Origin of the sequence: Enterobacter cloacae complex sp. SHL001, from assembly GCF_049236825.1 — a bacterium.
GTDB lineage: Bacteria > Pseudomonadota > Gammaproteobacteria > Enterobacterales > Enterobacteriaceae > Enterobacter > Enterobacter hormaechei_C.
The window spans coordinates 229,013-286,207 of the sequence record NZ_JBMKIP010000002.1 but is presented as its reverse complement, the minus strand read 5'-3'; the positions used below and the strand labels follow the sequence as shown (position 1 = coordinate 286,207).

53 protein-coding genes (2 of these 53 only partly in view) are annotated in these 57,195 nt (G+C 55.4%); 20 read left to right on the top strand and 33 right to left on the bottom strand.

The genetic code is table 11. The features are described 5' to 3' along the window. The 3 genes from prc to ACOTYH_RS06855 all read right to left on the bottom strand — a co-directional run. Positions 1–1,855, bottom strand: partial view of a carboxy terminal-processing peptidase gene (prc, locus tag ACOTYH_RS06865; protein ID WP_015570296.1) — the 5' portion only. 194 nt of this gene lie to the left of the window's left edge; only the first 1,855 of its 2,049 coding nucleotides appear in the window; it begins with the start codon at positions 1,853–1,855; its stop codon lies beyond the left edge, outside the window. 19 nt (positions 1,856–1,874) lie between these two features. Then, complete coding sequence (gene proQ, locus ACOTYH_RS06860; RefSeq protein ID WP_003859895.1) at positions 1,875–2,561, bottom strand: RNA chaperone ProQ; 687 nt, start codon at positions 2,559–2,561, stop codon at positions 1,875–1,877. A gap of 96 nt (positions 2,562–2,657) precedes the next feature. After that, on the bottom strand, positions 2,658–3,155 hold the full coding sequence (locus ACOTYH_RS06855) for a GAF domain-containing protein (RefSeq protein WP_006811006.1): 498 nt from the start codon (positions 3,153–3,155) through the stop codon (positions 2,658–2,660). 132 nt (positions 3,156–3,287) lie between these two features. On the opposite strand from ACOTYH_RS06855, the gene yebS reads away from it, so the two are divergent. From yebS to ACOTYH_RS06835, 4 genes are all read left to right on the top strand, one after another. After that, positions 3,288–4,571: a membrane integrity lipid transport subunit YebS gene (yebS, locus tag ACOTYH_RS06850; RefSeq protein WP_020480541.1), complete on the top strand. Its 1,284-nt coding sequence runs from the start codon at positions 3,288–3,290 to the stop codon at positions 4,569–4,571. Then, positions 4,540–7,173 carry a PqiB family protein gene (locus tag ACOTYH_RS06845; RefSeq protein WP_017693254.1) on the top strand — a complete coding sequence of 878 codons (2,634 nt, stop codon included), beginning with the start codon at positions 4,540–4,542 and terminating at the stop codon, positions 7,171–7,173. The genes yebS and ACOTYH_RS06845 overlap by 32 nt, the downstream gene beginning before the upstream one ends. Positions 7,174–7,229: 56 nt before the next feature. Continuing rightward, on the top strand, positions 7,230–8,693 hold the full coding sequence (gene rsmF / locus ACOTYH_RS06840) for a 16S rRNA (cytosine(1407)-C(5))-methyltransferase RsmF (protein WP_045615386.1): 1,464 nt from the start codon (positions 7,230–7,232) through the stop codon (positions 8,691–8,693). 106 nt (positions 8,694–8,799) lie between these two features. Continuing rightward, a complete protein-coding gene (locus ACOTYH_RS06835; RefSeq protein WP_003859885.1) occupies positions 8,800–9,039 on the top strand; it encodes a YebV family protein in 240 nt (79 codons plus the stop codon). Positions 9,040–9,073: 34 nt separating this feature from the next. Here the strand turns inward: ACOTYH_RS06835 and pphA are convergent, their stop codons facing one another. Continuing rightward, positions 9,074–9,718 carry a protein-serine/threonine phosphatase gene (gene pphA, locus ACOTYH_RS06830; protein ID WP_421637637.1) on the bottom strand — a complete coding sequence of 215 codons (645 nt, stop codon included), beginning with the start codon at positions 9,716–9,718 and terminating at the stop codon, positions 9,074–9,076. A gap of 167 nt (positions 9,719–9,885) precedes the next feature. Between pphA and ACOTYH_RS06825 the strand changes: the two genes are divergently transcribed. Beyond that, positions 9,886–10,866, top strand: coding sequence for a VirK/YbjX family protein (locus ACOTYH_RS06825; RefSeq protein WP_033486806.1), 981 nt, complete (start codon positions 9,886–9,888; stop codon positions 10,864–10,866). Between the two features lie 45 nt (positions 10,867–10,911). Next, on the top strand, positions 10,912–11,109 hold the full coding sequence (locus ACOTYH_RS06820; protein WP_017693250.1) for a hypothetical protein: 198 nt from the start codon (positions 10,912–10,914) through the stop codon (positions 11,107–11,109). Positions 11,110–11,234: 125 nt separating this feature from the next. Here ACOTYH_RS06820 and ACOTYH_RS06815 read toward each other — a convergent pair whose 3' ends face one another. From ACOTYH_RS06815 to yobA, 3 genes are read right to left on the bottom strand one after another with little or no spacing between them, the layout of a single operon-like run. After that, positions 11,235–11,573, bottom strand: coding sequence for a YebY family protein (locus ACOTYH_RS06815; RefSeq protein ID WP_003859787.1), 339 nt, complete (start codon positions 11,571–11,573; stop codon positions 11,235–11,237). A 16-nt stretch (positions 11,574–11,589) separates the two neighbouring features. After that, positions 11,590–12,459 (bottom strand): copper homeostasis membrane protein CopD, encoded by an 870-nt coding sequence (gene copD / locus ACOTYH_RS06810; RefSeq protein ID WP_017384341.1) that lies wholly within the window; start codon positions 12,457–12,459, stop codon positions 11,590–11,592. Position 12,460: 1 nt separating this feature from the next. Further along, positions 12,461–12,832, bottom strand: a complete 372-nt coding sequence (gene yobA / locus ACOTYH_RS06805) for a CopC domain-containing protein YobA (protein ID WP_023296802.1) — start codon at positions 12,830–12,832, stop codon at positions 12,461–12,463. A gap of 137 nt (positions 12,833–12,969) precedes the next feature. Between yobA and ACOTYH_RS06800 the strand changes: the two genes are divergently transcribed. From ACOTYH_RS06800 to exoX, 3 genes are all read left to right on the top strand, one after another. After that, the gene (locus ACOTYH_RS06800; protein ID WP_196344777.1) at positions 12,970–13,200 is read left to right on the top strand and encodes a DNA polymerase III subunit theta; all 231 of its coding nucleotides are present in this window, start codon (positions 12,970–12,972) and stop codon (positions 13,198–13,200) included. A 111-nt stretch (positions 13,201–13,311) separates the two neighbouring features. After that, positions 13,312–13,962: a carbon-nitrogen hydrolase family protein gene (locus ACOTYH_RS06795; RefSeq protein WP_047740861.1), complete on the top strand. Its 651-nt coding sequence runs from the start codon at positions 13,312–13,314 to the stop codon at positions 13,960–13,962. A gap of 23 nt (positions 13,963–13,985) precedes the next feature. Then, positions 13,986–14,648: an exodeoxyribonuclease X gene (gene exoX, locus ACOTYH_RS06790; protein WP_015570288.1), complete on the top strand. Its 663-nt coding sequence runs from the start codon at positions 13,986–13,988 to the stop codon at positions 14,646–14,648. Here exoX and ptrB read toward each other — a convergent pair. Together ptrB and ACOTYH_RS06780 are read right to left on the bottom strand one after the other, a co-directional pair. Beyond that, positions 14,630–16,705, bottom strand: a complete 2,076-nt coding sequence (ptrB, locus tag ACOTYH_RS06785; RefSeq protein ID WP_017693247.1) for an oligopeptidase B — start codon at positions 16,703–16,705, stop codon at positions 14,630–14,632. The two genes, exoX and ptrB, sit on opposite strands and share 19 nt — an antisense overlap. 75 nt (positions 16,706–16,780) lie before the next feature. After that, positions 16,781–17,431, bottom strand: coding sequence for a tellurite resistance TerB family protein (locus ACOTYH_RS06780; RefSeq protein ID WP_015570286.1), 651 nt, complete (start codon positions 17,429–17,431; stop codon positions 16,781–16,783). A gap of 171 nt (positions 17,432–17,602) precedes the next feature. On the opposite strand from ACOTYH_RS06780, the gene purT reads away from it, so the two are divergent. Then, on the top strand, positions 17,603–18,781 hold the full coding sequence (purT, locus tag ACOTYH_RS06775) for a formate-dependent phosphoribosylglycinamide formyltransferase (RefSeq protein WP_058688595.1): 1,179 nt from the start codon (positions 17,603–17,605) through the stop codon (positions 18,779–18,781). Between the two features lie 61 nt (positions 18,782–18,842). On the opposite strand, the gene ACOTYH_RS06770 is transcribed toward purT, so the two are convergent. The 8 genes from ACOTYH_RS06770 to zwf form a co-directional block, all read right to left on the bottom strand. Then, positions 18,843–20,237 (bottom strand): hypothetical protein, encoded by a 1,395-nt coding sequence (locus tag ACOTYH_RS06770; RefSeq protein WP_227754063.1) that lies wholly within the window; start codon positions 20,235–20,237, stop codon positions 18,843–18,845. Further along, positions 20,237–20,494 (bottom strand): PAAR domain-containing protein, encoded by a 258-nt coding sequence (locus ACOTYH_RS06765; protein ID WP_022648473.1) that lies wholly within the window; start codon positions 20,492–20,494, stop codon positions 20,237–20,239. The genes ACOTYH_RS06770 and ACOTYH_RS06765 overlap by 1 nt, the downstream gene beginning before the upstream one ends. A 12-nt stretch (positions 20,495–20,506) precedes the next feature. Then, a complete protein-coding gene (locus ACOTYH_RS06760; RefSeq protein WP_058688593.1) occupies positions 20,507–21,214 on the bottom strand; it encodes a T6SS immunity protein Tli3 family protein in 708 nt (235 codons plus the stop codon). Positions 21,215–21,223: 9 nt separating this feature from the next. Then, positions 21,224–23,338, bottom strand: a complete 2,115-nt coding sequence (locus ACOTYH_RS06755) for a T6SS effector phospholipase Tle3 domain-containing protein (RefSeq protein ID WP_421637636.1) — start codon at positions 23,336–23,338, stop codon at positions 21,224–21,226. After that, the gene (locus ACOTYH_RS06750) at positions 23,335–25,869 is read right to left on the bottom strand and encodes a DUF2345 domain-containing protein (RefSeq protein ID WP_421637635.1); all 2,535 of its coding nucleotides are present in this window, start codon (positions 25,867–25,869) and stop codon (positions 23,335–23,337) included. The genes ACOTYH_RS06755 and ACOTYH_RS06750 overlap by 4 nt, the downstream gene beginning before the upstream one ends. Before the next feature lie 357 nt (positions 25,870–26,226). After that, positions 26,227–26,868: a bifunctional 4-hydroxy-2-oxoglutarate aldolase/2-dehydro-3-deoxy-phosphogluconate aldolase gene (gene kdgA, locus ACOTYH_RS06745; protein WP_003859774.1), complete on the bottom strand. Its 642-nt coding sequence runs from the start codon at positions 26,866–26,868 to the stop codon at positions 26,227–26,229. A 39-nt stretch (positions 26,869–26,907) separates the two neighbouring features. After that, entirely contained in the window at positions 26,908–28,719 is a 1,812-nt protein-coding gene (gene edd / locus ACOTYH_RS06740; RefSeq protein ID WP_017693246.1) for a phosphogluconate dehydratase, read from the bottom strand. A gap of 233 nt (positions 28,720–28,952) precedes the next feature. Beyond that, positions 28,953–30,428: a glucose-6-phosphate dehydrogenase gene (gene zwf, locus ACOTYH_RS06735; RefSeq protein WP_045328651.1), complete on the bottom strand. Its 1,476-nt coding sequence runs from the start codon at positions 30,426–30,428 to the stop codon at positions 28,953–28,955. 356 nt (positions 30,429–30,784) lie between these two features. On the opposite strand from zwf, the gene ACOTYH_RS06730 reads away from it, so the two are divergent. Together ACOTYH_RS06730 and pyk are read left to right on the top strand one after the other, a co-directional pair. Further along, entirely contained in the window at positions 30,785–31,654 is an 870-nt protein-coding gene (locus tag ACOTYH_RS06730; protein ID WP_003859769.1) for a MurR/RpiR family transcriptional regulator, read from the top strand. 114 nt (positions 31,655–31,768) lie between these two features. Continuing rightward, positions 31,769–33,211, top strand: a complete 1,443-nt coding sequence (gene pyk / locus ACOTYH_RS06725) for a pyruvate kinase (RefSeq protein ID WP_003859767.1) — start codon at positions 31,769–31,771, stop codon at positions 33,209–33,211. 43 nt (positions 33,212–33,254) lie between these two features. Here the strand turns inward: pyk and lpxM are convergent, their stop codons facing one another. The 3 genes from lpxM to znuA all read right to left on the bottom strand — a co-directional run bounded on the left by lpxM (position 33,255) and on the right by znuA (position 36,623). Next, positions 33,255–34,226, bottom strand: a complete 972-nt coding sequence (lpxM, locus tag ACOTYH_RS06720) for a lauroyl-Kdo(2)-lipid IV(A) myristoyltransferase (protein ID WP_015570283.1) — start codon at positions 34,224–34,226, stop codon at positions 33,255–33,257. Positions 34,227–34,343: 117 nt separating this feature from the next. Then, a complete protein-coding gene (mepM, locus tag ACOTYH_RS06715; RefSeq protein WP_003859762.1) occupies positions 34,344–35,663 on the bottom strand; it encodes a murein DD-endopeptidase MepM in 1,320 nt (439 codons plus the stop codon). Positions 35,664–35,678: 15 nt separating this feature from the next. After that, entirely contained in the window at positions 35,679–36,623 is a 945-nt protein-coding gene (gene znuA / locus ACOTYH_RS06710; RefSeq protein WP_058707350.1) for a zinc ABC transporter substrate-binding protein ZnuA, read from the bottom strand. Between the two features lie 77 nt (positions 36,624–36,700). On the opposite strand from znuA, the gene znuC reads away from it, so the two are divergent. Further along, positions 36,701–37,456: a zinc ABC transporter ATP-binding protein ZnuC gene (gene znuC, locus ACOTYH_RS06705; protein ID WP_017384350.1), complete on the top strand. Its 756-nt coding sequence runs from the start codon at positions 36,701–36,703 to the stop codon at positions 37,454–37,456. Beyond that, a complete protein-coding gene (gene znuB / locus ACOTYH_RS06700; protein ID WP_015570280.1) occupies positions 37,453–38,238 on the top strand; it encodes a zinc ABC transporter permease subunit ZnuB in 786 nt (261 codons plus the stop codon). Before znuC ends, znuB begins: the two co-directional genes overlap by 4 nt. Before the next feature lie 52 nt (positions 38,239–38,290). Here znuB and ruvB read toward each other — a convergent pair whose 3' ends face one another. The 6 genes from ruvB to aspS form a co-directional block, all read right to left on the bottom strand. After that, complete coding sequence (gene ruvB, locus ACOTYH_RS06695) at positions 38,291–39,301, bottom strand: Holliday junction branch migration DNA helicase RuvB (protein ID WP_003859753.1); 1,011 nt, start codon at positions 39,299–39,301, stop codon at positions 38,291–38,293. 8 nt (positions 39,302–39,309) lie between these two features. Then, positions 39,310–39,924 carry a Holliday junction branch migration protein RuvA gene (gene ruvA / locus ACOTYH_RS06690; RefSeq protein ID WP_003859751.1) on the bottom strand — a complete coding sequence of 205 codons (615 nt, stop codon included), beginning with the start codon at positions 39,922–39,924 and terminating at the stop codon, positions 39,310–39,312. An 80-nt stretch (positions 39,925–40,004) separates the two neighbouring features. After that, the gene (gene ruvC, locus ACOTYH_RS06685) at positions 40,005–40,526 is read right to left on the bottom strand and encodes a crossover junction endodeoxyribonuclease RuvC (protein WP_003859749.1); all 522 of its coding nucleotides are present in this window, start codon (positions 40,524–40,526) and stop codon (positions 40,005–40,007) included. A 34-nt stretch (positions 40,527–40,560) separates the two neighbouring features. Next, entirely contained in the window at positions 40,561–41,301 is a 741-nt protein-coding gene (locus ACOTYH_RS06680) for a YebC/PmpR family DNA-binding transcriptional regulator (protein ID WP_003859747.1), read from the bottom strand. A gap of 27 nt (positions 41,302–41,328) precedes the next feature. Further along, positions 41,329–41,772, bottom strand: coding sequence for a dihydroneopterin triphosphate diphosphatase (gene nudB, locus ACOTYH_RS06675; RefSeq protein ID WP_006811037.1), 444 nt, complete (start codon positions 41,770–41,772; stop codon positions 41,329–41,331). 1 nt (position 41,773) lies between these two features. Further along, positions 41,774–43,546: an aspartate--tRNA ligase gene (aspS, locus tag ACOTYH_RS06670; protein ID WP_017384352.1), complete on the bottom strand. Its 1,773-nt coding sequence runs from the start codon at positions 43,544–43,546 to the stop codon at positions 41,774–41,776. A 262-nt stretch (positions 43,547–43,808) separates the two neighbouring features. Between aspS and ACOTYH_RS06665 the strand changes: the two genes are divergently transcribed. From ACOTYH_RS06665 to cmoB, 5 genes are read left to right on the top strand one after another with little or no spacing between them, the layout of a single operon-like run. Continuing rightward, entirely contained in the window at positions 43,809–44,375 is a 567-nt protein-coding gene (locus tag ACOTYH_RS06665; protein ID WP_421637634.1) for a hydrolase, read from the top strand. Then, entirely contained in the window at positions 44,372–45,190 is an 819-nt protein-coding gene (locus ACOTYH_RS06660) for a DUF72 domain-containing protein (RefSeq protein ID WP_032669630.1), read from the top strand. Before ACOTYH_RS06665 ends, ACOTYH_RS06660 begins: the two co-directional genes overlap by 4 nt. Before the next feature lie 51 nt (positions 45,191–45,241). Continuing rightward, entirely contained in the window at positions 45,242–45,637 is a 396-nt protein-coding gene (locus tag ACOTYH_RS06655) for an MAPEG family protein (RefSeq protein ID WP_003859737.1), read from the top strand. A gap of 40 nt (positions 45,638–45,677) precedes the next feature. Continuing rightward, complete coding sequence (gene cmoA, locus ACOTYH_RS06650; RefSeq protein WP_421637633.1) at positions 45,678–46,421, top strand: carboxy-S-adenosyl-L-methionine synthase CmoA; 744 nt, start codon at positions 45,678–45,680, stop codon at positions 46,419–46,421. Then, positions 46,418–47,389, top strand: a complete 972-nt coding sequence (gene cmoB, locus ACOTYH_RS06645; RefSeq protein ID WP_015570275.1) for a tRNA 5-methoxyuridine(34)/uridine 5-oxyacetic acid(34) synthase CmoB — start codon at positions 46,418–46,420, stop codon at positions 47,387–47,389. Before cmoA ends, cmoB begins: the two co-directional genes overlap by 4 nt. A gap of 174 nt (positions 47,390–47,563) precedes the next feature. Here cmoB and cutC read toward each other — a convergent pair whose 3' ends face one another. Continuing rightward, positions 47,564–48,307, bottom strand: a complete 744-nt coding sequence (cutC, locus tag ACOTYH_RS06640) for a copper homeostasis protein CutC (protein ID WP_032669628.1) — start codon at positions 48,305–48,307, stop codon at positions 47,564–47,566. Positions 48,308–48,385: 78 nt separating this feature from the next. Further along, on the bottom strand, positions 48,386–48,946 hold the full coding sequence (locus ACOTYH_RS06635) for a VOC family protein (protein WP_015570274.1): 561 nt from the start codon (positions 48,944–48,946) through the stop codon (positions 48,386–48,388). Between the two features lie 238 nt (positions 48,947–49,184). On the opposite strand from ACOTYH_RS06635, the gene argS reads away from it, so the two are divergent. After that, positions 49,185–50,918: an arginine--tRNA ligase gene (argS, locus tag ACOTYH_RS06630; RefSeq protein ID WP_023294934.1), complete on the top strand. Its 1,734-nt coding sequence runs from the start codon at positions 49,185–49,187 to the stop codon at positions 50,916–50,918. Between the two features lie 34 nt (positions 50,919–50,952). Here argS and ACOTYH_RS06625 read toward each other — a convergent pair whose 3' ends face one another. The 5 genes from ACOTYH_RS06625 to flhB all read right to left on the bottom strand — a co-directional run. Further along, positions 50,953–52,092 (bottom strand): glycoside hydrolase family 88/105 protein, encoded by a 1,140-nt coding sequence (locus ACOTYH_RS06625; protein WP_026080697.1) that lies wholly within the window; start codon positions 52,090–52,092, stop codon positions 50,953–50,955. 4 nt (positions 52,093–52,096) lie between these two features. Beyond that, positions 52,097–53,680 (bottom strand): MFS transporter, encoded by a 1,584-nt coding sequence (locus ACOTYH_RS06620; protein WP_017693238.1) that lies wholly within the window; start codon positions 53,678–53,680, stop codon positions 52,097–52,099. Positions 53,681–53,940: 260 nt separating this feature from the next. Further along, positions 53,941–54,333, bottom strand: coding sequence for a flagellar protein FlhE (flhE, locus tag ACOTYH_RS06615; protein WP_017693237.1), 393 nt, complete (start codon positions 54,331–54,333; stop codon positions 53,941–53,943). Further along, entirely contained in the window at positions 54,333–56,411 is a 2,079-nt protein-coding gene (gene flhA, locus ACOTYH_RS06610) for a flagellar biosynthesis protein FlhA (RefSeq protein ID WP_421637632.1), read from the bottom strand. The genes flhE and flhA overlap by 1 nt, the downstream gene beginning before the upstream one ends. Next, positions 56,404–57,195: the 3' portion of a flagellar biosynthesis protein FlhB gene (gene flhB, locus ACOTYH_RS06605; RefSeq protein ID WP_017693236.1), read on the bottom strand. 357 nt of this gene lie beyond the right edge of the window; the window shows 792 of its 1,149 coding nt (coding positions 358–1,149); the start codon falls outside the window, past its right edge; it ends in the stop codon at positions 56,404–56,406. Before flhB ends, flhA begins: the two co-directional genes overlap by 8 nt.

Sequence of the window (57,195 nt, the reverse complement as noted above, 5' to 3'; positions counted from 1 at the left end):
CTTCATTGTTCTCTTTCTCACGCTGGGCGTAGTTCAGAGACACAATGTTCCGTTTCGCTTTCAAAGCGTTGAAACGCGCGATGTCCTTCATGATGTACTGGAATTCCGGATCCTTCCCGATGCGATCGTTGTGATTTTTCAGCAGTTCCGGTCCGAACTGTTTCATATCACCCGATTTCACGAATGTCGCGGCATCAATGCTATCCCACGGCAGCGCGTTATCTTCAAACTTCTCGCCCGTTTCCGTCTCTTCGGTACCTGTCGGCATCATGATATCCGGCGTCACGCCTTTGCGCTGCGTACTGCCGCCGTTGACGCGGTAAAACTTCTGAATAGTGTACTGTACTGAGCCCAGCGCAGGCCACTCAGGGCGCAGCATCTGGTCGTAAATACGGTTCAGAGAGCGGTACTGCTGAACGGTGCCCTTGCCAAACGTCGGTTCGCCGACGATTAATGCCCGGCCGTAATCCTGCATGGCAGCAGCGAAGATTTCCGATGCAGAGGCGCTGAAGCGATCGACAAGCACCACCAGCGGACCCTTATAGTAGACCACACCATCGGTATCGGCATCTTCACGCACTTTACCGTTGTTATCGCGCACCTGTACCACCGGGCCAGACGGGATAAACAGCCCGGAAAGCGAGACGGCCTCGGTCAATGCCCCGCCGCCGTTGCTGCGCAGGTCAATGATCACGCTGCTGACATTCTGCTTTTCAAGCTTCTGGAGCTGCACTTTCACATCATCGGTCAGGCCGACGTAGAAACCTGGGATATCCAGAACGCCAACCTTCTCTTTACCCACGGTTTTCACCGACATTTTCACCGCGCGATCTTCCAGACGGATACGCTCACGGGTGAGAGTAACGATACGGGTTTTAGTCCCCTTACCGGCTGGCAGGATCTCCAGGCGGACTTTGCTGCCCTTCGGCCCTTTGATCAGCGCAACAACATCATCAAGACGCCAGCCAATCACGTCCACCATGCTCTTTCCGGTTTGACCCACACCGACAATACGGTCTCCTACGCTGATCGCTTTGCTTTTCGACGCAGGGCCACCGGCCACCATGGAGTTGATTACGGTGTAGTCATCGTCCATCTGAAGCACAGCACCGATACCTTCCAGAGACAGGCTCATTTCGGTATTGAACTGTTCGGTGTTACGTGGAGAGAGATAATTAGTGTGCGGATCAATTTCATGCGCAAACGCGGTCATCGCCAGCGAGAAAACATCTTCACTGTTGGTCTGCGCCAGACGACGAATAGCGAATTTGTATCGACGATTTAACGTCTCACGGATCTCTTTCTCGTCTTTGCCTGTAAGCTTGAGGCTCAGTTCGTCATATTTGACTTTTCCGTCCCACAGCGCATTCAGTTCAGCCTCGTCTTTCGGCCATGGCGCTTTGCTTCGGTCCAGATTAAAGGTGTCGTTGCCGGTGAAGTCCATCGGACGTTCCAGCACTTTCAGCGCGTATTGATAACGCTCAAAACGGCGCTTTTGCGATAAGTTGTACAGATCGTAGAACAGATCGAGCTTTCCGGAGCGCAGCTCATCACCCACTTCGGATTTGCGTTTAGCGAACTGTTCGACATCGCTGGCCAGCAGTACGTTATGGCTGTAATCCAGCAAGTTCAGATAACGGTCAAAGATTTTGGCCGAAAAGGCCTGATCGAGATCGAACTGACGATAGTGCGAACGAGTAAAGCGCGACGTCACGCGCTCACTCACCGTCGCGTGCTGAGTCTCTTCCTTGAGAACCGGAATTTGATCAACACGCGTAATATCGTCCACAGCGAAAGCATGGCCTGTTATAGCAAACAGGCCAGCCAGCGCGGTGAGCTTAAAAAAAGTGTTCATGCCAGGCTCGGCCTCCGTTTCAGAACAACAAGTGTTCTGCGCGTACAATCATTGACATACCAGAAGTCAGCTGTACACGAACGCCATCTTTGGTGATTTCCAGTACGGTGGCGTCCATCGCGTTGTTACCCGCTTTCACCTTCAGAGACTGACCTACGCTCAGCGCATTGATGTCAGAAACTGGGGTGTGGCGCGGCTCTTCGCGCGGCGCACGTGGGGCTTTAGCTGCTGGTTTGTCAGCACGCGGTTTGCGATCGTTATTTTCAGTACGACGCGGTGCCGGACGCGGTTTACGCTCGCGACGAGGGGCGTCTTCCTGACCGTTTGCCGCTGCGGCTTCGCGTTTTTTCGCCTGCTGTTCCGCACGCTGTGCCTGCACGCGAGCTTTGGCTTCTTCAAGCTGCTTACGCGCATGTTCTACGTGCTGCTCGTCCAGCTCACCGCACGGGTTGCCGTCAAGGTCGACACGGGTCGCACCCGGCTTGATACCGTACAGGTAACGCCAGCTCGAGGTATAAAGGCGCAAGGCAGAACGAAGCTGCGTTTTGCTGAGGTTCATCTCCCCCTCAACGCGCGCGACCAGATCCTGAAAGATACCGACTTTCAGAGGACGCGCTTCACCTTCAGCGCTGAAGCACTGCGGGAAACGCTCGGCCAGAAATGCGATAACTTCTTTACTGCTATTCAACTTAGGTTGATTTTCCATGAAATTTCCTGATTACAACGGACGTTGCCAACAAGCGCAGGCATGAACAGGCGACATTATAATGACGCTATCAGTAAATGCTACGTTATCCGTTGATTATCCTGCGACGCTCGCAAAGAATTTATGATAATCGGTCTCTGCCAGAACATTTTCCAGGTTTGCGGCCAGCGCGCGCAGCCCCTGCTCATCCTCGGCAGTAAAGCGGCTGAAGACCGTGCTGTCGATATCCAGAACGCCAATAATCTGATTTTTAACCACCAGCGGTAGTACGATTTCAGAATTGCTGCTGGCATCGCAGGCAATGTGGCCGTCAAACGCATGAACATCTTCGACACGCTGAACCTGACGGGTCGCCACTGCGGTACCGCACACGCCACGACCTACCGGGATGCGTACGCAGGCGAGTTTACCCTGGAAAGGCCCGAGCACCAGCGTGTCACCTTCCAGCAGATAAAAGCCCGCCCAGTTCACGTCAGAAAGGCGTTCGAACAGTAACGCACTGGTATTTGCCAGAGTGGCTAAGAAACTGGTTTCCCCTGCCATTAATGCCTTAAAATCGCGATTCAGATCCGCGTAGAATTCTGTTTTGTTCATTATTCAATCACTTAGTTATCTTACATAGTTACCGCATAGCCTATTAAAATAAGCATTAAATGCGCTCATGCTCAAGATGAATCCGTTCATGAGTTATTATAACTTTCAACAATACTAATCTGTGTGCGACTGATGGCCCTAAAAACACCCCAAATTACGCCGACACGAAAGATCGTTGTCCGTACGGTAAGCCAGGCTCTGCCCCGTGCACATTATCAGCGTTGTCCCCAGTGCGATACGCTTTTTATGTTGCCGAAGATGAAATCGCACCAAAGTGCTTTTTGTCCATGCTGCGATGCCAAAATCCGCGATGGCCGGGACTGGTCATTGACGCGCCTGGCAGCAATGGCGGTCACCATGCTACTGCTGATGCCCTTCGCCTGGACCGAGCCGCTGTTAAAGCTCTACCTGCTTGGCGTGCGTATTGACGCTAACGTGTTGCAGGGGATCTGGCAGATGACGCGCCAGGGAGATCCGCTTACGGCCGCCATGGTGCTGTTCTGCGTCGTCGGCGCGCCGTTGGTGCTGGTCGCGGCAATTGCCTACCTGTGGTTTGGCAACATTCTGGGGATGAACCTACGCCCTGTCCTGCTCATGCTGGAAAAGCTCAAGGAGTGGGTGATGCTGGACATCTATCTGGTAGGCATTGGCGTGGCCTCCATCAAGGTGCAGGATTATGCGTTTTTACAACCCGGCATCGGCCTTTTCGCGTTTATTTCACTGGTCCTGCTGAGTATTTTGACCCTGATTCATCTCAATGTTGAACAGCTTTGGGAGCGATTTTACCCGCAGCGCCCCGCGACCCGGCCTGATGAAAACCTGCGCGTCTGCCTGGGCTGCCATTACACCGGTTTTCCGGATAAACGCGGGAGGTGCCCACGCTGCCACATTCCGTTAAGATTGCGACGCAACAACAGCCTGCAAAAGTGCTGGGCGGCGCTAATCGCCTCCCTGGTATTTTTGTTCCCGGCCAACATGCTGCCGATCTCCGTAATTTATGTGAACGGCGCCCGTCAGGAAGATACTATCCTTTCGGGGATTATCTCTCTGGCGCACAGTAACGTGGGGGTCGCCGCCATTGTTTTCATCGCCAGTATTCTGGTGCCCTTTACCAAAGTGGTGGTGATGTTTACGCTGCTTATCAGCATTCACTTTAAATGCGAACAAGGACTACGCACCCGCATCCTGCTTCTGCGATTTGTGACCTGGATTGGTCGCTGGTCGATGTTGGATCTGTTCGTGATTTCGCTGATGATGTCGCTCATCAATCGCGATCAGTTACTTGCTTTTACCATGGGACCCGCAGCTTTTTATTTCGGCTCTGCGGTGATATTGACTATTCTTGCAGTGGAATGGCTGGACAGCCGCTTACTTTGGGACGCACATGAGTCAGGAAACGCCCGCTTCGCCGACTGAAGCGAGAATTAAAACAAAACGCCGCATTTCGCCATTCTGGTTGCTGCCTGTCATCGCGCTGATGATCGCAGGCTGGCTTATCTGGACGAGCTATGAAGATCGCGGAAGTACCATCACGATTGATTTCCAGTCTGCGGACGGCATTGTCGCCGGACGTACCCCCGTTCGCTTCCAGGGGGTGGAAGTGGGTACCGTGCAGGATATTTCCCTTGGCAAAGGGCTGAACAAAATCCAGGTCCGGGCGAGCATTAAGTCTGATATGCAGGATGCCCTGCGCGCCGAAACGCAGTTCTGGCTGGTCACGCCTAAAGCCTCCCTGGCCGGCGTTTCCGGGCTGGATGCGCTTGTGGGCGGTAACTATATCGGCATGATGCCCGGCAAAGGTGAGCCACAGGATCACTTTGTTGCGCTGGATACCCAGCCGAAATATCGGCTGAATAACGGCGATTTGATGATCCATCTCCGCGCGCCGGATTTGGGCTCGCTGAACAGTGGTTCTCTGGTCTATTTCCGCAAAATTCCGGTAGGCCGCGTTTACGACTACGCCATTAACCCGAACAAAGATGGCGTGACCATTGATGTACTCATCGAGCGCCGTTTTACCAACCTGGTGAAAAAAGGCAGCCGCTTCTGGAACGTCTCAGGCGTCGATGCTGACCTGAGCTTAAGCGGTGCGAAAGTGAAGCTTGAGAGCCTGGCGGCGCTGGTGAATGGCGCTATCGCCTTCGACTCACCTGCTAACTCCAGCCCTGCCGCCGCAGAAGATACCTTTGGCCTGTACGCCGACCTGGCGCACAGCCAGCGCGGTGTCATCGTCAAGCTGACCCTGCCGGATGCCAAAGGCCTGAAAGCCGGTTCGACCCCGCTGATGTACCAGGGTTTAGAGGTCGGGCAACTGACAAAATTAACCCTCAATGCGGGCGGTTCCGTTACCGGCGAAATGACGGTGGATCCGAGTGTGGTGGATCTCCTGCGGGAAAAAACGCGCATTGAACTGCGTAATCCGAAGCTCTCCCTCAGCGACGCCAGCATCAGTTCTCTGCTGACGGGAAGCACCTTTGAGCTGATCCCCGGCGAAGGTGCGCCGAACAAAAACTTTGTTATCGCGCCGGCGGATAAAGCCCTGCTGCAAAAACCGGGCGTGTTGACGGTTACGCTGAATGCACCGGAAAGCTACGGTATTGAAGCCGGGCAACCGCTGATCCTGCACGGTGTGCAGGTGGGCCAGGTCCTCGAACGTAAGCTGTCGGAAAAAGGGGTCTCCTTCTCCGCCGCCATCGATCCGCAGTACGGCAACCTGGTCCACGGCGACAGTAAATTTGTGGTTAACAGTCGGGTCGACGTGAAGGTGGGTCTGGACGGGGTTGAGTTCCTCGGCGCCAGCGCCAGTGAGTGGGTTAACGGCGGGATCCGCATTCTGCCGGGCAGCAAAGGTGCGCTGCGCGAAAGCTATCCGCTGTTCGCCAATCTGGACAAAGCCATTGAAAACAGCCTCGGCGACCTGCCAACCACCACGCTGACCTTAAGCGCTGAAACGCTGCCGGATGTCCAGGCAGGCTCCGTCGTGCTTTACCGTAAGTTTGAGGTGGGGGAAGTGATCACCGTTCGTCCTCGTGCGGACGCGTTTGATATCGAACTGCATATCAAGCCGGAGTACCGCAAGCTGCTCACGCCAAACAGCGTGTTCTGGGCTGAGGGTGGCGCGAAAGTGCAGCTCAACGGCAGCGGGCTGACCGTACAGGCATCGCCTCTCTCCCGTGCCCTGCGCGGTGCGATCAGCTTCGATAACCTGAGCGGCGCCGGCGGCAACATGCGTAAAGGTGACAAGCGGATCCTCTTCCCGTCCGAAACCGCGGCGCGCGCGGTCGGGGGCCAGATTACTCTGCACACCTTTGATGCCGGTAAACTGGCAGAAGGCATGCCCATCCGCTATCTCGGCATTGATATCGGGCAGGTCCAGAAGCTGACGCTGATCACCGCACGCAATGAAGTGCAGGCGACCGCCGTGCTTTATCCGGAATATGTGCAGACGTTCGCCCGGGCAGGCTCGCGTTTCTCAGTAGTTACGCCGCAAATTTCTGCCGCAGGGGTTGAGCATCTCGATACCATACTTCAGCCGTACATTAACGTTGAACCGGGTCGCGGCAACGCACGTCGTGAATTTGAGTTGCAGGAGGCCACCATCACCGACTCCCGTTATCTGGACGGTCTGAGCATTGTGGTTGAAGTGCCGGAAGCCGGTTCGCTGGGCATCGGTACGCCGGTCCTGTTCCGCGGCATTGAAGTAGGGACAGTAACAAGCCTGACGCTGGGTAATCTGTCCGATCGCGTGATGGTCGGCCTGCGCATCAGCCAGCGTTATCAGCATCTGGTGCGCAACAACTCGGTGTTCTGGCTCGCTTCAGGCTACTCGCTGGACTTCGGCCTGACCGGTGGCGTGGTCAAAACGGGGACCTTTAATCAGTTCATTCGCGGCGGCATTGCCTTCGCGACGCCGCCTGGCACGCCTCTGGCGCCTAAGGCGCAGGCAGGTAAACACTTCCTGCTGCTGGAAAGTGAACCGAAAGAGTGGCGCGAATGGGGAACGGCGCTGCCGCGTTAATCTCGCAGGCTCCGGTGTCAACGCGCCGGAGCCTTTATGTTACACTGCGCACCTGAATGTTTCCCTGTGGTGTGCCCGTGGCTCAAAACTCCGTATTTCTTCCCGAACAATTCCTCGCACAGATGCGCGAGGCGCTTCCAGCTCATCTCTCTTTCGACGATTTTGTTGCCGCCTGCCAGCGCCCTTTGCGCCGGAGTATTCGCGTCAATACGCTGAAAATCAGCGTCGGGGCGTTTCTGGATCTCGTCTCCCCCTACGGCTGGCAATTAACGCCAGTGCCGTGGTGTGAAGAGGGTTTCTGGATCGAACGGGATGACGAGGAGAGCCTGCCGCTCGGCAGCACCGCCGAGCATCTGAGCGGGCTGTTTTATATTCAGGAAGCCAGCTCCATGCTGCCGGTTGCTGCGCTGTTTGCCGACGAGAACCAGCCTGAGCGGGTTATGGATGTCGCGGCGGCGCCGGGCTCTAAAACCACGCAGATTGCCGCCCGGATGAACAACCGCGGCGCGATCCTCGCCAACGAATTTTCCGCCAGCCGCGTTAAAGTCCTGCATGCCAATATCAGCCGCTGCGGGATCCACAACGTCGCGTTAACGCACTTCGATGGTCGCGTGTTTGGCGCTGCCCTGCCGGAAGCCTTTGATGCCATCCTGCTCGACGCGCCCTGCTCCGGCGAAGGCGTGGTGCGTAAAGATCCTGATGCGTTAAAAAACTGGTCCGTTGAAAGCAACCTGGAGATCGCCGCCACGCAGCGCGAACTAATCGACAGCGCGTTTCATGCCCTGCGCCCAGGCGGGACGCTGGTTTACTCTACCTGCACGCTGAATCGCGATGAAAACGAGGACGTCTGCCTGTGGCTCAAGCAACGCTATGTGGATGCCGTCGAGTTTCTGCCGCTGGACACCCTCTTCGACTCGGCCAGTCATGCGGCCACGCCTGAAGGCTTCCTGCATGTCTTTCCGCAGATTTACGATTGCGAAGGCTTCTTTGTTGCCCGTCTGCGTAAAACCCGCGCCGTCGATCCCTTGCCTGCCCCTAAGTTTAAGGTCGGCAACTTCCCGTTCGCGCCGGTCAAAGGCCGTGAGGCGGCACAGGCGCAAGCGGCTGCGAGCAAAGTCGGCCTGCACTGGGATGAGAGCCTGCGCCTCTGGATGCGTGACAAAGAGCTGTGGCTGTTCCCGGTCAACATCGAACCGCTGATTGGTAAGGTGCGTTTCTCCCGCCTCGGTATTCGCCTGGCGGAGATCCACAACAAAGGCTATCGCTGGCAGCACGAAGCGGTCATTGCGCTGGCCGGCAGTGAGAACACCTTTGCCCTGACGCATCAGGAAGCGGAAGAGTGGTATCGCGGTCGTGACGTTTACCCGGAAGACGGCCCGTCACAGGATGAAGTCATCGTGACGTATCAGGGCTATCCGCTGGGGCTGGCGAAAAAAGTCGGCTCGCGGCTGAAAAACAGCTATCCGCGCGAACTGGTACGCGATGGCCGCCTGTTTACCGGTAACAACCGCAGCGCCTGAAAAAAAGCGCATTTTTTTACTGGCGATTTCGCTCTCCTTGTCTAGGATCAAAAATGGGTGACTGCACTGGTCATACCAGATTTTGGGCAACAAACCGGAGAGCATTATGACGAAAACCAGCGTACGCATTGGCGCTTTTGAAATCGACGACGCTGAATTGCGCGGCGAATCACAAGGCGAACGAACGTTAAGTATTCCCTGCAAATCCGATCCGGATTTGTGCATGCAGCTGGACGCCTGGGATGCAGATACCAGCGTCCCGGCAATCCTAGATGGGGAACATTCCGTTCTGTACCGTGAGCATTACGACAGTAAAACCGATGCCTGGGTCTTGCGTCTTGCCTGACCCAAAGAGAACCCGCCCGAAGGCGGGTTATTTATTACTGAAGCTGCGCCAGCGTCAGAAAGCCCCCGAATACTGCCCCCGTATCAATGTAGTGCAGATTGTTAAAATCGTAGCGTTTGTCCACAGGCGTATGTCCAAACCAGAAGTGATCCGCGCCGCTAATGCCCTGCCCTTTGCCCACCATAAAGCCCATTAACCGGTCGCAATCCCACAGCACGCGCTGGACATCCACCGGCTTATGCCAGCCATATTCAGCGGAGGGATAATCCGCATGAGCAATCACGTTCAGACCGTTTTTGCAGGTTATTTCAATAATGTGCGGTAAGTCCCGACACGCATCGAGTAAACCCTTCGCCTGTTTTTGTTGAGCGTCCTTAAGCCCGGTAAACCAGTTACCGCCATTTATCGACCAGAGACTAAAATCATTATTTTCAAGCGCATCTAACGCCATTTGCTCGTGATTACCGCGTACCGCATAAAACCAGTTTTCCTGCATCAGCTGTAAACATTTTACGCTGTCAGGCCCGCGATCGATAATATCCCCCACCGAGATCAGCAGATCCGTATCAGGATTAAAATGCCGTCGTTTCAGCTCATCCATAAGCCACTGATAGCAACCATGAATATCGCTGACAACCCAGACATGACGCCAGTGTTCTCCCTCTATTTTCTGATACATAACGCCTCCTGTAAGAAGTATAGCTGCCACAGAAAATGTCATGAGCTGGCGTTGGATTTTGCCAATCCAAACAAACCATAAACCAGCCGGAAATAAAGATCGCTGCGCTATTAATCCCTTATTCCCTGGCCTTTAAAATAGAGCGGAATAAAAAGAGGGATTTTCACGTGTCAAACATACACCTGCAAAACGATGTTTTTTATCCGCATCGCACAAATATTATTTCTGAACTGGTGAGAGGAAAACGCGTTCCCGGCCCAATCTGGCACAAACGTGATTACCGGTTAAAGTTTCTTCTACGCTCGCTTTTATTCTGGTCCTCCACCCATCGCATGCTGGAGGCCCTGTCCGGGCGCGATGATTTCGACAGGCTGCTCACCTCTCAAATTACCTTGCCGAGCAAAACTCACCGCCAGTATCTGATGCGCGGCCTGAACTCAAACGATCGGGCCGATGCTATCATCAGCCACTATCAGTGGATTGATAGTCTGAAAAACATCGCCCTCGCCCACGCGCTGACCAGCCCGCAAGAGGCGCCAGTTGTCCGGTTCGAGGCAAAAAACGGCGAAATCTATACCGTCCACGCCTCGTCCGCAGGTAAGGCCGAACGCGAAGGCGAAAGCACGCTTTGGCTGCACGACAATGACAATACGCTGCTTGCCAGCCTGACGTTCTGTGTCGCACGCAGTAACGGCCGTACGGTGCTGGTGATCGGCGGCCTTCAGGGTCCACGTCGTCATGTTTCACGGGAGGTGATTAAGCAGGCTACCCGTGCCTGCCATGGGCTTTTCCCGAAACGCGTGCTGATGGAGGTGATCTTCCAGCTTGCCTCACGCTCGAACATTAGCGCGATTTTTGCCGTCAGCGATGAAGGCCATGTTTTCCGCGCGCTGCGCTACCGTCTGAGCAAAGGCCGTCATTTTCACGCCAGCTACGACGAGTTCTGGGAAGGCCTGAACGGAAAGAAACTCTCCCCATTCTGCTGGCAGTTGCCGCTCCAGATGGAGCGTAAAGCACTGGAGGAGATTGCCAGCAAAAAACGCGCCGAATACCGTCGCCGCTTTGCGTTACTTGATGATATTGCGGCTTCCGTACATGCGCGCATTGATCCCGCAGTCGTCTCAGGCAAAATACAAACAAAAATTTAACAAAACAGCCAAAAAGGACTGGACTTACGCCTGCCGGGTTGTGGTATGTTTGAAGCAGGCGCACAGGAAGTGAACCTTCTGCTGAGACGAAAACCGGATTTTATCGTTTATTTTCAAGCAGATAAAAAGAGACCGAATACGATTCCTGTATTCGGTCCAGGGAAATGGCTCTTGGGAGAGAGCCGTGCGCTAAAAGTTGGCATTAATGCAGGCTCAATCGCCTTGCCCTTTAAGAATAGATGACGACGTCAGGTTTTCCAGTCCACAGCAAAAGTGGTCTGAAAAAAAGCGTCAGAACATCACTAAATGTGAAAAACCGCAGAGCTTTTACAAGCACCTGCGGTTTTTTTTTACTGGAAACCTGACGGCTAGCAGAGCTTTTCAGCGCGCTCAATAAACGGTGCCAGACTCTTCTTCTGCCCGGGGTTTGCCGGGTCATCTACCTGGATCACGCTGACAGGCTGTCCGTTACTTTTCCCGCTGGCAACCTGCTGCTCCGCCACGTCATTTAACGGATACTGCACGAGCGTACTGGGATTGATGACATACAGCGCGTTACCGGGACGGCAGGTAAGCATGACTTCTTCACGATTAAATGCCCAGTTGTCCTTACCCACTTCAAACCGGCTGACAGTGATGACCTGCGGCGCGGCTAACGCACTGCTGGCACAGGTGAGAAGTAAAAGAGAAAGCAGTGTCTTTTTCATATGTTATTTAACCTTGTCAGAAGGGTTCCCAGGTCGCGAACAGGCTGACGGCCGCCAGTACCAGCGCGCCCAGCACCACCTCTGCCTGTGTCATCCTGATAAAAATCTGTTGTTCCCGCCCGGCCTCCGGGCGAAAGCGTGGCACAAGAAAATACCGATTCGCCAGCGCAATTGCCACCATCATCATGACCAGCGCACATTTGAACAACAACAGCTGGACATAAGGCGCCTGCCACGGCACGTTTATGCCAACAATAAAGAGCGTATTGATTATCCCGGTCAGCAGCACGCCTGCCACGGCGTAATGCCCCACGCGGGAGAAGCGCATCATGGTAAAGATAGCGGCTGGCTGCCAGCGGCCTTTCGCCAGACGCATACAAAACAGCAGCGGCAGTAAACCACCCACCCAGGTCGCGGCGCAGAGCAGGTGAAGCGCATGGTTGAGACGATGCAACGCTCCCGGTGCGCCACCGTTCATCGCGGCATGTCCCACGCCCGCCAGCAGCACCAGCTGCCCCATCGCGAGCAGTAACAGCCGAGAGCCTTTTTGCGGGGTAAGCCATGCAGCGCCCGCCGTCACAACGGCCAGCACCATTTGCCACAACCAGACGCCGCCAAATTGCGTTCCCAGCACGCTGCGCCAGACCGCCGGACGAATGACATCGCCCCAGCCGTTGCCCATCAACCCACTTTGCAGGCCAAACATCAGCAGAGCCGCTATCAGGCTGATTAAGGCCGCGAGTTTCTGCTGCCGCTGGAAACGCCGGGTCATGAGGCGCTGCAACGAAGACGGCGCAAACCAGACGCTGTAGAGCGCGTTGCCGAAAAGCAGCATCAGCGCAGCAAAATGGATGAAGCGTAACGCGACGTAGCTCAGGGTCAGCATGCTATTTCACGCTAAAGTGATAGCTGCCTTTGGTTTTGTGGCCATCCACGGAGACCACATGCCAGTCCACCGTGTAGGTGCCGGACGTCAACGGTTTCTCAAGAGGAACAATCAGCTTTGCGTTATCCTTCTCGTCACGCTTCACCGCGCCGGTCTGGATCTTGTGCTGCTGCGCGTCCGTCACCACCACGCCGCTGAAGGCAGGCTCAATGCCTTCCGAGAAGTTCAGGGTAATGACCTCTGGCGCCACCGCAACGGTATTTTCCTGCGGGGATTGCTGCTTAAGATGCGCATGGGCCAGAACTGAGGGCGTGATGGCTGAAGAGAGCAGAAAGACCAGCGCGCACGCGACACGGGAAGGGGTAAAATGCATCACAATCATTCCTTTTCGTTATGCCTGAATGCTAAAGAATAACTCTGTATAATTAACGAGTCGAGGAACATCCTTTGCTCCCTTGTCATCGTTGAACAATCGCGGTAACGTTGCCGTCGCAGAAAAAGGAGAAGGAAATGAACGTTAATCTGGCCGCCCTTCCTCAGGACAAGATGGACAAAGTGAATGTCGATCTCGCCGCCGCGGGGGTCGCATTCAAAGAGCGTTACAACATGCCCGTCGTGGCTGAAGTGGTAGAGCGTGAACAACCCGCGCATCTGCGCGACTGGTTTCGCGAACGTCTCATTGCGCATCGCCTCGCCTCCGTCAATCTCTCGCGCCTGCCGTACGAACCTAAAGTTAAATAAGCTTAACGTCTCGTTACACTTCCTTACGCGTTATGTGGCAGGATAAGAAAACCCTGATAAATTTAGGTGTAATCTTAAAATCCCAGCGACTTAGTGTATAAGGAAGTCACGATGTCACGATGGAATATTGCCGCGGCTCAGTATGCCCCGCGGCACAACTGTGTTGATGAGCACGTAAAACATCACCTGCACTTTATTGCCGAGGCTGCCTGGCATGGGTGCGATTTGATCGTCTTTCCGGAGCTTTCGCTTACCGGCCCAGGCGGAACATCCTTACCCCCACCCCCTGACGATTTGCAGCTTGCCCCCCTCCTTCACGCCGCCCAGTCACGTTTCATCACGGTGATTGCTGGTATTACGCTCCAGCAACACAGCCAGCGCCAGAAAGGACTCGCGCTTTTCACCCCTAACCTGTCGACCATCCGGCGTTATCCGCAGGGCAACGGTGCAGGTGTTATTCCTGGCGATAAACGGTTAACCATCGTGGATAACCAGGCTGACGCCCCGGAACTGGACCCGGAGGCAACGCTGTTCACCAGCAGCCTGGCCGTGGGCGAGCATCGCTGGCGGCAATCCATCGGTTCGTTACAACGCTTCGCGCACAAGTACGCCATCGCGGTATTAATGGCGAACGCGCGCGGCGGTAGCGCGTTATGGGATGAAAAAGGTCAGCTGATCGTACGTGCGGATAAGGGAGAACTGCTGCTAACCGGTTCTTTAGGCCAACAGGGTTGGCAAGGCGATATCATTCCATTAGGCTAGGCATTTTGGATCAGGAGCGATCAATGCTGCGCGTTATCGATACCGAAACCTGTGATTTGCAGGGTGGAATTGTGGAAGTCGCTTCTGTCGACGTGATTGATGGAAAGATAGTCAACCCCATGAGCCATCTGGTGCGCCCGGATCGCCCCATCAGTGCGCAGGCGATGGCGATACATCGCATTACGGAATCGATGGTGGCGGATAAGCCGTGGATTGAAGAGATCATCCCTCTTTACCACGGTAGCCAGTGGTATGTGGCCCATAACGCCAGCTTTGACCGCCGCGTGCTGCCGGAGATGCCCGGCGAATGGATTTGCACTATGAAGCTGGCGCGCCGTCTGTGGCCGGGGATCAAATACAGCAATATGGCACTGTATAAGTCGCGCAAACTCAGCGTACGGACGCCGGAAGGGCTGCATCATCACCGCGCTCTTTACGACTGCTACATCACCGCAGCGCTCCTGATTGATATCATGAATACTTCCGGCTGGACGCCAGACGATATGGCGACCATTACCGGGCGCCCCGCGCTACTGACCACCTTTACGTTCGGAAAATATCGCGGGAAGCCAGTATCGGAAGTGGCGGACAAAGATCCGGGCTATCTGCGCTGGCTGTACAACAACCTCGACAGAATGAGCCCGGAACTGCGCCTGACGCTGAAGCATTATTTAGGCGAAGCCTGAGTCCCCGCCCGGCCTGGCAGCGTATCCTGCGCCAGGCCAATCAAAAAGGCGTACTCCAGCGCCACCCCTTCATAGGATTTAAATCGCCCTGATTTCCCTCCGTGCCCCGAGTCCATATCGGTACACAGCAGCAGCAAATTATCGTCAGTTTTCAGCTCACGCAACTTCGCCACCCATTTCGCGGGCTCCCAGTACTGTACCTGAGAATCGTGCAGGCCGGTGGTCACCAGCATATGCGGATAGGCTTTCGCCTCGACGTTATCGTACGGGCTGTACTCTTTCATGTAGCGATAATAGGTTTCATCCTGCGGGTTCCCCCACTCCTCAAACTCCCCGGTGGTCAGTGGAATGGACTCATCCAGCATGGTCGTCACCACGTCCACAAACGGCACCTGGGCGATAACCCCTTTAAACAGTTCAGGCCGCTGGTTGATCACGGCGCCCATTAGCATGCCCCCGGCGCTGCCTCCCATGCCAAAGCAGAGCTGCGGATCGCCATAACCCTGCGCGATCAGCGCATCGCAAACATCAAGGTAGTCATTAAAGGTATTTTTCTTTTTGAGAAATTTTCCGTCTTCATACCAGTGCTGACCCAGCTCGCCGCCGCCGCGAATATGGGCAATCGCATAAACAAAACCGCGGTCGAGCAGGCTCAGCCTGCTGCTGCTGAAATCGGCGTCCATGCTGGATCCATAGGAGCCATAGCCATAGACGAGGATGGGGTTTTTACCTTTGTTGAAGTGCGCCTTGTGATAGACGAGCGACACTGGGACTTCAACGCCGTCGCGTGCGGTCACCCACAGGTGCTCACTGCGATAATTTTCCGACTCAAAACCCCGGACCTCAGCCTGTTTAATCACCTGACGCTGCCCGGTGTCCATATCCAGTTCAAACAACGTATCCGGGGTGGTCATCGACGAATAGCCGTACCGCAGGCGGGACGATTCCGGTTCCGGGTTAAAGCCGATCCACGTTACGTAAGCCGGGTCATCGAACGCAATGCCCACCACTTCGCGGGTTTTGCGGTTGATTTGGCGGATACTGGTCAGTCCGCGCTGACGCTCTTCCACCACCAGCCAGTCGGTAAACAGGGTGAACCCCTCCAGCATCACCTGATCGCGCGCGGGAATTAACACTTCCCATTTGCGTTCATCGCGCACTTTGGTTTTATAAAGGCCAAAGTTTTTGCCCTCGCGGTTCGAACGCAGGTAAAAGCTGTGCTGGAAGTGATCCAGGCTGTACTCATGATCTTTACGGCGCGGCAGGAAGCACAGCGGCTGCGCATCCGGCAGCTCTGCATCCAGCAGCAGCACTTCTGAGGTGGTGGCGCTGGAGAGGAAAATGATCACGTAGTGGCGAGACGACGTTTTGTGCAGGCTGACATAGAACGTCTCGTCTTTTTCCTCATACACCAGTTCATCGTCGGCGGAATCGGTCCCCACCGTATGACGCCAGACCTGATAAGGCAGCAGCGTTGAGACATGCTTTTTAACGTAGTAGACCGTTTCTGAATCGTTACCCCAGACGAAATCGGGGGAGACATTATCCAGCATTTCGGGATACCAGTTTCCCGTTTCAAGATTGCGGAAACGCAAACCGTACTGGCGGCGGGAGAGGTAATCCTCAGCCAGCGCCATAATGGCGTTATCGGGGGAAATGGACATGCCGCCCAGCGTATAAAACTCACTGTGGGCAGCACGTTTGTTGGCATCCAGCAGGATCTCCCATTCATCCCACTCGGCGCTCAGCACAGACTGGCGCTGGTAGATGGGATATTCGTTTCCCGGCTCATAAATATGGCGATAGCGATAACCGTTTTTGCACCACGGGGCAGAGACATCACGCTGGGGGATACGCTGCACCATTTCCTTCAGAAGTTGATCCTGAAGCGCCTGCTGGCTGGCCATGACCTGGCGGCCATAGTCGTTTTCCTCGTGCAGATAGTCCAGCACCTCTGGCCGGGAACGAGAATCGTCCCGCAGCCAGTAGTAGTTATCGATACGCGTATCGCCATGCGTGGTGATCGCATAAGGAGTACGTCGGGCTTTTGGAGGCATGGCATTCTTACTTTTTCGTTTTACATCCTATAAGGTTGGCAAAACACACGTATGATGCAAGCGAAACATGGCCTTCTAGCCCACGAGGGTCTGCTTCTGCTGCTGAATATCCTGCTCAATTCCCTCACGAACGTCCTGTGGGATCTTCAGCGCATCGCCCAGGGCGTTCAGGTAGCTGCGCTCCATAAAGTGATCGATATCGATGGCGGCACAGCTCAGAAAATAGAGTTCCAGCGCCTCTTCTTCGTTTTTCACGCTTTGCGCCAGACGCTGCGGGTCAAGCGGCTGTTCGATGGCCTGCGCCACCAGCGCCCTGCCCTGCTCCTCAACGCCCGCTTCCCGCATCTGCTGTTCAATTGCGGCACGTTCACTGGCATCAATATGCCCGTCGCTCTTGGCCGCAAAGACCAGGGCGAGGATCAACCGCTCGGTGCGTAAATCTAACGGCGATACCTGCTTCCCGTACTGCGGTTCATCCTGATGCGCGCTGCGCACCTTGTCTTTGTATTTGTTCCATAAGACGGAGCCTGCAATAGCCCCTCCGCCCGCCAGCAGCGCGCCGGTACCGTATTTGGTAAGCAGTTTCCGCGATGATTTATTGGCAACCAGCAAACCGGCCAGCCCGCCGAGCGCACCCGGCACCAGCAGCTTGCTCAGACCCTGCTCGCCGGACGACGAGCCTTTTTGTCCCAACAGGGATTGCAGTTGATTCATCCAGCCTGACATATTTTTCCTCACGTAACAGTGCGTAACCTTCACAGCCTAAGCGAGCGGGTGTCAGGAAATGTCTGTCAGTGCTAAAGAAGCGCAAATTTCCCTGCTGTCCGGTTATCCCCATACAAGACAGACGCAAACGTTTTCGTTTATACTGCCCGCATCTTTTTCAGGGGGATTTTTATGACTCGTTTAGGAACCGCGCTGCGTCCCGCCGCGACGCGCGTCATGCTGTTGGGATCGGGTGAACTGGGTAAAGAAGTGGCCATTGAATGCCAGCGTTTAGGTGTGGAAGTAATTGCGGTGGACCGTTACGCGAATGCGCCCGCCATGCACGTCGCGCATCGCTCGCACGTCATCGATATGCTTGACGGTAATGCGCTGCGGGGGTTAATTGCCGACGAAAAACCGGATTTCGTGGTACCTGAAATTGAGGCCATTGCCACTGAGATGTTGATTGCCCTTGAACAGGAAGGCCAGCGCGTGGTGCCCTGCGCCACTGCGGCAAAACTGACCATGAACCGGGAAGGCATTCGTCGCCTGGCGGCAGAAGAATTACAGCTCCCGACCTCCAGCTACCGTTTTGCCGGGGATAAAGCTGCGTTTCTCCAGGCCGTAGAGGAGATTGGCTACCCGTGTATCATTAAGCCGGTAATGAGCTCCTCCGGCAAAGGGCAGAGCTTTATCCGCGACAGCAGCACGCTGGACAACGCCTGGGACTATGCCCAGCAGGGCGGCCGAGCCGGGGCCGGGCGCGTCATCGTGGAAGGCGTGGTGAAGTTTGATTTTGAAATTACCCTGCTCACCGTCAGCGCCGTGGATGGCGTTTATTTCTGCGACCCGATTGGTCATCGCCAGGAAGACGGCGATTATCGCGAATCCTGGCAGCCGCAGCAGATGAGCGCGCTGGCGCTGGCACGCGCACAGGAGATCGCCCGCAAGACGGTGCTGGCGCTGGACGGCTACGGCCTGTTCGGCGTGGAGTTGTTTGTTTGCGGCGACGAGGTGATCTTCAGCGAAGTCTCCCCTCGTCCGCACGATACCGGGATGGTTACGCTGATTTCACAGGATCTCTCCGAGTTCGCGCTGCACGTACGCGCTTTCCTCGGCCTGCCGGTTGGCGGCATCCGTCAGTACGGCCCGGCAGCCTCGGCGGTGATCCTGCCGCAGCTGACCAGCCAGAATGTCACCTTTGATAACGTCGAAGGTGCGGTTGGCGCAGGCTTGCAGGTCCGGCTGTTCGGCAAACCGGAGATCGACGGAAGCCGTCGTCTGGGCGTGGCATTAGCAACCGGAGAAAACGTGGACGAAGCCGTCGCGAGAGCGAAAATAGCGGCCACTGCGGTAAAAGTGACAGGGTAAATAACTAAAAGCTGGTCAACTAAGCGACCAGCCACATTACATGATTAACGTTGTTCCGTTTCTATCGCTTCCATTCGTATTCCATGTCCTCGTAGGCTTCATTCGTTTTCGAGATGAAAACAAAAATACCGAGGCCAATAAAAATAACGAAGGGAATGATGATGCTCGCAATCAGTTCCCAGATCGCTGGCGGATCGTTTTGCGCCAGGAAACTGATACGACAGGCAATGAGGGATAACACGCAGAATAAAGCCGCCATCCCCGCAGGATAAAGGGGATTACTCCAGTTACACCAGGTAAGTTTTTTTGGGATAGCTGTCTTCATGGAGGAAAGCGAAGTAATACAAAATTTGTTTTTGTCTGAATAAGCTGCCAGTTGCTCTCCCTGGGCATATTTTACCGCATCCGCCGCAAATGCCAGAGCCAGCCACCGATACCCGGCACTCTTTGCGCCCAGAGAGGCATCGATATCCAGCCGTTCCACCGTGAGCGCTTTTTTGTCCAGTGCCTGCATTAATGGATATTTTTCAATACGGGACAGCCCGGTATACCAGAGATTTTTCGGCGTAAGTACCGAACCCGTCTCAAGGAAGACCGCCATTTTGTCCTCTACATCGGTCACGTCAGACATAGGCTGATATAAATATACCGGTTTTTCGCCCTCCTCCCGGACATAATGACTGGTCAGCAGGAATGCACATGCATTTTCCATGCTCTTTGATTCGCCGCTTTCTTCATGTAAATCAACGATAACAATCAACCGGTTTTCAACTCTGTAATCAGATAAGTTCATCCATTGGCTAACGATCGCGTAGTCAGGACATTCTGTGCTGTACTCAATTTTACACGTGCTGGCCGTTTCAATACCCAACCGCTCCAGAGTGCGTCTCAGTTCATCAATGCAGGATCCACTCCCTCCGCGAACCCAGACAACGGTTTCAAAAATACGGTAGTTATAGCCCTTCAATTTTTCTGCCATCGGATCCAGTAAGCGGTAAAACATCTGTTCATTCCTGGTCTGGTCGAAGCGATCTTCCAGTTGAATGTTAACCGGCGTTTTCGGTGCCAGCGGAAATTCGCCTTCCAGCTTCAACATATTCAGCGCGGGTTGCTCCAGGGGGGTGATTGCAGACCATGCTGCGATAGCCATATTTTTTCGCGCATACGCCTTTAAATTAATCTCCTCCTCTTTTGCTATGAATTTTCGGGTTTCAGCATAATGAATGTTGGCGTCATGAAATATGAAACTTGTAAAAACTAACAACGACACAACACAGATGGGCAGAATAACTGAAGGCACAAAAAACAGAGCCGTAACGTGTTCCTGTTCAGGCCAGGTGAGAGCCCGGATCGCGAGGCCCATTGCGACGGCTATCACATAGAGGAAAACAATCATGACGACTGGCACAGTGGAATCCGGGTCTGGCTGTTTTTTGTATAACCACCACGCGCGCATTACGAAGCTCCCGCCACAGGTAAGGTACTTTTGATTTCGCATCCACACGCCGCGCGACAGCCATCTACCACAACCCCACGGCCATGCATGGTCCAGGTTGGGTGACATTCAGTGATTGGGAACGTCCCTTTATGGAGCGGACACTGCACAAGATCATCTTTTAAGGCCACGGGCTGTCCCATAAAGTCTGCCCCAGAGGCCTTAGTGACTTTTCCTCCGCTTATCAGCGGATCGTTTAACCTAATGACGCCTTTCATCGCTTTATCTCCCTATTTTCCCGCATCCATGTTGCATTGCATGTGCTTCCAGCCGGTATAGCCTTTCACGTCGGGTACGCTGTCGGGTAAATCTTGCCAGTTAGCCTTAAGTTGCTGCGTGCTGCCCTCGAGCCCCTGCTTAGTCATGTAGACCATTCCCCACGCCCAGCCAGGGGAACGGGGGTCCAGCTTCCCGCTTACTTTATTTCCCATTCCGTCATCCACGGTATAGGCAATCCCCGGCCCACCGGGCAGAATGCGCGGGTCTTCAAATGGCTTTGATGACATATACAGTCGGTGTTTGGTTAGTAAAAAGCCCTGATCGTTGACGACGGTGAAAGAAATAATATCCTCATACGGCGCGTAGTCATCACCATTGGGTTCATTATGATTTGGTGAAAACGCTACAGAGCGCCACGTTTTCCCATAGTCCTTAGATACTATGAATCCACTCACTCCCCATCCCGTCAGTGCAATATATCGCTCTGATGGATGAATAAATTTACGGGTAAAGAGTCGATAAAACTGACTAACGGGTTCGGTGTGAATGCCTCGTTTAGTATCCGTGTACCAGAGTTCGCCTTCACAATCCCACCCTTTCAGTTCGAGATAACGATGATCATCGAATCGATAAACTACCTGCGTCGGCGGTTCTTTCGCCAGGCATCCGGTCACAAGCAAAACAGCAAAGGTCGTCAGGCCGATAAAAAATATCTTCATGCTCTATCCTTAAGCCAATTGACTATCACTCATGGGCTTTGGCATATCCCATTGCAAATTTGCTACATCCTGATTTCTGATGGACAGTTCGCGTGACGGCATGGCTGGCGAGGCATTATTAAAGTGGTTTTCCACACCGTACTCCCCTTTTGGAAGCACCTCATCAGGCCTATTCATAAACCATTTCGTACGCTGTTCATCTAGCATTCCTGTACGGTAATATTCTTTAGCGGCAGGATAACCGTTCTGTGGATCGCGCCAGTCCGCACGATGTAACAACCCTTCCCAAAATTTCCCCGCCTGATAATCGAATGATTTGCACTGCCCAATAGCCAAATCAAACGCCATAGCGTGCGATGGTGCAAATTCGCTCATCACAATAGAGGAGTGCTGGCTGTAACCTACCGGGTCAATTTTCTGCCATTCCGCTTGCAGTTCTTCCGGTGTTTTCTTCCAGGTAAGGGTGACTAACTGAAAATCACGCGAACCTGACACCTCACCATAAATAACCTCATGCTTGCGTTCAAAACTCTCTTCTTTAAGCTCTGAAGCAGATAAAACGTGACCAGGCTGCCAGCCAATATTTTGATAGCGGTTCACAGCAAAGGTTGTCGTTACCGTGCGCTTAATGGCGCTGGCTTTGGCGGAATAGGAAATGTAGGCGTCCGGGCTGTCCGGATCGACATAATAGGTATACGGTTTATCACTGGTTTTAGGATCGTTATCCGGGTGATTATCCTCCCCCTGGAGTTTGAAAATAAAAGGTTCCGGTAACTCCTCACCGTTTATTACCACATCGCGAGCGCTGTAACTGGCGTTCGTGAGAAAGGCATATTTTGCATCCCCCTCATTTCGCGGCGGTAACTTAAAGGGGTTAGCGTCAGGGATGTTTCCTACTTCACCATGCTGGTAAAACACGCGCTGAAACAGATTAGGTATATCACTGGCAATATTCTGAGGAATGCCCCGCCAGCCAAACCCCTGCACATTCTCCAGCGACACGACGCCATCGTTCGGGCAAAAGTAGTTATACACTTTACCGTCGTTGCTTCGGCAATATCTGTCATCCGTTCGCAGCGGATTATCGGAAGGTTTACGCAGGGTACAGGAGGCCTCAAGAGCCAGCAATTCGCTCTCGGCCATTTTCCCGCCACCTTTCCATTGCGTATGCATCAGGCGACAGAAATTTTTAAATGTCTGCTGTCTGGCATCGTCGGTCTGTTGATAACCCGGCTGAATATTTTCAGCCTCGCGCGACTCAAGAGAATATGGTGAGTGATTAAGAATCACACAATTCACCGGATCGTATCCGGCCTGTTTCACCAGCATATTTGCCAGCATAGTAATAATCGTGCCCTGACTGTGAGCGACGATATTGATAACATCGTTTTGCGTTACTAACGGCTGACGAATCTGAATAATCAAATCCGCCAGCCGTTGAGCGGCAAAAAACTGGTAAATGCGGTGCGGGTTTTCATAAATGGGATGGGTAAAATCGCCATCATTGAAGTGCAGCGAGGCAAATCCCGCAGCGGCAACGCCGAAGCCACCGGCGCCGGGCCCCAGCATATCCGGAATCGTCGTCGTCGCGTTGGCAAAGGTCCCGCCCCCCTTGGCAAAACTCATATCAAGTGCATTTTTAAAGTTATCGTTCTGGTACTGAAACGGCCCTTTTCTGTCATTACCCAGCGACTTTTTATTCGTCTCGTTATCTTCCTGGTACGCATCATAGGGAAGATGCGCTTTGTCACTCAGCTTCCCGATTTCCTCCCGGTAGCGCTTCTGGTCCGCCCGGTAATCATCATGCGTAACCGGTTTATATCCCCAGTAAAAAGGGATGATGGGAGAACGCCCGGGAGTGATAATTCTGTAGTCTTTCCATTCGTGGGCGTAAAAATCCTGCCGGTTAAGTCGCTTACCCAGCCCGACTAGTATTCCTTTCTCCTGATTCTGGTAGGCTTCCCCCACGTCGTTCACGCCATGGACGAGGATCGCAATGCAGGGCATCGGGCGCGGTATCCCGACGTTGCGCGTCTGGGCGACTTCGCCCAGGGTTTTGTGTACCGGAATATCGCCTTCTGATACCACCCGTGGAGCGTAGGGTTTTGCCTTCGCCTCCGTCATTCCATTATCTCCATTTTATAGCTGTCGAGGTCGTCAGCATCGAGCAGGGGTGAACGACCGCAGCTGTCCGTCACGCCTTCCACCACCTGTCCGGATGCACTGGTCAGCCTGAATTTTTTGTTTGCCAGAATTTGCTCCGGATCATCGCCAGCGTGCAGTTTGTAGCGAAGTTTAAAGGCGCCTTTCTCAAAGGATGGCGTCGGTACCGACACACTTTCCGGACCGTCGTATTTCAGGCTCGGCGCTTTGAGCTCAATTCCCGTCGGCGAGAAAATGGTGACCAGTCCGGTCGGGCTGATACGGATCCCGCCGCCCCCGCAGACAAACTGCATTCCCTTTCTGGCACTGCCGTTCATTTTCCCGGTGGTACTCGTCAGCGTGAAATCCTGCTGCGACAGCATGTGCATTTCGCCCCGCTGCGCCTGCGTCGTAATATCCCCCGCACCGGCAATCATCTGGATGCCGAGTTTGCGGGCAAACAGCGACAGTTTTTCCCCTACGGCAAGCGAGAATTTTTTCACCACATTCACGCTGGCATTCCCGCCTGCTGTGGCAATCAGGTCTTTCCCGGCGGACAGTTGCAGGCTGTCCGGCGTAACCTGCGCAATTCCATTTTTTCCATATGCCACAATACCGGGCTCCGCGAGATGACTCAGCGTCTGGCTAAGCGCATTTTGCCGATCGGTTTCCACATTACTCGCGCCTGCCGTAAGCGCACTTTGCTGTAGGGTCATCGCCAGCGACAACGCCTTTTCAAGTTGTGCAATAGCCGCTGTCATATCCAGTTGCTTACCTCCCGCGCGGGGCTGTGCTTCCGTGGTGATCATCACGCCTTTGGCAGCACGCAGCGCCATCCAGTCGTCGGTGCGAACCTCCACACCTTCCCCGCGCTTTTTGCCTTCAGCATCAACCAGGTGGCCCATACTCACTTGCCCTTTGCCGTACTCGGTAGAGATTTTGATGTGTTCCTGCCCGCGACGATCTTCAAGACGGATCTTGTTCAACGCGGCTGTGCGGATCACGTTTCGGGTATCGTTACGGTTTGTGACTAAATCCGGGTGGCTGCCGTCATGCATGACATGGGCGATAAAAGGTCTGTCCGGGTCGCCGCCTTCAAAACCAACGGCAACTTCAGTCCCCTCCAGCAACGGAAAGTGAATACCAAAAGTGTCACCGGCGTACGGTCTGCCGAGGCGTACCAGGGCGCTTTCAAATCCGACCCGTTTTTCATCAAGGTCAAAATCGAACTTAACCCTGTAGCGCCCAACCGCATCAAGTCCGGCATAGGTTTTATCTCCCCCAATAGCCTTCACTCTGGCAGGCACCGTTCCAGCTATCACCGGCCGGGATAAGTATTCAGGACGGAAGCTATAGCCTTGGATATAGGGGATCCCAGAAAGTACGGCGCGATAGTGTTCAGCACGGCTGCCGCGGATAGTCATCACAGTTATCACTAACCCGGACTTAAACCCGTCCGGTATAGGCCCTGAGGGATAAAACATAATGCCCGGCTGAAGCTCGGGATCGCTGGTTGTCGCCCCCAGAACACTCTGTCCGTTCAACAGGCGTTCATAACGCAGCCGGGCGTAAAATGCGGCGGTTTCCGCCTCTTCACCGTAAAAATCACCCGCAGCCAGATAGTGATCGGCATAGTGATAGTGTTGGCCTGTCGTTACACCTTCGGGAATATCGCTCGTTTTAACGGTGTTATCCGTCTGCGGCGATTGCGGGTCACGGTAGTTATAGGTGCGAACCAACACATTTTTTGGGATCAGGCCGTGCTGCTCCTCCAGATCGGTAATGTATTCGTTATAACTGGTCATGCCTGAATGTCGGACATAAGGCATCTGTTTGTCGCTGAAGTTGTAACGACGCGCAGAATCCCCAAAAATAACGACAGTTTCTGTTTTTACTTTATTGTGATTCTCAAATCGGAACCAGATCCCTATCTCTGCCAGCAGCCGACGGATGAACCGCAAATCGGTTTCTTTCCACTGAACGATCATTTCCCGTCGTGGATAACTGTGGCTCAGTTGGTCAAAATCAATGTTGTAGCCGTCAAAGTGACCACTGTCCTTCATCAGCTTTGTAACGAGCTCCGGGACTGTCATGTTCATGTACACCGCAGAACGGTAGTTTTGATCCAGCAGCGCCAGCTCATGCTCCAGCACGCATTCATAAAGGGCTTCATCACCAGAAGAGATCAGCCGGGAAAATTGGGTGATCGTGCCATTAATCTGGCGCACCGGCAGCCAGGAGGTTTGCCCATGCCATGAAGCTTCCAAATTGGGTGCACGCAGAATAAACTCAACCCGCTGATTAATAACGGCATTAATGGCAATGTTTTGATCCGGACTGGTAAAGCGAATGGTATAGCGATAAGGCTCGCTTAATATCTCTTTTCCTGTAAAAGAATGAACATCAGAAATAACATTATTGCTACGCGGGAAATACAATAAGTACCGATTTAACGTATCCTGCCGTAGAGCCACCTCGGATTTCCCTGTCATAGTTAGATATTCCCTTAACAAACAATATGTTTATTAAAAACAATACACCTATAGCCCTGCCATTAAAACATCCAACTTCACGATAAATTAATTCGTTAAAATAATATCATTCATAAAATAAATAAAAATGCAGCGAGTAATTTCGATACGAATAAATCCAAAACTGAATAATTCATCATATATAGAAGGCACAGGTAATTTACTTACGATGAGTGATAAGAACCTTGCGAACCGGGAGAACTATTTTTGGTGGGGGCGAACAAATGGTTTGCAGTTAAGGCAGAACCACGGTATCGGGGAAAAAATAACACATAGTAGCTGGTCACATAAAGTGACCAGCATCAGGCCATACGACCCGTTTTTCTCACTGAGAATCGCTTACTGTTTCGCGCCTTCTACCGCTTCGCGAGCCAGTTTAGTGATGCGATCCCAGTCGCCTGCTTCCAGCGCATCCGCCGGAACCAGCCAGGAGCCGCCGATGCACAGCACGCTTTTCAGCGCCAGGTAGTCGCGGTAGTTGGCCGGAGAGATGCCGCCCGTTGGGCAGAAACGCACCTGGGAGAATGGGCCCGCAATGGCCTGCAACGCTTTGGTGCCGCCGTTCGCTTCAGCCGGGAAGAATTTGAACTCTTTCAGGCCGTAGTCCATGCCCAGCATCAGTTCAGAAACGGTGCTGATACCCGGGATCAGCGGAATAGAACCTTCGGTTGCGGCTTTAAGCAGGGGCTCAGTCAGCCCCGGGCTGATGGCAAACTGTGCGCCCGCTTCGGTCACTTCCGCCAGTTGCTGCGCATTCAGAACCGTACCGGCACCAATGATCGCTTCCGGCACTTCTTTGGCGATAGCACGGATCGCATCCATCGCACAGGCGGTACGCAGGGTCACTTCCAGAACGCGAACGCCACCCGCAACCAGCGCCTTCGCCATTGGGACAGCGTGCTCCAGTTTGTTTACCACAATAACCGGCACGACAGGGCCAGTGGTCAGGATTGCTTCTGCACTTGTTTTCCAGTTTTTCATCAGAGTTTTCTCTCGCCAGATCGTTAAAATCAAGTCGTCTTAAAACGTAATACAGGTTGCGCCCTGCTCCGCACCGGAGAGTTTCTCACGCAACGCACCAAACATTTCGCGTCCGGTACCCACGCGTGACGCGCTCAGGTCAGGAATATGTGGCTGACGCGCCGCCAGCTCTGCTTCATCCACCAGCAGGGTTAACTCGCCTGTCTGACCGTTAACGCGGATCATGTCACCATCACGCACTTTCGCCAGCAGGCCGCCGTCGTAGGCTTCCGGGGTGACATGAATCGCTGAAGGCACTTTACCGGATGCCCCTGAAAGGCGTCCATCGGTTACCAGTGCAATTTTGAAACGGCGGTCCAATAATACACCAAGCGGCGGCATAAGTTTATGTAATTCTGGCATCCCGTTCGCTTTTGGTCCCTGATGACGCACCACGACCACACAGTCTTTATCAAGCAGACCCGCGTCAAAGGCAGGTAAAACGTCGTGCTGGCTTTCAAACACCACCGCCGGGGCCTCAATAACCTGATTCTCTTCCGGCACGGCGGAGGTTTTCATCACGGCACGCCCAAGGTTACCGCTCAGAACTTTGGTGCCGCCGTGAGGAGAGAACGGCTGTTCGAAGGTTGCGATAACCTGAGGATCGAGCGAGTCGCTCGCCCCTTCGCGCCAGTCCAGCTCACCGTTGTTCAGCCAGGGTTCAAGGGTATAGCGATGCAGGCCAAAGCCCGCCACCGTGTTGACATCCTCATGCAGCAGGCCGCCTTTCAGCAGCTCGCGCATCAGCACCGGCACGCCGCCCGCGGCCTGGAAGTGGTTGATGTCCGCCGGACCGTTCGGGTACAGACGGGCCATCAGTGGTACCACGGAGGAGATATCGGAGAAGTCATCCCAGTTGATCAGAATGCCCGCCGCGCGCGCCATCGCGACAAGGTGCATGGTATGGTTGGTTGAACCGCCGGTCGCCAGCAGGGCGACAATCCCGTTTACGATGACTTTTTCATCCACCATTTTGCCCATTGGCATCCACTCGTTGCCGTTACCGGTCAGGCGCGTCACCTGACGGGCTGCGGCTTCGGTCAGCGCTTTACGCAGTGGCGCATCTGGCTGGATGAACGACGAGCCCGGCAGCTGCATACCCATAAACTCCACCACCATCTGGTTGGTGTTGGCCGTACCGTAGAACGTACAGGTGCCCGGCGCATGATAGGACGCGGCTTCCGCTTCCAGCAGTGCCTGACGGTCCGCTTTTCCTTCGGCATACAGCTGGCGGATACGGACTTTTTCCTTGTTTGGCAGACCGCTAGCCATCGGGCCTGACGGCACAAAAATCGCTGGCAGATGGCCAAACGACAGCGCGGCCATCACCAGCCCCGGGACGATTTTGTCGCACACGCCCAGATAGAGCGCGCCATCAAACATGTTGTGAGAGAGGCCCACTGCCGCCGACATGGCGATCACTTCGCGGCTCAGCAAGGACAGCTCCATACCGTCCTGGCCCTGGGTTACGCCATCACACATGGCCGGCACGCCGCCTGCAACCTGGCCCACCGCGTTCACGCTGTGCAGCGCATTGCGGATGATAGCCGGGTAGGCCTCATACGGCTGGTGGGCTGAAAGCATGTCGTTATAGGAGGTAATGATGGCGATATTGTTACGCAACATGCTTTTCAGCGCGTCTTTATCACCAGGCTGGCAGGCCGCAAAGCCGTGGGCCAGATTCCCGCAGGCCAGCTGAGAGCGATGGACAGTTTCACTCTTCGCCTGTTCGATGCGGGCAAGGTAGGCAGTACGGGTCTCTTTCGAGCGCTCAACAATGCGTTGTGTTACGCGTAACAATGTCGGATTCATAAAAGCTCCTCTAATTTATCTGTCCAGGCTCGGGAGTTTACACAGTTTCTGACGGTTGTTAACAACGCTGAAACGCCTGATATCCGGAGCACAGGGGCAAAATGTCTGAAGGGAGTGTAATAAAAAAAGCTCCGCGGGTGAATCCACGCGGAGCTTAAAAGATAAAAATTATGCCACTTGCTGTGTTAGATCATGTTACCGGTAAAATAACACCTTTGGGCTAGAGAAGGTGGTTATTCAAACTCGTTCCAGGAGCGGCCATCACGGGTGATCATCGCAACGGAGGCGACAGGTCCCCAGGTTCCCGCCTGATACGGTTTTGGCGCGTCCTGATCGGCTGCCCACGCTTCAGTGATAGAGTCGACCCACTTCCACGCCTCTTCCACTTCATCGCGGCGGACGAACAGCGCCTGGATACCACGCATGGTTTCCAGCAGCAGACGCTCGTAAGCATCGGCGAGATGCGTCTGGTTGAAGGTTTCAGAGTAGCTCAGGTCCAGCTTGGTGGTTTGCAGGTTGTGTTTGTGATCAAGGCCTGGCACTTTGTTGAGGATCTGAATATCCACACCCTCGTCCGGTTGCAGACGGATGGTCAGTTTGTTCTGCGGCAGTTCCTGCCAGGATTCTTTGAACAGGTTCAGTTCCGGATTTTTGAAGTAGACCACCACTTCGGAGCATTTTGCCGGCAGACGTTTACCGGTACGCAGGTAGAACGGCACACCGGCCCAGCGCCAGTCGTCGATATCCACGCGGATCGCCACAAACGTCTCGGTGTTGCTGGACTTGTTCGCGCCCTCTTCTTCCAGATAGCCAGGAACTTTTTTCCCCTGGGCAAAACCTGCGGTGTACTGGCCGCGCACGGTTTTCTCGCGCACGTTGGAGCGGTCAATACGGCGCAGTGATTTCAGTACTTTCACTTTGGCGTCACGAATGCTGTCGGCCGTCAGATCTGACGGTGGAGACATGGCAATCATGCACAGAATTTGCAGCAGGTGGTTCTGGATCATGTCACGCATTTGGCCGGCCTGGTCGAAGTAGCCCCAACGGCCTTCGATGCCCACCTCTTCCGCCACGGTAATTTCCACGTGGTCGATAGTGCGGTTGTCCCAGTTGTTCACAAACAGGGAGTTGGCAAAACGCAGCGCCAGCAGGTTCAATACCGTCTCTTTGCCCAGATAGTGGTCAATACGGTAAACCTGACACTCCTCAAAGAACTCGCCCACCTGGTCGTTGATTTCACGCGAGGTCGCCAGCGACGTACCCAGCGGTTTCTCCATCACCACGCGCGCCGGTTTGGCGTTCAGCTTCGCTTCGCCCAGACCTTTGCAGATGGCGCCGAAGGTGCTTGGCGGCATGGCGAAATAGTTAATAGTGACACGATTTTCCTGGTCAAGCATTTCACCCAGACGGGTAAAAGCGGCTACATCGTTGACGTCCAGGTTGCAGAAATCGAGACGCCCGCTCAGCTTATCCCAAAGGCTTTCATCGATTTTCTCTTTCATGAACGTTTCGAGCGCCTCGCGCACGACTTTGGTATAAGCCTCCTTATCCCAGTCGGCGCGCCCTACCCCAAGGATTCGGGTGTCGGGATGGATCTGGCCCGCTTTTTCGAGCTGATACAGGGAAGGCAGCAATTTTCGGCGTGCAAGATCGCCTTTCGCGCCGAAAATGACCAGGTCACATGCCTGGGCTGTTTGCGTTACCGCCATGTCATTCTCCTCAGTTAGATCGCCTGGTACTCTGCCAGGTATCGTTGTAATTTTATTACAATGCACTGTACTGCTTTTACGCGTTTCCTGAAACCATTAGCGCTTAACGTCGCGTGCGATACGGTGATTTTTCGTCGCCCGGGCCATTACGCCCGTCTGATGACGCAACAAACGTCGATTCTTTGCGCAACAGGGTTAGAGCAAAACCCGACGTCGATCAAGTAATGAAAAAAAACAACAACATTTCTTGTCGACGATTACCCTTTCGGGAGTCCCGGGGGTAATATCGGCTAAATCGAATCAAGATTTCATCTCTTTATGAAATCGTTTATGCCCTCATGAGCGTCTTGTTAACAATGAACATGCTGGAAAAAATCCAGTTTCAACTGGAACACCTTAGCAAATCCGAGCGCAAAGTGGCTGAAGTTATTCTCGCCGCGCCCGCTCAGGCGATTCATTCAAGCATCGCCGCTCTGGCACAGGAATCGGGCGTCAGCGAACCGACGGTCAATCGATTCTGTCGTAGTCTGGACACGCGCGGCTTTCCTGATTTTAAACTGCATCTGGCCCAAAGTCTGGCAAACGGCACCCCGTATGTTAATCGCAATGTAGATGAAGACGACAGCGTTGATGCTTACACCGCAAAAATATTTGAATCGGCTATGGCCACGCTCGACCACGTTCGCCAGTCTCTGGACATGAGTTCAGTGAATCGCGCGGTCGATCTTCTCACGCAGGCCAAACGGATTGCCTTCTTTGGCCTTGGCTCGTCCGCCGCCGTGGCGCATGACGCCATGAATAAGTTCTTTCGCTTTAACGTGCCGGTGATTTACTCCGATGACATTGTGCTGCAACGCATGAGCTGTATGAATTGTAGTGAAGATGATGTCGTGGTACTCATCTCCCATACGGGCCGCACCAAGAGCCAGGTGGAGCTGGCGCAGCTCGCGCGTGACAACGATGCGATGGTCATCGCCCTGACGACGGCAGGTACGCCGCTGGCCCGGGAAGCGACGCTCGCCATTACCCTGGACGTACCGGAGGACACCGACATGTACATGCCGATGGTCTCCCGCCTGGCGCAGTTGACGGTCATCGACGTGCTGGCGACCGGTTTTACCTTACGACGGGGCGCAAAATTCCGGGATAACTTGAAGCGGGTCAAGGAAGCCCTGAAAGAATCGCGTTTTGATAAAGAATTGCTTATAAAGAGCGATGTTCCCTAATAACTACGATGTACGATTTACGGCATTCGGTCCCCTCGCTACTGCCTTGCGATAGATGAAGGCCGATTCTATGTTCACGCAACACCAAAGTTGTTTCAGTCAACGGAGTATTACATGTCCAGAAGGCTTCGCAGAACCAAGATCGTCACCACCTTAGGCCCGGCCACCGACCGCGATAATAACCTCGAAAAGATTATCGCCGCGGGTGCCAACGTGGTGCGCATGAACTTCTCTCACGGTACGCCAGAAGACCATAAATTACGTGCCGACAAAGTGCGTGAAATCGCAGCTAAACTGGGCCGCCATGTTGCTATCCTCGGTGACCTGCAAGGTCCAAAAATCCGCGTATCGACCTTTAAAGAAGGCAAAGTCTTCCTCAACATCGGCGATAAATTCCTGCTGGATGCCAACCTGAGCAAAGGCGAAGGCGATAAGGAAAAAGTGGGTATCGACTACAAAGGTCTGCCTGCTGACGTTGTGCCTGGCGACATCCTGCTGCTGGACGACGGACGCGTACAGCTGAAAGTGCTGGAAGTTCAGGGTATGAAGGTATTCACCGAAGTGACCGTCGGCGGCCCGCTCTCCAACAACAAAGGCATCAACAAACTCGGCGGTGGCCTGTCTGCCGAAGCGCTGACCGATAAAGACAAAGCGGATATCGTGACCGCAGCGCAGATCGGCGTGGATTACCTGGCCGTCTCCTTCCCGCGCTGCGGCGAAGATCTGAACTATGCTCGCCGCCTGGCGCGCGATGCAGGCTGCGATGCGAAAATCGTTGCGAAAGTGGAACGCGCTGAAGCGGTCTGCGATCAGGACGCGATGGACGACGTGATCCTGGCGTCTGACGTGGTGATGGTTGCCCGTGGTGACCTGGGCGTGGAAATTGGCGACCCTGAACTGGTCGGTATCCAGAAAGCGCTGATCCGTCGCGCGCGTCAGCTGAACCGCGCGGTGATCACCGCCACCCAGATGATGGAATCCATGATCACCAACCCAATGCCGACCCGTGCGGAAGTCATGGACGTGGCGAACGCCGTGCTGGATGGTACCGATGCGGTGATGCTGTCAGCGGAAACCGCGGCAGGTCAGTATCCGGCAGAAACCGTGGCCGCCATGGCGCGTGTGTGCCTGGGTGCAGAGAAGATCCCAAGCATTAACGTCTCTAAACACCGCCTGGACATTCAGTTCGACAACGTGGAAGAAGCGATTGCGATGTCCGCGATGTACGCAGCCAACCACCTGAAAGGGGTCACGGCGATCATCACCATGACCGAATCTGGCCGTACCGCGCTAATGACGTCCCGTATCAGCTCCGGTCTGCCGATCTTCGCCATGTCCCGTCACGAGCGTACGCTGAACCTGACGGCGCTGTATCGCGGCGTGACGCCAGTATATTTCGACAGCACCAACGACGGCGTAGCCGCCGCGCACGATGCCGTGAACTTGCTGCGCGACAAAGGTTATCTGGTATCCGGTGATATCGTTATCGTGACGCAGGGTGACGTGATGAGCACCATCGGCTCAACCAATACCACCCGCGTACTGACCGTAGAGTAAGCTCCGATCCCCTCTCCCCTAAGGGGAGAGGGGTGAAGGTTTCCTATTTCTTCGGGAAAAGCTCTTTACGCTTGTACGGCTCTGTTTCTCCAGGTTTACGCGTTTTGAGCAACTTCAGGATCCACGTATATTGCTCCTTATGCGGCCCCACCAGCACCTCCACCTCTTCATTCATGCGACGTGCGATGGTGTGATCGTCTGCGGTCAGCAGATCGTCCATCGGCGGACGTACCTCAATGCTCAGGCGATGCGTTTTACCGTCATAAACCGGGAACAGTGGGATCACGCGGGCGCGGCAGACTTTCATCAGGCGACCAATCGCGGGTAGCGTGGCTTTATAGGTTGCGAAGAAATCGACAAACTCGCTGTGTTCCGGGCCGTGGTCCTGATCGGGCAGATAGTAGCCCCAGTAACCCTGACGTACCGACTGAATGAAAGGCTTAATGCCATCGTTTCGGGCGTGCAAACGCCCGCCAAAGCGACGGCGCACGGTATTCCAGACGAAGTCGTAGATTTTGTTTCCCTGATTATGGAACATCGCCGCCATTTTCTGGCCCTGCGACGCCATTAACATCGCCGGAATGTCTACCCCCCAGCCGTGCGGCACCAGGAAAATCACCTTTTCATCATTGCGACGCATCTCGTCGATGATCTCCAGCCCTTTCCAGTCAACGCGTTCGACGATCTTCTCCGGCCCTTTCAGCGCCAGTTCCGCCATCATCGCCATGGCCTGTGGCGCGGTGGTATACATGTCATCAATGATTGCTTCGCGTTCGGCGTCGCTTTTATCCGGAAAACAGTACAACAGATTTATTTGCGCGCGGCGGCGTGCGCTTTTACCTAAGCGCCCTGCCAGGCGCCCCACTTTGCCGAGCACCGGATCGCGGAGGGAAGCAGGTAGCAACGCCATGCCAGCAAACGCGTATACGCCAAGCCAGGCGCCCCAGTTACGCGGGTGGCGGAAAGATTTTTCAAACTCGGGAATGTACTCAATATTGTTTTTTTTGGTTTCCATGCGGGTTCCAGGGTCTGGTGACGCAAAAATATATTCGGATAGTGTAGCGAGGCTGCCGCCCGCGCACAAAAGAAAAAGCCGGCGCATACTGACGCCGGCTTTTTAAATCAGGAGAGCTTAGTCGAAGCGCAGCTGCGGCATCACCTCTTTCACCTGCGCCAGGTAATCTTTGCGATCTTTGCCGGTCAGCCCTTCGGTACGCGGCAGTTTTGCCGTCAGCGGGTTAACCGCCTGCTGGTTGATCCACACTTCGTAGTGCAGGTGCGGACCCGTCGACCGGCCGGTGTTACCGGACAACGCGATGCGATCGCCACGTTTCACTTTCTGGCCCGGTTTGACCAGCAGTTTACGCAGGTGCATGTAGCGGGTGGTGTACGTACGACCGTGACGAATAGCAACGTAGTAGCCAGCAGCACCGCTGCGTTTCGCCATGACCACTTCACCATCCCCTACCGCCAGCACTGGCGTGCCCTGCGGCATGGCGAAGTCAACGCCACGGTGCGGCGCTACGCGGCCAGTTACCGGGTTCAGACGACGCGGGTTGAAGTTGGAGGAGACGCGGAACTGTTTCGCCGTTGGGAAACGCAGGAAGCCTTTTGCCAGACCCGTACCGCTGCGGTCATAGAACTTACCGTCTTCCGCGCGAATAGCGTAGTAGTCTTTGCCGTCTGAACGCAGACGAACACCCACCAGCTGGCTCTGCTCGCGCTTACCATCCAGCATTTCGCGGGACATCAGGACAGAGAACTGATCGCCTTTTTTCAGTTTGCGGAAATCCATCTGCCACTGCATGGCTTTGATCACCGAGCTGATTTCAGCGCTGGTCAGGCCGGCATCGCGTGCGCTGGAAACAAAGCTGCCGCCGACGGTCCCTTTCATGACGCTGTTAACCCAGTCGCCCTGCTGCAATTCGCTGGTCATTTTGAAACCGTTTGCAGTGCGATCGTAGGTGCGGGTTTCGCGACGGGACATCTCCCAGGTCAGACGTTGCAGATCGCCGTCGGGCGTTAGGGTCCAGGAAAGCTGCTGACCAATTTTCAGGTTACGCAGCTCTTTATCGGATGCGGCGAGCTGGCTGATGTTGCCCATGTCGATACCGTACTGGTTCAGGACGCTGCTCAGCGTATCGCCAGTAGAAACAACATATTCATGAATGCCGGCTTCATTCTGGATCTTGTCATCCAGCTCATCCTGGGGAATCGCTTCATCTTCCTGAGCGGCCTGATCGATAGGCTCGCTGGCCTCAGGCAGCAGAGAGCGGATCTCGCTCTTCTCCAGTTCGATGGTTTTAATAATTGGGGCGGAACTCGGGTGGTAAACATAGGGCCGCCAGACGGCGACCGCTAATGTGAGAACTGTAAGCGACCCCAGCATAACGCGGTGGGGTCGAGGCAGATTGTTAAATGCCAGGGCGACAGAGCGGGCTATCTGTTGCACGTATTCACTTCCTCGTTAATCTCCTTTCAGGCAGCTCGCATACTGATTCGCCAGTTGGCTGAGGAACTGCGAATAGCTCGCTTTGCTCAACTGGATGTTCGTACCTAGCGGGTCAAGGGTTCCCATGCGCACGGATGTTCCCCTGGCCACGGCTTCTACGACCGCTGGCCTGAACTGTGGCTCAGCAAAAACGCATGTCGCTTTTTGCTCAACCAACTGTGTTCTGATTTCATGTAAACGCTGCGCACCAGGCTGAATTTCAGGGTTGACGGTAAAATGCCCCAGCGGGGTCAGACCGTAATGTTTCTCGTAATACCCGTAGGCATCATGAAAAACGAAGTACCCTTTTCCTTTAAGCGGTGCGAGCTCGTTACCCACCTGTTTGTCGGTTGCAGCTAATTGAGCCTCAAAATCCTTCAGGTTGGCGTCGAGTTTGATTCGACTTTGCGGCATAAGTTCCACTAATTTGTCGTGGATTGCAACCGCTGTAAGCCGCGCTATCTCTGGGGAGAGCCAGAGATGCATGTTGTATTCGCCGTGATGGTGATGGTCGTCACCTTTTTCACCGTGAGCATGGTCGTGGTCGTGGTCGTCACCCTCGTCCTCAGCTCCTTTCATGAGTAACGGTTTCACGCCGGACAGCCCGGCAATCGTCACCTGTTTCTCAGCGGGAAGCTGACTGGCTGACTTCTGCATGAACGCTTCCATCTCAGGACCAATCCAGACCACTAAGTCCGCGTTCTGTAAGCGTTTTACATCAGATGGACGCAGGGAATAATCATGCTCGGAAGCACCATCAGGCAGCAGAACCTGGGTCTCAGTGACCCCATCCGCGATGGCAGAGGCGATAAATCCAAGCGGTTTAAGCGAAGCGACAACGGCGGCGTTAACATCTTGTGCTGTTGTACCCCAAAGAGCAGCGGATAAAGCTGCGAAAAGAAGCGTATTTTTCTGTAACATAATGCGACTAATCATCGTAATGAATGCGTGGAATGTGATATTATAACATTCGATGACTTCTGCAAGCTTAAATTGACATGACGACTTTAGTTTCTCTTGAAAATGTTTCGGTCTCATTCGGCCAGCGCCGCGTCCTTTCTGACGTGTCGCTGAATCTGAAGCCCGGCAAAATACTCACGCTGCTCGGCCCTAACGGTGCAGGCAAGTCGACGCTGGTACGCGTCGTATTAGGCCTGGTAGCCCCTGACGCAGGTGTTATCGTCCGCCAAGACAAGTTGCGTATCGGCTATGTGCCGCAAAAATTACACCTCGATGCCACCCTGCCCCTGACGGTGAGCCGCTTCCTGCGCCTCCGTCCCGGTACGCGTAAAGCGGATATCCTCCCGGCGCTTAAACGCGTTCAGGCGGGACATCTTGTTGAGGCACCCTTGCAAAAGCTGTCGGGCGGTGAAACCCAGCGCGTATTACTTGCCCGCGCCCTGCTCAGCAGCCCTCAGCTGCTGGTCCTGGACGAGCCGACGCAGGGTGTTGACGTCAACGGTCAGGTTGCGCTGTACGATCTGATTGACCAGCTCCGTCGGGAGCTAAACTGCGCGGTGCTGATGGTGTCCCATGATCTGCATCTGGTGATGGCCAAAACCGACGAAGTGCTGTGCCTGAACCATCACATTTGTTGTTCCGGCACGCCGGAAGTGGTGTCAATGCATCCGGAATTTATCTCTATGTTTGGCCATCGTGGCGCCGAGCAGCTGGGCATCTATCGTCATAATCACAATCACCGCCATGATTTACAGGGACGAATCGTCCTGCGTCGGGGAAATGGACACTCATGATTGAACTGTTACTGCCCGGCTGGCTGGCCGGGATTATGCTTGCCTGCGCCGCGGGTCCACTCGGCTCGTTTGTCGTCTGGCGCAGAATGTCCTATTTCGGCGATACGCTGGCCCATGCTTCATTGCTGGGTGTGGCGTTTGGTTTGTTACTGGACGTGAACCCGTTTTATGCGGTGATTGTCGTCACGCTGCTGCTGGCTGCCGGTCTGGTCTGGCTGGAAAAACGTCCTCATCTGGCAATTGATACCCTGCTCGGCATTATGGCGCACAGCGCCCTGTCGCTGGGCCTGGTGGTGGTGAGCCTGATGTCAAACATCCGCGTGGACCTGATGGCCTACCTGTTTGGCGATCTGCTGGCCGTCACGCCCGAAGATCTGATTTCTATTGCCATTGGCGTGGCAGTGGTGCTCGGGATCCTGCTGTGGCAGTGGCGGAATTTACTGGCTATGACCGTCAGCCCGGATCTGGCCTTTGTCGATGGCGTGAAGCTTCAGCGCGTGAAGCTGCTGTTGATGCTGGTGACGGCGTTAACCATCGGCGTGGCGATGAAATTTGTTGGCGCGCTGATCATCACGTCGCTGCTGATAATTCCTGCCGCCACTGCGCGCCGTTTTGCGCGTACGCCGGAGCAAATGGCCGGTATCGCGGTGATTATCGGAATGATTGCGGTGACGGGCGGGTTAACCTTCTCGGCGTTTTATGACACGCCAGCGGGGCCGTCGGTGGTACTGTGCGCGGCGGTGTTGTTTATTTTCAGTATGATGAAAAAGACCGCGCAGTAGTCAGCATGTCCCCGGTGGCGCTTCGCTTACCGGGGCTACAATTTATCGCTGCTTACGGCATCGCGGGCGGCGTAATGCCGAAATGATTCCACGCCCGCACCGTTGCCATACGACCACGCGGGGTACGCTGCAAGAAGCCCTGCTGGATCAGATACGGCTCCAGCACGTCCTCGATAGTCTCACGCTCTTCGCCAATTGCCGCCGCCAGGTTATCCAGCCCTACCGGCCCGCCAAAGAACTTATCCAGCACCGCCAGCAGCAGCTTACGGTCCATATAGTCAAAGCCTTCGGCATCGACATTCAGCATATCCAGCGCCTGGGCGGCGATCTCGGCCGATATGGTGCCGTCGTGCTTCACCTCGGCAAAGTCACGCACCCGGCGCAGCAGGCGGTTGGCGATACGCGGCGTACCGCGGGAGCGCTTCGCCACTTCAAACGCCCCCTCTTCGCTCATATCCAGCCCCATGTAGCGCGCGCTGCGGCCCACAATATGCTGAAGGTCAGGCACCTGATAAAACTCCAGACGCTGCACGATACCAAACCGGTCGCGTAGCGGAGAGGTCAGAGAGCCGGCGCGGGTCGTGGCGCCAATCAGGGTAAACGGCGGCAGATCGATTTTGATCGAGCGCGCGGCCGGACCTTCACCGATCATGATATCCAGCTGGTAATCCTCCATTGCCGGATAGAGCACTTCCTCCACCACCGGTGAAAGACGGTGGATCTCATCGATAAACAGCACGTCATGCGGTTCGAGGTTGGTCAGCATCGCCGCCAGGTCCCCTGCTTTCTCCAGTACCGGGCCGGAGGTGGTACGCAGGTTAACGCCCATTTCATTGGCGACGATATTCGCCAGGGTGGTTTTACCTAACCCCGGCGGCCCAAAAATCAGCAGGTGATCGAGCGCATCGCCGCGCAGCTTTGCCGCCTGGATGAAAATCTCCATCTGAGAACGAACCTGCGGCTGGCCGATGTACTCATCCAGCAGTTTGGGACGGATCGCGCGATCCACCACGTCATCTGGCTGAATAGTGCCTGCCGATACCAGGCGGTCTGCTTCAATCATCCTTTACCTCACAATGCAGCGCGCAGCGCTTCACGAATCAGGGTTTCACTGCTGGCATCCGGTTTAGCAATTTTGCTCACCATCCGGCTGGCCTCCTGAGGTTTATAGCCCAGCGCCACCAGCGCGGCAACCGCTTCCTGCTCGGCATCATCATCCGATGCAGGCGCGCCCGGGGAAGTCAGCACTAGATCGGCTGCCGGCGTGAACAGATCGCCATGCAGACCTTTGAAGCGGTCCTTCATCTCGACAATCAAACGCTCGGCGGTTTTCTTCCCGATGCCCGGAAGTTTAATTAACGCAGCCGGATCTTCACGCTCAACGGCGTTCACAAACTGTGGCGCTGACATACCGGACAGAATCGCCAGGGCCAGCTTCGGCCCGACGCCGTTGGTTTTAATCAATTCGCGGAACAGGGTGCGTTCCTGTTTGTTATTGAAGCCGTACAGCAGCTGAGCGTCTTCACGCACCACAAACTGGGTAAAGACAACCGCCTCTTTGCCCGCCTCCGGCAGCTCGTAGAAGCAGGTCATCGGCATATGGACTTCATAGCCCACGCCACCCACTTCCAGCAGCACTAACGGGGGTTGTTTTTCAATGATGATGCCTCTGAGTCTGCCTATCACGTGACGCTCCTGCGTTCTGGAAGAAATTATCTGCCGACATAATAAAAAAAGGCTGGATAAACATCCAGCCTGATTTGTCATTATCGTAACCTGCCACGCGCCAGATTGAGCCGCGACTCGCTCATTTGCATCGCATTCTGGCTGACGTGACAGTGGGTAATCGCAATGGCCAGCGCATCCGCGGCGTCGGCCTGCGGGTTCGCAGGGAGCTTCAGCAGGGTACGCACCATGTGCTGCACCTGGCTTTTCTCCGCGCTACCAATGCCCACCACCGTCTGCTTAACCTGACGGGCCGCGTACTCAAACACCGGCAGATCCTGGTTCACGGCGGCAACAATCGCCACGCCGCGCGCCTGACCGAGCTTTAACGCCGAGTCAGCGTTCTTCGCCATAAAGACCTGCTCGATGGCGAAATAGTCCGGCTGAAACTGGGTGATGATCTCCGACACGCCCGCATAGATGAGCTTCAGGCGCGACGGCAGATCGTCCACTTTGGTGCGAATACAGCCGCTGCCGAGGTAGGTTAGCTGGCGTCCCACCTGACGGATAACGCCATAGCCGGTGACGCGTGAGCCGGGGTCAATCCCGAGAATAATCGACATCACGCGTCTCCCGTAAACGGTTTACAGGCTCTCATCAGAGAGTCGCTGCAACCTCATCAGAGATTTCACCGTTGTGATACACTTCCTGCACGTCGTCGCAGTCTTCGAGCATGTCGATCAGACGCAGCAGTTTCGGTGCGGTTTCCGCATCCATGTCCGCTTTGGTAGACGGGATCATGGAGACTTCAGCGTTATCCGCCTTCAGGCCAGCCGCTTCCAGCGCATCGCGCACGGCACCCATCTCTTCCCATGCGGTGTAAACATCAATAGCACCGTCGTCGTAGGTCACCACGTCTTCCGCACCGGCTTCCAGCGCCGCTTCCATGATCGCATCTTCGTCGCCTTTCTCGAAGGAGATGACGCCTTTTTTGCTGAACAGGTACGCTACGGAACCGTCAGTGCCCAGGTTGCCGCCGGTTTTGGTGAACGCGTGGCGCACTTCCGCAACGGTACGGTTACGGTTGTCGGACAGACACTCAACCATCACCGCCGTACCGCCAGGACCGTAACCTTCATAAATGATGGTTTCCATGTTCGCGTCTTCATCACCGCCCACGCCACGTGCGATGGCACGGTTCAGGGTGTCACGCGTCATGTTGTTAGACAGGGCTTTATCCACCGCTGCGCGCAGACGTGGGTTAGAGGCCGGATCGCCGCCGCCCAGACGCGCCGCTGTCACCAGCTCACGAATGATTTTGGTAAAGATTTTACCGCGTTTGGCATCCTGTGCCGCTTTGCGGTGTTTGGTGTTGGCCCACTTACTATGACCTGCCATAAAAAGTTCTCCAAAAATCGCGCCTTCTCAGGCTGCGTTAATTACAAATTCTTCAATCGCCTGCCGGTTGCTCCACGACTTGGTCAGTGCGGCGGCATCCGCCGCATTCACCCAGCGGTAGGTCAGGTGTTCCGTGAACACGATCTCCCGCTCATGGGGAAGCGCAAGGCAGAACCACGATTCCGTATTGCGCTCAATGCCCGGTGCATAGCGATGACGTAAATGGCTAAAAATTTCAAACTCCACCGTGCGCTGACAGTCCTTCAGGGTCAGTTGCTCGCGAGCAACGTCAATGGCGACCTCTTCCTTTACTTCACGCGCGGCGGCCTGCGGCGCGGTCTCCCCCTCTTCCAGGCTGCCGGTAACCGACTGCCAGAAATCCGGATCGTCGCGCCGCTGCAACATCAGCACCCGCTTCGTGTCTTCTGCATAAATGACCACCAGAACCGAAACGGGACGCTTATATGCCATATCAGTTTTTCTCTTCCTTCTTCACCACCTCAATGCCCAGCTCAGCCAGCGCGGCCGGGTTGGCAAAGCTTGGCGCTTCAGTCATCAGACACGCCGCTGCGGTGGTTTTCGGGAAGGCGATCACATCACGGATGTTGTCGGTGCCGGTCAGCAGCATGGTCAGACGGTCAAGACCGAAGGCCAGACCCGCGTGCGGAGGGGTACCGTACTTCAGGGCGTCCAGCAGGAAGCCAAACTTCTCGCGCTGCTCCTGCTCGTTAATGCCCAGAATGCCGAACACGGTCTGCTGCATTTCACCGCTGTGAATACGCACGGAACCGCCGCCCACTTCGTAGCCGTTGATGACCATATCGTAGGCGTTTGCCACCGCGTCTTCCGGCGCTGCTTTCAGCTCTGCCGCCGTCATCTCTTTTGGCGAGGTGAACGGGTGGTGCATCGCGGTCAGGCCGCCTTCACCGTCGTCTTCGAACATCGGGAAGTCGATTACCCACAGCGGCGCCCATTTGCTTTCGTCGGTCAGGTTCAGGTCTTTGCCGAGCTTCAGACGCAGCGCGCCCATCGCATCCGCAACCACTTTCTTGTTGTCTGCACCGAAGAAGATCATGTCGCCGTCCTGCGCGCCGGTGCGCTCAAGGATCGCTTCCACGATGTCCGCATTCAGGAATTTCGCCACCGGGCTGGTGATGCCTTCCAGACCTTTTGCACGCTCGGTTACTTTAATATAGGCCAGACCTTTCGCGCCGTAGATCTTGATGAAGTTGCCGTAGTCGTCAATCTGCTTACGGCTCAGGGCAGCACCGCCCGGAACGCGCAGGGCAGCCACGCGGCCTTTCGGATCGTTAGCCGGGCCAGCAAAGACCGCGAACTCAACGGCTTTCACCAGGTCTGCCACGTCCACCAGCTCCATCGGGTTACGCAGGTCTGGTTTGTCAGAACCGTAGCGACGCTCGGCTTCCGCGAAGGTCATGACAGGGAAATCGCCCAGCTCAACGCCTTTCACGTCGTTCCACAGGCTACGCACCAGGGCTTCCATCACCTCACGCACCTGCTCAGCGGTCATGAAGGAGGTTTCCACATCGATCTGGGTAAATTCTGGCTGACGGTCAGCGCGCAGGTCTTCGTCGCGGAAGCATTTCACGATCTGATAGTAGCGATCGAAGCCGGACATCATCAGCAGCTGTTTGAAAAGCTGTGGTGACTGCGGCAGCGCGTAGAATTTGCCTTTATGGACGCGAGATGGCACCAGGTAGTCGCGCGCGCCTTCCGGCGTGGCTTTGGTCAGCATCGGGGTTTCGATATCAAGGAAACCGTGGTCATCCATAAAACGGCGCACCAGGCTGGTGATTTTCGCACGGGTTTTCAGGCGCTGAGCCATTTCCGGGCGACGCAGATCCAGGTAGCGGTATTTCAGACGCGCTTCTTCGGTGTTGACGTGGTTGGAGTCCAGCGGCAACGCTTCCGCGCGGTTGATGATCGTCAGATCGGACGCCAGCACTTCGATAGCGCCGGTCGCCATGTCGGCGTTGACGTTTTTCTCGTCACGCGCACGCACGGTGCCCGTCACCTGAATGCAGAACTCATTGCGCAGCTCAGAAGCCAGCTTCAACGCATCAGCGCGATCCGGATCGAAGAACACCTGAACGATACCTTCGCGGTCACGCATATCAATAAAGATAAGGCTACCAAGATCGCGACGACGATTGACCCAACCACACAGGGTGACCTGCTGCCCGACGTGGGACTGACGCAGCTGCCCGCAATATTCTGTACGCATGAGATATCCCTTAATTAGCCGCAGGCTGATTGTCGCCTGTCTCGCAGGCTACGATGTCGCAGCTTTCTGTATGTCACAACTGGATGAAAAAAGGCGGCTATTATACTGGAAATTCTGCCGCACGATAAGAGCGAAGCACGGCCTGACGCGCGTTTGCTGAACTCTTATTGCCTATTCTCACAAAAATTAACAAAATTATCCGACCGATAACAGGCCATCACGTCGTAAGGTGTAGAAAAGCAATCATTTGACGGGAGTGACGATGTTTACACTTGATGCCACCAAAACCGCCCTTGTGGTCATTGATTTACAGGAAGGCATTCTGCCTTTTGCCGGTGGTCCGCACACCGCTGACGATGTGGTCAGCCGCGCTGCGCGCCTGGCAGAAAAATGCCGCTCCAGCGGCTCGCCTGTTGTTATGGTGCGCGTCGGCTGGTCCGCTGATTTCGCCGAAGCGTTAAAGCAGCCGGTTGATGCCAAGGCCCCGGCGCAGGCGCTGCCGGACAACTGGTGGACATATCCTGTCTCGCTCGGTAAACGCGACAGCGATATAGAAGTCACCAAACGCCAGTGGGGCGCATTCTACGGCACCGACCTGGAGCTCCAGCTGCGCCGTCGCGGGATCGACACTATTATTCTGTGCGGGATCTCCACCAACATCGGTGTGGAATCCACCGCCCGTAACGCCTGGGAGCTGGGCTTTAACCTGGTGATCGCGGAAGATGCGTGCAGCGCAGCCTCTGCGGATCAGCACCAGGGCAGCATGACCCATATCTTCCCGCGTATCGGTCGCGTGCGCAGCACGGATGAGATCCTCAACGCGCTATGATGTACGTGGGCCTGCCCCAGTGGTCGCACCCGAAATGGGTGCGCCTGGGTATTACCAGCCTTGAAGAGTATGCCCGACACTTTAACTGCGTTGAGGGCAATACCACGCTGTACGCTCTGCCCCGCGCGGAGATCGTCGAACGCTGGCGCGAGCAAACCACCGACGACTTCCGCTTTTGCTTTAAATTCCCGGCGACCATCTCCCACAACGCCGCGCTGCGCAACTGCGATGATTTAACCCACGAGTTTTTCACCCGGATGTCGCCTCTGGCCAACCGTATTGGCCAGTACTGGCTCCAGCTTCCCGCCACGTTTGGCCCGCGCGACCTGCCTGCCCTCTGGCAGTTTCTCGACGCCCTGCCGCATGGCTTCACCTACGGCGTAGAAGTAAGGCATCCGGAATTCTTTGCCAAGGGCGACGTGGAGAAAGCGCTCAATCGCGGCCTGCATGAACGATCGGTCAACCGCGTGATCCTCGACAGCCGCCCCGTACATAGCGCAATCCCGCACAGCGAAGCCGTTGTTGATGCCCAGCGCAAAAAACCGAAAGTGCCCGTCCACGCGATCGTAACGGCACAGAACCCGATGGTCCGGTTTATCGGCAGCGATAACATGCAGCAAAATGAGGAGATGTTCGCCGTCTGGCTGCAAACGCTGGCGAAATGGGAGCACACCACCACGCCGTACCTTTTTTTACATACGCCGGATATCGCACAGGCGCCTGAACTGGTCGATGCTCTCTGGCAAGCCTTGCAGCAGGCGGTTCCGTCGGTTGGCCCCGCGCCGTCCATCCCACAACAATCTTCTCTTTTCTGAAATCACCCCCTATCATAGAGACGTGCCATCTGCCAAAAACAGGGAGTTAGTATGGTCAGCGCGCTGTATGCGGTGTTAGGTGCATTACTGCTGATTAAGTTTTCATTTGATGTTGTGCGCCTGAGAATGCAGTACCGCGTCTCGTACGGTGACGGGGGCTTTTCTGAGCTACAAAGCGCAATCCGCATCCACGGCAACGCGGTCGAGTACATTCCCGTCGCGTTAATTTTACTGCTGTTAATGGAGATGGATGGCGCAGAAACCTGGATGGTGCACGTCTGTGGGCTGCTGCTGATAGCTGGGCGTTTGATGCATTATTATGGTTTTCACCACCGCCTGATCCGCTGGCGTCGTTCTGGCATGAGCGCGACCTGGTGCTCGCTTTTGCTGATGGTGCTGGCTAACCTTTGGTATATGCCGTGGGAGTTGGTTTTCTCCTTCCATTAGCGCACAATATGCCCCTTTATTTTTCCCGGATTTTTACGTTATGTCAGATCGCGACACGCTTTTTTCCGCGCCTATCGCCAGCCTGGGCGACTGGACCTTTGATGAACGGGTAGCCGAAGTCTTCCCGGATATGATCCAGCGCTCTGTTCCCGGTTATTCCAATATTATCTCCATGATCGGCATGCTGGCGGAGCGTTTTGTTCAACCCGGCACGCAGGTCTATGACCTGGGCTGTTCGCTGGGAGCGGCAACGCTGTCCATTCGTCGTAACGTTCATCACGAAGGCTGCAAGATTGTGGCTGTCGATAACTCACCGGCCATGGTCGAACGCTGCCGTCGCCACATTGACGCGTATAAAGCCCCTACGCCTGTGGAGGTGGTAGAAGGCGATATCCGCGATATCGACATCCAGAACGCCTCGATGGTGGTACTGAACTTTACCCTTCAGTTCCTGGTGCCGGACGATCGTCAGCGGTTGCTGGATAAAATTTATCAGGGCCTGAACCCGGGCGGCGCGCTGGTGTTGTCTGAGAAATTCAGCTTTGAAGACGCCAGCGTGGGCGAAATGCTGTTCAACATGCACCATGATTTCAAGCGTGCAAATGGCTACAGCGAGCTGGAGATCAGCCAGAAGCGCAGCATGCTTGAAAACGTCATGCTGACGGATTCCGTAGAAACCCACAAAGCGCGCCTGCGCAAAGCCGGATTTGAACACAGCGAACTGTGGTTCCAGTGCTTTAACTTTGGTTCTCTGGTGGCGCTTAAAGCCGGAGACGCAGCATGATCGAGTTCGGTAATTTCTATCAGCTGATTGCCAAAAACCACCTTTCCCACTGGCTGGAAACCCTGCCTGCGCAAATTGCCACCTGGCAGCGCGATCAGCAGCATGGTCTGTTGAAGCAGTGGTCCAACGCCGTGGAGTTTCTGCCTGAACTGACGCCTCATCGTCTGGATTTACTGCACAGCGTGACGGCGGAGAGCGAAGAGCCGCTCCCGGCCGGGCAGATCAACCGCATCGAAACGCTGATGCGTAACCTGATGCCGTGGCGCAAAGGGCCGTTCTCGCTGTACGGCGTAAATATCAACACCGAGTGGCGCTCTGACTGGAAGTGGGATCGCGTTCTGCCGCATTTATCCGACCTGACCGGGCGCACCATTCTGGACGTGGGCTGCGGTAGCGGCTATCACATGTGGCGCATGATCGGCGCAGGCGCGCATCTGGCCGTCGGTATCGATCCGATGCAGCTGTTCCTGTGCCAGTTTGAAGCGGTGCGTAAGCTGCTGGGTAACGACCAGCGTGCGCACCTGCTGCCGCTGGGTATCGAGCAACTCCCTGCCCTGAAAGCGTTTGATACCGTTTTCTCGATGGGCGTGCTGTACCACCGTCGTTCCCCGCTGGAGCATCTGTGGCAACTGAAAGATCAGCTGGTCAGCGGCGGCGAACTGGTGCTGGAAACGCTGGTCATCGAAGGCGATGAACATGCCGTTCTGGTGCCGGGCGATCGCTATGCGCAGATGCGCAACGTTTACTTCATCCCTTCCGCGCTGGCGCTGAAGAACTGGCTGGAGAAATGTGGATTTGTCGATGTACGCATCGCCGATGTGTGCGTGACGTCAGTTGAGGAACAGCGCCGCACCGACTGGATGATCACCGAATCGCTGGAGCAATTCCTCGACCCGGACGATCACAGTAAAACCATCGAAGGCTATCCGGCCCCGATGCGTGCGGTATTGATTGCGACCAAGCCGTAGCCTTTAGCCGGGTGGCGGCTGCGCCTTACCCGGCCTACGCGTGATTTCGCAGGCCCGGTAAGCGCAGCGCCACCGGGCAAAAAAGAAAAAAAGGCCCCTGTGTAATTTGCAGGGGCCTGGTACAAGCAAGCATCATATTGGGCGACATGATGCGCGGTAAAAATCGGTACGTTGCTACACGTGATGACGTTCAATCAACGATTTCATTACCGCAACCGACTCTCCATCCACACCGTAGCGTGAGTACTCATCCGCTTCAGCATCCGTCGACATTGACAACCCTGTATTGCGATAACGCATGGGTGAAGGTATCCATTTACCCGCCGAGCTGTGCAGCTCTTCCACCCCTGCGTTTAAAAACAGTTCCAGATTGCTGGCGCGTACTCCTGCGCCCGCCATGATTATTGGAACACCGGAATGTGCTTTTAGTTCCGTAATTAATTTCAGTCCTTTTTCAGCCGAGGACTGCTGGCCCGACGTCAGAACGCGCGCCACGCCCAGTTCTGCCAGCGTATCAAAGGCTTGTATCGGATCCTGACACATATCGAACGCACGATGAAAAGTGACAGCCATCCCCCGGGCGGCGCGCATGACCTGACGCATACGCGGAAGATCGATGTTGCCGTCTTCGTCCAGCACACCGATCACCAGCCCCGGAAAACCGGAATCACGGACGAGGGCGATATCCTCAAGCATGGCACTGAACTCACCCGCCGTATAACAAAAATCACCGCCGCGCGGGCGAATAATCGGGTGCACCGGAATAGTGATGGCCTGACGGGCTGATTTCAGCACGCCAAAGGACGGGGTTAATCCCCCTTCTTTAGGTGCCGCGCAAAGCTCGATGCGATCGGCCCCCTGCCGTTGCGCAGTGACGGCACACTCCACGCTGTAACAACAAATTTCCAGCAGCGCCATGTCATCCTCCTTAAATTTCACTCAACGTACCATCGTGGCACGTTGCCCGATTGATGTCTGGATCGACGCTCACAATGCTTACGCTTCGCTGGCGACGATCTGCTCGATAGTCCAGGGATGGAATTTCACCGTCACGTTGCCGTCCGTTACGGCAAGCGTAGGGTTCGGTAAGCGTTCGCGCTCCCCTTTTGGCGAGCTGGTTTTGACGAAAATACCCGGCTGGCTTAACCCCTCGTCGGAAAGCAGCGCCAGCGCACGGGCGTTCAGCGTCTCGGGCTCCCCAGGCAGAACAATTTCGATATGCTCCCAGCCTTCGTGCGGATAACGCTTCTCTCCTGGCCAGGGCAGTTCCACAACGGTGAATTGCCAGTGCGCCACCGTTACCGGCGCGTGAAGTTTGAACAGGCAGATCGGGCGACCGTTAATGATATTCTCCGACAGCAGTTCTCCGCACTGCTCAAAGCCACGCCGCCAGCGTTCGGCGGTGGCATTCTGGTGGCAGCGCAAAGAGATGTGATCGGCCTCAAGCGGCGCGATATCCAGCCCGAGACGGGTGGCAAGTTCTGTGAACGCCTGAGTGAAGCGCGGTAAATCTGCGGAAATATCATGCAGTTCGTCAATGGTATGCCAGTTCGCCATAGGTCAGTCTCGTTTCGTGTCGCAAAGCCGCTAATTTACTCTGTTGCCCTCTGGCGACCAACCGCAGAATCACGGTTTTTTCGACTGCATGATTATGCATACCGTCTTCGCCTGGATTCTGAGCGATCTTCGCCCCCCGCAGGGCTGACGCCCGAAGGCATTTGCAGTATACTCCCGCCCTAAATTCTTAAACTGGCGTGGGTGTTTTTTACCCGCATCAAAAACGTAAGGTATCCAGGTGAATATTCAGGCTCTTCTCTCAGAAAAAGTCAGTCAGGCACTGATTGCCGCAGGTGCGCCTGCGGATTGCGAACCACAGGTTCGTCAGTCAGCGAAAGTACAGTTTGGCGACTATCAGGCTAATGGCGTGATGGCAGTGGCTAAAAAACTGGGCATGCCGCCGCGACAGCTCGCTGAGCAGGTACTGACGCATCTGGATCTCACCGGCATCGCCAGCAAAACCGAAATCGCCGGTCCAGGCTTTATCAACATTTTCCTTGAGCCTGCATTCCTCGCAAGCCACGTTGACGCGGCGCTGAAGTCTGACCGTCTGGGCGTGGCTCAGCCAGAAGCGCAGACCGTGGTGGTTGACTACTCCGCGCCAAACGTGGCGAAAGAGATGCACGTCGGTCACCTGCGCTCCACCATCATCGGTGACGCGGCGGTGCGTACCCTGGAGTTCCTTGGTCACAAGGTGATCCGCGCTAACCACGTAGGCGATTGGGGCACGCAGTTCGGCATGCTGATCGCGTATCTGGAAAAGCAGCAGCAGGAAAACGCAGGCGAAATGGCGCTGGCAGACCTGGAAGGTTTCTACCGTGAAGCCAAAAAGCACTATGACGAAGATGAAGCCTTCGCCGAGCGCGCGCGCAGCTACGTGGTGAAACTTCAAGGCGGCGACCCGTACTTCCTCGAGATGTGGCGCAAGCTGGTGGACATTACCATGTCCCAGAATCAGCTCACCTATAACCGTCTGAACGTGACCCTGACCCGTGACGACGTGATGGGTGAAAGCCTGTATAACCCGATGCTGCCAGGCATTGTGGCGGACCTGAAAGCTAAAAATCTGGCGGTGGAAAGCGAAGGCGCAACGGTGGTGTTCCTTGATGAGTATAAAAACAAGGAAGGCGAACCGATGGGCGTGATCGTCCAGAAAAAGGATGGCGGCTATCTCTACACCACCACCGACATCGCCTGTGCGAAATACCGTTACGAAACCCTGCATGCGGATCGCGTGCTGTATTACATCGACTCCCGTCAGCACCAGCACCTGATGCAGGCGTGGACTATCGTGCGTAAAGCGGGTTATGTGCCGGATTCCGTGCCGCTGGAACATCACATGTTCGGCATGATGCTGGGTAAAGACGGTAAGCCGTTCAAAACCCGTGCGGGCGGCACCGTGAAGCTTTCCGATCTGCTGGATGAAGCGCTGGAACGCGCGCGTCGCCTGGTGGCCGAGAAGAACCCGGATATGCCTGCTGACGAGCTGGAGAAACTGGCTAACGCGGTTGGGATCGGCGCGGTGAAATACGCGGATCTCTCCAAGAACCGTACCACCGACTATATCTTCGACTGGGACAACATGCTGGCGTTTGAAGGCAACACGGCGCCATATATGCAGTACGCTTATACCCGCGTACTCTCCGTCTTCCGTAAAGCCAATATCGACGAAAGCGTGCTGGCGAATGCCACGGTGACCCTTACCGAAGATCGTGAAGCACAGCTGGCTGCCCGCCTGCTTCAGTTCGAAGAGACGCTCTCCGTGGTCGCGCGTGACGGTACGCCGCACGTTATGTGTGCTTACCTGTACGATCTGGCCGGTCTGTTCTCTGGCTTCTACGAACACTGCCCTATCCTCTCTGCTGAGAGTGAAGCGGTGCGTCACAGCCGCCTGAAGCTGGCGCAGCTGACGGCGAAGACACTGAAGCTCGGTCTGGATACCCTGGGTATCGAAACCGTAGAACGTATGTAAAAAAGAAACCCGGCGAGCGCCGGGTTTTTTATTATCAGAAATATTTCCGCAAATATTCCGTCAGACACAGAATCGCCATTGCCTGGCCATACGGCATCGAGGTCAGCGGTATCTGGCGGTAAAACGCCAGATCGCTTCCCATCCCCGTCCCGAAGGACGTTTGCAGCAGCTCCCCTTCCGGGGAGATGTTTTGCACGATGCCGCGAATCGCTTTCTCCGCCACCTCTGCGTACTCTGCGCCGACATAACGCTTGCGCACGGCTTTCAGAATGCCGTAGGCAAACCCTGCCGTGGCCGACGCCTCCAGATAAGAATCAGGATCGTCCAGCAGCGTATGCCACAATCCGCTCTCGTCCTGACATTTTGCCAGTGCGGCGATCTGCGCGTTCAGTACCTGCACCAGATAGCGACGAACGGCGTTGTTTTCCGGCAGATCCACCAGCTCGAGGAAATCCGGGATCACGATGGTCAGCCAGCTGTTGCCGCGCGCCCAGCGGGCCCGGGCAAAGTTGTGATTGCCGTCGTAATTCCAGCCGTGGAACCACAGCCCGGTCTCCCGATCCATCAGATTCTGTACGTGGAGCAGGAACTGATAGATCGCCTCCTCGACGTACTCCGGCTTGTTCAGCAGCTTGCCGATTTTCGCCAGCGGCAGCACCGTCATCATCAGCGTGTCATCCCACATCTGCTGATGGTTCTCTTCCGCCAGGGTGATGTGCTGCATGCCGCCATGTTCGGTGCGCGGCATCTCATTCATCGCCCATTCCGCCCAGCTTTCCAGCCACGGCAGCCAGGCAGGGTTTTTGGTCTCTTCGTAGCGATACGCCAGCGTCAGGAACGGCGACATGGTATTCACGTTTTTGGTGGTTGCGCCTTCAGCGAAACGGTCAGCAAACCAGCTGTCGATAATCTCGCGCATGCCTTCGTCACCGGTCTGGCAGTAATACTGCCAGATACCGTATAAACCGACGCCGTGGGTCCATTCCCATCCGGCCCAGCCTTTGGTGTCGATCACGCGCCCGTCGTCCAGCCGCAGCAAAAACTCACCCGTTTTGTCGTGGATATTGACCAGGTTATGCGTCACCTTTTGAATCAGCGATTTCAGCTCATCCCTGGCGATAAAGCGCTCAGGCTGACGCAGTAACGGGCTATGTTTGACAGGCCAAACTTTCATCATCTTAACCTCTGTTGTATGTCGAATTCAGTACCGCGCGATCCTTCAGCGAAGGGGCCGCCGGCTTATTGCGATTCAGATAACCGATGTTGTTGTTGCCCCACAGGGATTCATACGGCATTCCCGCCAGCATCTCCACGGTAGCGCGGGCCTGCGGGGTCACCGCCTCTGGCATCGCATGGCCGGACTCGCGCATTTTCGCGGTCTCTTCACGCAGGGTGCTGTGGGTCTGCAAATTGAGTTTGAAGCGCAGGGAGACAAGGAAGCCGCAGAACAGCACCAGAATAGTGCCAACGCTCAGGATCATCAGAATGGTGTGGCTCACTTCCGCAGGTTGCACTTTTTGCCCGCTGACAAAGCCCGACATCTGCATCACGATCCCCACCAGCATCACCGCACCGGCCTGAGACGCTTTACGGGTCAGCGTCATGATGCCCGCGAAGATCCCTTCGCGACGCTGACCGGTGATCACTTCGTCCACGTCAGCAATGTAGGTGTAGGTATTCCACGGTACGTAGTTGATACCCCCGCGGCCAAGACCGGCAACCGCAGAGATCAGCAGCAGCAGAGCGTAAACGTCGCTCAGGCCCGCGTAATAAAGCACCGCGTAAGAGAGCGAGGCCAGACCAAACAGCACGACCACCATGCGGTAAGACGGCGCAGGTCCGAAGCGAATGCACAGCGGGATCATGCCGATCACGGCGAGGAACTGGAAGATGGCCATCGTGCCCAGCAGGTTGGACGCCATTGACGCCTCCTGCATCAGCACAAATACCACGTAATAGGTGAACACCGCATTAAAGACGTCCTGGGCGATGTAGCCGCCAAGGTACATCCCCAGATGCTGGCGGAAAATCTTGATGCGCAGCGTCGAACTTAATTCGACAAAAAGCCGGTTCAGGCTCTGGCCCAGGGTCAGCTTTTTCTTCTCTTCCTCGGCACGCAGAGCCGCTTCAGACCACTCTTCGCGCGGACGCTCCCAGGTGAAGAACCAGACGAAAGTAAGCATCAGCGCGCAGAGTACGGAGAAGACCAGGCTTGCATAGAAGAAGGAGATCGCGTTGTCTTTGCCGAAATGCGTGAGCAGGATCCCCGGCAGGAAGGAGGCCAGAATGGCGGACATCTGCGCCATAGAGATTCGCGCCCCGGAGAATTTGGTTTTCTGTTTGAAATCGTCCGTCATCTCCGGCACCAGCGTTTCGTACGGCACCAGGATCATGGTGTAGACGATATCAAAGATCAGATAGGTCAGCAGGTAGTACCAGAAACTCATGTCTCCTACCCACATCAGCGAGTAGCTGAAAACGCAGGGAATACCGAGCAGGATGAAGAACTTACGACGGCCAAAACGCTTACCCAGCCAGGTGGTGCCAAAGTTATCGGTTAAAAAGCCCATTAACGGGCTGACAACCGCATCCAGCACCCTTGCGGCAGCGAAGATAAAGGTTGCTTCAATCGGTGTGAGTCCACAGAAGGTGGTATAAAAATACAAAAGCCAGGCGGCCGTCAGGGCGGTAGTCCCCGCCCCGAGGAAGTCCCCTGACCCGTAAGCAAAATAATTTGCGAGTCCAATTTTACGTGTTTTCATTGCCGTCAACCCTAATCAGTTTTGGGAGACTCCCTGTAAGCAACCTCGTCCGGGAGTTTTTACACGGCTACAGTAAAAGTATCGACCTGTTGATACCTTTCTGTTTCTGCCATCACAAAGTGGTGAATGGCAAAAACGCAAAGAGTGTCAATACGCGTGTCACTGATTTATAAAACAGCGTTTCTTTTGTATCAAAAGGGAAGGTCATTTTTGCGAGCCAGCCTTCAGAAATGCCTGGAGACTGGCGAAAAGGCGGGCAGTTAGCGGTAGTTGACGAGCACCTCGTTGCGCTGAACCTTCAGCGCCGGGATGAGACGTCCACCGCCTGGCACTTCCCAGATAAAGCGTAAAGGCTCCTGAGCAGACACCCCGTTGAAGGCCTGGGTAGTGCCACGTTGACCCTCGATTTCCGCGCAGCGGTTCAGCGAGCACAGCCGCACCCGCAACCCGGCCGGTGTGGGTCCCGTCAGGGTGTAATTCCAGGCCACCAGCGTCATCTGCCCGGACACGGGCTCAGAGGCGGACAGCGGACGGGAGGAGATCGACTCACCCCGATGGTTGAGCGTCAAGCCGATACTGCTGGCCTGCCATGCCCCCTCGCCTGCGGCCTGCGCCGCCAGCGGGAAAAGTAAGATCCACAGCCACTTACGCATTATTTCCCTCCTATGGTCGCCGTCATGCGAATATTGCGGTTATCGGACAGCTCCATATTCGACAGCACTACCAGCTGGTTCAGGCTCCGGCGCAGGAAGCGCGACAGCAACGGACGCAGCGCGTGATTCACCAGCAGCACCGGCGGCGCGCCCAGCATCTCCTGACGCGCCAGCGCCTCCTGGGTTTGCGCCAGTAATCTGTCCGCCAGACCCGGCTCCAGCCCGCCACCGCCCTGCAACGCCTGAAGCAGCAGACGTTCCAGCGGCGTGTCCAGGCCAATGACCTGCACTTCGCCGGTTCCCGGGAACCATTGCTGGGTAATGGCGCGTCCAAGCGCCATGCGCACCACCGCCGTCAGTTCGTGCGGATCGCTTTGCAGCGGCGCATGTTCGGCCAGCGTCTCAAGGATGGTACGCATATCGCGAATGGGCACCTTCTCATCGAGCAGATTTTGCAGCACTTTGTGCAGGGTGGTTAAGGTCAGTACGCCCGGCACCAAATCTTCGGTCAGCTTCGGCATCTCCTGCGTTACGCGGTCGAGCAGCTGCTGCGCCTCCTGACGTCCAAACAGTTCCGCGGAGAACTGGCCAATCAGGTGGTTGAGGTGCGTTGCCACCACGGTACTGGCCTCAACGACCGTGTAACCCTGAATCTGGGCCTGCTCTTTCAGGGCGCTCTCAATCCAGATTGCCGCCAGACCAAAGGCCGGGTCGGTCGTCTGCTCACCCGGCAACGTGCCTGCGGCGGTGCCCGGGTTAATCGCCAGCCAGCGGCCGGGGTACGCATCACCGCTGCCGATTTCCACCCCTTTCATCAGGATGCGGTAGCGCGCGGGCGGGAGATCCATATTGTCCCGGATGTGGACCACCGGCGGCAGGAAGCCCATATCCTGGGCGAATTTTTTACGAATGCTGCGGATACGGCCAAGCAGCTCACCATCCTGCTGGAAATCCACCATCGGGATCAGGCGGTACCCCACTTCCATCCCCAGCGAATCTTCGAGCTGTACGTCGTTCCAGGTGGCTTCCACCGCCTGGGTGTTCTCAGGCATTTTGACCGGCGCAGGCTCTGCCTTAGGCTGCGTTTCCCGGCCACGCATCCACCAGGCAAGCCCCAGCAGCGCAGCGGTGAACAGCAGGAATACCAGGTTTGGCATGCCTGGCACCATACCGAGCAGGCCCAGCACCGCCGCGGAGAGCAGCATAACGCGCGGGTTGCTGAAGAGCTGCCCCACCATCTGCTCGCCCACGTCCTGATCGGTACTGACGCGAGTCACAATCACGCCCGCCGCGGTGGAGATCACCAGCGCCGGGATCTGCGCCACCAGACCATCACCAATGGTCAGCAGCGTATAGCTTTCCGCTGCGTGGCCCATGTCCATGCCGTGTTGCAGCACGCCGACAAGCAGGCCGCCGACGACGTTAATCACCATGATCAGAATGCCCGCGATGGCGTCACCGCGCACAAACTTACTCGCACCGTCCATGGAGCCGTAGAAATCTGCCTCCTGGGTCACTTCAGCACGGCGTTTTTTCGCTTCATCTTCCGCGATCAGCCCGGCATTCAGGTCCGCGTCGATGGCCATCTGCTTGCCCGGCATCCCGTCGAGCACGAAGCGCGCGCCCACTTCTGCGATACGCCCCGCCCCTTTGGTGATAACCATGAAGTTAATAATCACCAGAATGACGAACACCACGATACCGATGGCGAAGTTGCCGCCCACCAGGAAGTGACCGAAGGCTTCGACCACCTTGCCCGCCGCCGCCGCGCCGGTGTGCCCTTCCATCAGGATGATACGCGTGGAGGCAACGTTCAGCGCCAGGCGCAGCAGCGTGGTGAACAGCAGGATCGTTGGAAACGCGGCGAACTCCAGCGTGCGCTGGGTGAACATCGCCACCAGCAACACCATGATGGACAACGCAATGTTGAAGGTGAAAAGCAGGTCGAGGATAAATGCCGGTAACGGCAGCACCATCATCGACAGAATTAGCAGGATCAGAATCGGTCCGGCAAGGATCTGCCATTGCGTCGATTTCAGGTTGCCGGGCAGGCGCAACATTGCCACCAGATTAGCCATCAGTGTCCTTCTCGTTCAAAAAATCCAGTGCTTCAGGCACCGGCAGGTTCTCAGGTTTTACAGGTCGTTGACCGCCCGCTAAACGCCAGCGTTTCAGTTGCCACACCCAGGCCAGCACCTCTGCGACAGCGGCGTAGAGCTGGCCCGGGATCTGTTGTCCAATTTCCGCGTGGCGATACAGCGCGCGAGCCAGCGGCGGTGCTTCCAGGATCGGCACACGGTTTTCCGTGGCGATTTCACGAATGCGCAGCGCAATCAGCCCGGCCCCTTTCGCCACCACTTTCGGCGCGCTCATTTTGTTTTCGTCGTACTGAAGCGCCACGGAGTAGTGAGTCGGGTTGGTGACGATGACGTCGGCTTTCGGCACATCTTCCATCATGCGCCGACGCGCGGCGGCGCGCTGCATCTGGCGGATACGGCCCTTAACGTGCGGGTCGCCTTCCATCTGCTTATATTCATCGCGGATGTCCTGACGCGACATTCGCAGCTTTTTGATATGGGAATAGATCTGGAAGATAACGTCGAACGCCACCATCGGAATAATGCTGAGTACCACCAGCAGCGAGCATAACCCGACCAGGTTCAGGGCATTCTTCATCGCCGTCATCGGGGACTCGCTGATCAGGCGCATCATCTCCGGCCAGTGGTGCCACAAAAAAAAACCGGCGGTACTGCCCATAAGAAGCGATTTCAGGATCGCTTTAAGAAGCTCAGCCCCGGTTTGCGCGGAAAACATTTTCGCAATGCCGGGGAACGGATTGAGCTTAGAGAATTTCGGTTGCAG

Excerpts from the sequence above, each read along its gene's own strand:
- copD (WP_017384341.1), bottom strand. The coding sequence starts at position 12,459 with ATGCTGACCCTGAGCTACGTCGCGTTACGCTTCATCCATTTTGCTGCG.
- ACOTYH_RS06680 (WP_003859747.1), bottom strand. The coding sequence starts at position 41,301 with ATGGCAGGTCATAGTAAGTGGGCCAACACCAAACACCGCAAAGCGGCA.
- flhE (WP_017693237.1), bottom strand. The coding sequence starts at position 54,333 with ATGCGTAAGTGGCTGTGGATCTTACTTTTCCCGCTGGCGGCGCAGGCC.
- ACOTYH_RS06665 (WP_421637634.1), top strand. The coding sequence starts at position 43,809 with ATGTTTACACTTGATGCCACCAAAACCGCCCTTGTGGTCATTGATTTA.
- cutC (WP_032669628.1), bottom strand. The coding sequence starts at position 48,307 with ATGGCGCTGCTGGAAATTTGTTGTTACAGCGTGGAGTGTGCCGTCACT.
- ACOTYH_RS06815 (WP_003859787.1), bottom strand. The coding sequence starts at position 11,573 with ATGAAAAAGACACTGCTTTCTCTTTTACTTCTCACCTGTGCCAGCAGT.
- ptrB (WP_017693247.1), bottom strand. The coding sequence starts at position 16,705 with ATGCCTCCAAAAGCCCGACGTACTCCTTATGCGATCACCACGCATGGC.
- kdgA (WP_003859774.1), bottom strand. The coding sequence starts at position 26,868 with ATGAAAAACTGGAAAACAAGTGCAGAAGCAATCCTGACCACTGGCCCT.
- ACOTYH_RS06770 (WP_227754063.1), bottom strand. The coding sequence starts at position 20,237 with ATGCGCGCGTGGTGGTTATACAAAAAACAGCCAGACCCGGATTCCACT.
- ACOTYH_RS06855 (WP_006811006.1), bottom strand. The coding sequence starts at position 3,155 with ATGAACAAAACAGAATTCTACGCGGATCTGAATCGCGATTTTAAGGCA.
- ruvB (WP_003859753.1), bottom strand. The coding sequence starts at position 39,301 with ATGATTGAAGCAGACCGCCTGGTATCGGCAGGCACTATTCAGCCAGAT.
- pphA (WP_421637637.1), bottom strand. The coding sequence starts at position 9,718 with ATGTATCAGAAAATAGAGGGAGAACACTGGCGTCATGTCTGGGTTGTC.
- ACOTYH_RS06760 (WP_058688593.1), bottom strand. The coding sequence starts at position 21,214 with ATGAAGATATTTTTTATCGGCCTGACGACCTTTGCTGTTTTGCTTGTG.
- pyk (WP_003859767.1), top strand. The coding sequence starts at position 31,769 with ATGTCCAGAAGGCTTCGCAGAACCAAGATCGTCACCACCTTAGGCCCG.
- cmoB (WP_015570275.1), top strand. The coding sequence starts at position 46,418 with ATGATCGAGTTCGGTAATTTCTATCAGCTGATTGCCAAAAACCACCTT.
- ACOTYH_RS06755 (WP_421637636.1), bottom strand. The coding sequence starts at position 23,338 with ATGACGGAGGCGAAGGCAAAACCCTACGCTCCACGGGTGGTATCAGAA.
- ACOTYH_RS06765 (WP_022648473.1), bottom strand. The coding sequence starts at position 20,494 with ATGAAAGGCGTCATTAGGTTAAACGATCCGCTGATAAGCGGAGGAAAA.
- ACOTYH_RS06800 (WP_196344777.1), top strand. The coding sequence starts at position 12,970 with ATGAACGTTAATCTGGCCGCCCTTCCTCAGGACAAGATGGACAAAGTG.
- znuA (WP_058707350.1), bottom strand. The coding sequence starts at position 36,623 with ATGTTACAGAAAAATACGCTTCTTTTCGCAGCTTTATCCGCTGCTCTT.
- ACOTYH_RS06655 (WP_003859737.1), top strand. The coding sequence starts at position 45,242 with ATGGTCAGCGCGCTGTATGCGGTGTTAGGTGCATTACTGCTGATTAAG.
- rsmF (WP_045615386.1), top strand. The coding sequence starts at position 7,230 with ATGTTTCCCTGTGGTGTGCCCGTGGCTCAAAACTCCGTATTTCTTCCC.
- exoX (WP_015570288.1), top strand. The coding sequence starts at position 13,986 with ATGCTGCGCGTTATCGATACCGAAACCTGTGATTTGCAGGGTGGAATT.
- aspS (WP_017384352.1), bottom strand. The coding sequence starts at position 43,546 with ATGCGTACAGAATATTGCGGGCAGCTGCGTCAGTCCCACGTCGGGCAG.
- edd (WP_017693246.1), bottom strand. The coding sequence starts at position 28,719 with ATGAATCCGACATTGTTACGCGTAACACAACGCATTGTTGAGCGCTCG.
- cmoA (WP_421637633.1), top strand. The coding sequence starts at position 45,678 with ATGTCAGATCGCGACACGCTTTTTTCCGCGCCTATCGCCAGCCTGGGC.
- znuB (WP_015570280.1), top strand. The coding sequence starts at position 37,453 with ATGATTGAACTGTTACTGCCCGGCTGGCTGGCCGGGATTATGCTTGCC.
- yebS (WP_020480541.1), top strand. The coding sequence starts at position 3,288 with ATGGCCCTAAAAACACCCCAAATTACGCCGACACGAAAGATCGTTGTC.
- ACOTYH_RS06820 (WP_017693250.1), top strand. The coding sequence starts at position 10,912 with ATGTTTGAAGCAGGCGCACAGGAAGTGAACCTTCTGCTGAGACGAAAA.
- ACOTYH_RS06845 (WP_017693254.1), top strand. The coding sequence starts at position 4,540 with ATGAGTCAGGAAACGCCCGCTTCGCCGACTGAAGCGAGAATTAAAACA.
- nudB (WP_006811037.1), bottom strand. The coding sequence starts at position 41,772 with ATGGCATATAAGCGTCCCGTTTCGGTTCTGGTGGTCATTTATGCAGAA.
- ACOTYH_RS06635 (WP_015570274.1), bottom strand. The coding sequence starts at position 48,946 with ATGGCGAACTGGCATACCATTGACGAACTGCATGATATTTCCGCAGAT.
- ACOTYH_RS06620 (WP_017693238.1), bottom strand. The coding sequence starts at position 53,680 with ATGAAAACACGTAAAATTGGACTCGCAAATTATTTTGCTTACGGGTCA.
- ACOTYH_RS06660 (WP_032669630.1), top strand. The coding sequence starts at position 44,372 with ATGATGTACGTGGGCCTGCCCCAGTGGTCGCACCCGAAATGGGTGCGC.
- zwf (WP_045328651.1), bottom strand. The coding sequence starts at position 30,428 with ATGGCGGTAACGCAAACAGCCCAGGCATGTGACCTGGTCATTTTCGGC.
- purT (WP_058688595.1), top strand. The coding sequence starts at position 17,603 with ATGACTCGTTTAGGAACCGCGCTGCGTCCCGCCGCGACGCGCGTCATG.
- ACOTYH_RS06835 (WP_003859885.1), top strand. The coding sequence starts at position 8,800 with ATGACGAAAACCAGCGTACGCATTGGCGCTTTTGAAATCGACGACGCT.
- ACOTYH_RS06795 (WP_047740861.1), top strand. The coding sequence starts at position 13,312 with ATGTCACGATGGAATATTGCCGCGGCTCAGTATGCCCCGCGGCACAAC.
- flhA (WP_421637632.1), bottom strand. The coding sequence starts at position 56,411 with ATGGCTAATCTGGTGGCAATGTTGCGCCTGCCCGGCAACCTGAAATCG.
- proQ (WP_003859895.1), bottom strand. The coding sequence starts at position 2,561 with ATGGAAAATCAACCTAAGTTGAATAGCAGTAAAGAAGTTATCGCATTT.
- lpxM (WP_015570283.1), bottom strand. The coding sequence starts at position 34,226 with ATGGAAACCAAAAAAAACAATATTGAGTACATTCCCGAGTTTGAAAAA.
- ACOTYH_RS06730 (WP_003859769.1), top strand. The coding sequence starts at position 30,785 with ATGAACATGCTGGAAAAAATCCAGTTTCAACTGGAACACCTTAGCAAA.
- ACOTYH_RS06625 (WP_026080697.1), bottom strand. The coding sequence starts at position 52,092 with ATGAAAGTTTGGCCTGTCAAACATAGCCCGTTACTGCGTCAGCCTGAG.
- ruvC (WP_003859749.1), bottom strand. The coding sequence starts at position 40,526 with ATGTCGATTATTCTCGGGATTGACCCCGGCTCACGCGTCACCGGCTAT.
- ACOTYH_RS06780 (WP_015570286.1), bottom strand. The coding sequence starts at position 17,431 with ATGTCAGGCTGGATGAATCAACTGCAATCCCTGTTGGGACAAAAAGGC.
- yobA (WP_023296802.1), bottom strand. The coding sequence starts at position 12,832 with ATGCATTTTACCCCTTCCCGTGTCGCGTGCGCGCTGGTCTTTCTGCTC.
- znuC (WP_017384350.1), top strand. The coding sequence starts at position 36,701 with ATGACGACTTTAGTTTCTCTTGAAAATGTTTCGGTCTCATTCGGCCAG.